Origin of the sequence: Psychrobacillus sp. NEAU-3TGS, assembly GCF_029955155.1 — a bacterium.
Classification (GTDB): domain Bacteria; phylum Bacillota; class Bacilli; order Bacillales_A; family Planococcaceae; genus Psychrobacillus.
Window position 1 is genome coordinate 1 of the sequence record NZ_JAPNOZ010000008.1, and the last position, 57,671, is coordinate 57,671.

The 57,671-nt window shown below is 38.2% G+C and carries 48 protein-coding genes and 2 pseudogenes (1 of these 50 running past the window's edge); 43 read left to right on the forward strand and 7 right to left on the reverse strand.

Annotation, left to right across the window (positions count from 1 at the left end; genetic code table 11):
- The first annotated feature begins 739 nt into the window (after positions 1-739).
- From OR571_RS07115 to tsaD, 12 genes are all read left to right on the forward strand, one after another.
- Positions 740-1,042: an urease subunit gamma gene (locus OR571_RS07115; protein WP_142539785.1), complete on the forward strand. Its 303-nt coding sequence runs from the start codon at positions 740-742 to the stop codon at positions 1,040-1,042.
- A 16-nt stretch (positions 1,043-1,058) separates the two neighbouring features.
- Complete coding sequence (locus OR571_RS07120; protein ID WP_282242146.1) at positions 1,059-1,373, forward strand: urease subunit beta; 315 nt, start codon at positions 1,059-1,061, stop codon at positions 1,371-1,373.
- A gap of 4 nt (positions 1,374-1,377) precedes the next feature.
- Positions 1,378-3,090 (forward strand): urease subunit alpha, encoded by a 1,713-nt coding sequence (gene ureC, locus OR571_RS07125; RefSeq protein ID WP_282242147.1) that lies wholly within the window; start codon positions 1,378-1,380, stop codon positions 3,088-3,090.
- A gap of 9 nt (positions 3,091-3,099) precedes the next feature.
- Positions 3,100-3,555, forward strand: coding sequence for an urease accessory protein UreE (gene ureE, locus OR571_RS07130; RefSeq protein ID WP_282242148.1), 456 nt, complete (start codon positions 3,100-3,102; stop codon positions 3,553-3,555).
- Positions 3,548-4,234 (forward strand): urease accessory protein UreF, encoded by a 687-nt coding sequence (locus OR571_RS07135; RefSeq protein WP_282242149.1) that lies wholly within the window; start codon positions 3,548-3,550, stop codon positions 4,232-4,234. The genes ureE and OR571_RS07135 overlap by 8 nt, the downstream gene beginning before the upstream one ends.
- Before the next feature lie 21 nt (positions 4,235-4,255).
- Complete coding sequence (gene ureG / locus OR571_RS07140; RefSeq protein ID WP_282242150.1) at positions 4,256-4,867, forward strand: urease accessory protein UreG; 612 nt, start codon at positions 4,256-4,258, stop codon at positions 4,865-4,867.
- Between the two features lies 1 nt (position 4,868).
- Positions 4,869-5,693 (forward strand): urease accessory protein UreD, encoded by an 825-nt coding sequence (locus tag OR571_RS07145; protein ID WP_282242151.1) that lies wholly within the window; start codon positions 4,869-4,871, stop codon positions 5,691-5,693.
- Positions 5,694-5,820: 127 nt separating this feature from the next.
- Positions 5,821-6,231, forward strand: a complete 411-nt coding sequence (locus tag OR571_RS07150) for a YugN family protein (protein WP_282242152.1) — start codon at positions 5,821-5,823, stop codon at positions 6,229-6,231.
- Between the two features lie 128 nt (positions 6,232-6,359).
- Positions 6,360-6,812, forward strand: a complete 453-nt coding sequence (gene tsaE, locus OR571_RS07155) for a tRNA (adenosine(37)-N6)-threonylcarbamoyltransferase complex ATPase subunit type 1 TsaE (RefSeq protein ID WP_282242153.1) — start codon at positions 6,360-6,362, stop codon at positions 6,810-6,812.
- The gene (gene tsaB / locus OR571_RS07160; RefSeq protein ID WP_282242154.1) at positions 6,809-7,498 is read left to right on the forward strand and encodes a tRNA (adenosine(37)-N6)-threonylcarbamoyltransferase complex dimerization subunit type 1 TsaB; all 690 of its coding nucleotides are present in this window, start codon (positions 6,809-6,811) and stop codon (positions 7,496-7,498) included. The genes tsaE and tsaB overlap by 4 nt, the downstream gene beginning before the upstream one ends.
- Positions 7,485-7,946 (forward strand): ribosomal protein S18-alanine N-acetyltransferase, encoded by a 462-nt coding sequence (rimI, locus tag OR571_RS07165; protein ID WP_282242155.1) that lies wholly within the window; start codon positions 7,485-7,487, stop codon positions 7,944-7,946. The genes tsaB and rimI overlap by 14 nt, the downstream gene beginning before the upstream one ends.
- Positions 7,943-8,962 (forward strand): tRNA (adenosine(37)-N6)-threonylcarbamoyltransferase complex transferase subunit TsaD, encoded by a 1,020-nt coding sequence (gene tsaD / locus OR571_RS07170; protein ID WP_282242156.1) that lies wholly within the window; start codon positions 7,943-7,945, stop codon positions 8,960-8,962. The genes rimI and tsaD overlap by 4 nt, the downstream gene beginning before the upstream one ends.
- 474 nt (positions 8,963-9,436) lie before the next feature.
- On the opposite strand, the gene OR571_RS07175 is transcribed toward tsaD, so the two are convergent.
- Positions 9,437-11,371, reverse strand: coding sequence for an ABC-F family ATP-binding cassette domain-containing protein (locus tag OR571_RS07175; protein WP_282242157.1), 1,935 nt, complete (start codon positions 11,369-11,371; stop codon positions 9,437-9,439).
- 131 nt (positions 11,372-11,502) lie between these two features.
- Here OR571_RS07175 and OR571_RS07180 point away from each other — a divergent pair.
- Positions 11,503-12,145: pseudogene (locus tag OR571_RS07180) on the forward strand (redox-sensing transcriptional repressor Rex).
- A gap of 32 nt (positions 12,146-12,177) precedes the next feature.
- Here OR571_RS07180 and OR571_RS07185 read toward each other — a convergent pair.
- The gene (locus OR571_RS07185; protein WP_282242158.1) at positions 12,178-12,891 is read right to left on the reverse strand and encodes a CPBP family intramembrane glutamic endopeptidase; all 714 of its coding nucleotides are present in this window, start codon (positions 12,889-12,891) and stop codon (positions 12,178-12,180) included.
- 269 nt (positions 12,892-13,160) lie between these two features.
- Between OR571_RS07185 and groES the strand changes: the two genes are divergently transcribed.
- Both groES and groL read left to right on the forward strand, forming a co-directional pair.
- On the forward strand, positions 13,161-13,445 hold the full coding sequence (gene groES / locus OR571_RS07190; protein ID WP_093274211.1) for a co-chaperone GroES: 285 nt from the start codon (positions 13,161-13,163) through the stop codon (positions 13,443-13,445).
- 101 nt (positions 13,446-13,546) lie between these two features.
- Positions 13,547-15,178, forward strand: coding sequence for a chaperonin GroEL (groL, locus tag OR571_RS07195; RefSeq protein ID WP_282242159.1), 1,632 nt, complete (start codon positions 13,547-13,549; stop codon positions 15,176-15,178).
- Positions 15,179-15,251: 73 nt separating this feature from the next.
- Here groL and OR571_RS07200 read toward each other — a convergent pair whose 3' ends face one another.
- The 3 genes from OR571_RS07200 to OR571_RS07210 form a co-directional block, all read right to left on the reverse strand.
- Positions 15,252-15,470 (reverse strand): tyrosine-type recombinase/integrase, encoded by a 219-nt coding sequence (locus tag OR571_RS07200; protein WP_282242160.1) that lies wholly within the window; start codon positions 15,468-15,470, stop codon positions 15,252-15,254.
- A gap of 61 nt (positions 15,471-15,531) precedes the next feature.
- Positions 15,532-15,828, reverse strand: coding sequence for a tyrosine-type recombinase/integrase (locus OR571_RS07205; protein ID WP_282242161.1), 297 nt, complete (start codon positions 15,826-15,828; stop codon positions 15,532-15,534).
- A 313-nt stretch (positions 15,829-16,141) separates the two neighbouring features.
- Positions 16,142-17,011 (reverse strand): helix-turn-helix transcriptional regulator, encoded by an 870-nt coding sequence (locus tag OR571_RS07210; protein ID WP_282242162.1) that lies wholly within the window; start codon positions 17,009-17,011, stop codon positions 16,142-16,144.
- A gap of 83 nt (positions 17,012-17,094) precedes the next feature.
- On the opposite strand from OR571_RS07210, the gene OR571_RS07215 reads away from it, so the two are divergent.
- The 9 genes from OR571_RS07215 to OR571_RS07255 all read left to right on the forward strand — a co-directional run bounded on the left by OR571_RS07215 (position 17,095) and on the right by OR571_RS07255 (position 31,123).
- On the forward strand, positions 17,095-17,781 hold the full coding sequence (locus OR571_RS07215; protein ID WP_282242163.1) for a hypothetical protein: 687 nt from the start codon (positions 17,095-17,097) through the stop codon (positions 17,779-17,781).
- Positions 17,782-18,539: 758 nt separating this feature from the next.
- Positions 18,540-19,811 (forward strand): RidA family protein, encoded by a 1,272-nt coding sequence (locus OR571_RS07220; RefSeq protein WP_282242164.1) that lies wholly within the window; start codon positions 18,540-18,542, stop codon positions 19,809-19,811.
- 75 nt (positions 19,812-19,886) lie between these two features.
- Positions 19,887-20,063: a hypothetical protein gene (locus OR571_RS07225; protein WP_282242165.1), complete on the forward strand. Its 177-nt coding sequence runs from the start codon at positions 19,887-19,889 to the stop codon at positions 20,061-20,063.
- A gap of 558 nt (positions 20,064-20,621) precedes the next feature.
- Positions 20,622-22,694: a methyl-accepting chemotaxis protein gene (locus OR571_RS07230; protein WP_282242166.1), complete on the forward strand. Its 2,073-nt coding sequence runs from the start codon at positions 20,622-20,624 to the stop codon at positions 22,692-22,694.
- Between the two features lie 617 nt (positions 22,695-23,311).
- Positions 23,312-23,878: a hypothetical protein gene (locus OR571_RS07235; protein ID WP_282242167.1), complete on the forward strand. Its 567-nt coding sequence runs from the start codon at positions 23,312-23,314 to the stop codon at positions 23,876-23,878.
- Between the two features lie 302 nt (positions 23,879-24,180).
- Positions 24,181-24,561, forward strand: a complete 381-nt coding sequence (locus OR571_RS07240) for a hypothetical protein (RefSeq protein ID WP_282242168.1) — start codon at positions 24,181-24,183, stop codon at positions 24,559-24,561.
- A gap of 791 nt (positions 24,562-25,352) precedes the next feature.
- Complete coding sequence (locus tag OR571_RS07245) at positions 25,353-27,824, forward strand: beta-glucosidase family protein (protein WP_282242169.1); 2,472 nt, start codon at positions 25,353-25,355, stop codon at positions 27,822-27,824.
- Between the two features lie 121 nt (positions 27,825-27,945).
- Entirely contained in the window at positions 27,946-29,481 is a 1,536-nt protein-coding gene (locus tag OR571_RS07250) for a right-handed parallel beta-helix repeat-containing protein (protein WP_282242170.1), read from the forward strand.
- A 364-nt stretch (positions 29,482-29,845) separates the two neighbouring features.
- On the forward strand, positions 29,846-31,123 hold the full coding sequence (locus tag OR571_RS07255) for a pyridoxal-phosphate-dependent aminotransferase family protein (protein ID WP_282242171.1): 1,278 nt from the start codon (positions 29,846-29,848) through the stop codon (positions 31,121-31,123).
- A 160-nt stretch (positions 31,124-31,283) separates the two neighbouring features.
- Here the strand turns inward: OR571_RS07255 and OR571_RS07260 are convergent, their stop codons facing one another.
- Positions 31,284-32,150, reverse strand: a complete 867-nt coding sequence (locus OR571_RS07260) for an alpha/beta hydrolase (protein ID WP_282242172.1) — start codon at positions 32,148-32,150, stop codon at positions 31,284-31,286.
- A 253-nt stretch (positions 32,151-32,403) separates the two neighbouring features.
- Here OR571_RS07260 and allB (OR571_RS07265) point away from each other — a divergent pair, with 253 nt between their 5' ends.
- From allB (OR571_RS07265) to OR571_RS07305, 9 genes are all read left to right on the forward strand, one after another.
- On the forward strand, positions 32,404-33,762 hold the full coding sequence (gene allB, locus OR571_RS07265; RefSeq protein ID WP_282242173.1) for an allantoinase AllB: 1,359 nt from the start codon (positions 32,404-32,406) through the stop codon (positions 33,760-33,762).
- A 40-nt stretch (positions 33,763-33,802) separates the two neighbouring features.
- Positions 33,803-35,137: an allantoinase gene (locus tag OR571_RS07270; protein WP_282242174.1), complete on the forward strand. Its 1,335-nt coding sequence runs from the start codon at positions 33,803-33,805 to the stop codon at positions 35,135-35,137.
- Between the two features lie 90 nt (positions 35,138-35,227).
- A complete protein-coding gene (locus OR571_RS07275; RefSeq protein WP_282242175.1) occupies positions 35,228-35,701 on the forward strand; it encodes a PucR family transcriptional regulator ligand-binding domain-containing protein in 474 nt (157 codons plus the stop codon).
- A 136-nt stretch (positions 35,702-35,837) separates the two neighbouring features.
- A complete protein-coding gene (locus OR571_RS07280) occupies positions 35,838-36,890 on the forward strand; it encodes a PucR family transcriptional regulator (protein ID WP_282242176.1) in 1,053 nt (350 codons plus the stop codon).
- Positions 36,891-36,927: 37 nt separating this feature from the next.
- Positions 36,928-37,308 (forward strand): Rid family detoxifying hydrolase, encoded by a 381-nt coding sequence (locus tag OR571_RS07285; protein ID WP_282242177.1) that lies wholly within the window; start codon positions 36,928-36,930, stop codon positions 37,306-37,308.
- 690 nt (positions 37,309-37,998) lie between these two features.
- Positions 37,999-39,396: an NCS1 family transporter gene (locus tag OR571_RS07290; RefSeq protein ID WP_282242178.1), complete on the forward strand. Its 1,398-nt coding sequence runs from the start codon at positions 37,999-38,001 to the stop codon at positions 39,394-39,396.
- A gap of 278 nt (positions 39,397-39,674) precedes the next feature.
- Positions 39,675-41,144 (forward strand): allantoin permease, encoded by a 1,470-nt coding sequence (gene allW, locus OR571_RS07295; protein ID WP_282242179.1) that lies wholly within the window; start codon positions 39,675-39,677, stop codon positions 41,142-41,144.
- Positions 41,145-41,216: 72 nt separating this feature from the next.
- On the forward strand, positions 41,217-42,572 hold the full coding sequence (allB, locus tag OR571_RS07300) for an allantoinase AllB (protein WP_282242180.1): 1,356 nt from the start codon (positions 41,217-41,219) through the stop codon (positions 42,570-42,572).
- Positions 42,573-42,645: 73 nt separating this feature from the next.
- A complete protein-coding gene (locus tag OR571_RS07305; RefSeq protein WP_282242181.1) occupies positions 42,646-43,986 on the forward strand; it encodes an allantoinase in 1,341 nt (446 codons plus the stop codon).
- A 67-nt stretch (positions 43,987-44,053) separates the two neighbouring features.
- On the opposite strand, the gene OR571_RS07310 is transcribed toward OR571_RS07305, so the two are convergent.
- Positions 44,054-45,709 (reverse strand): PucR family transcriptional regulator, encoded by a 1,656-nt coding sequence (locus OR571_RS07310; RefSeq protein WP_282242182.1) that lies wholly within the window; start codon positions 45,707-45,709, stop codon positions 44,054-44,056.
- Between the two features lie 230 nt (positions 45,710-45,939).
- Between OR571_RS07310 and OR571_RS07315 the strand changes: the two genes are divergently transcribed.
- The 10 genes and pseudogenes from OR571_RS07315 to OR571_RS07360 form a co-directional block, all read left to right on the forward strand.
- Positions 45,940-47,325, forward strand: coding sequence for a uracil/xanthine transporter (locus OR571_RS07315; protein ID WP_282242183.1), 1,386 nt, complete (start codon positions 45,940-45,942; stop codon positions 47,323-47,325).
- A 265-nt stretch (positions 47,326-47,590) separates the two neighbouring features.
- The gene (gene allC / locus OR571_RS07320; RefSeq protein WP_282242184.1) at positions 47,591-48,841 is read left to right on the forward strand and encodes an allantoate deiminase; all 1,251 of its coding nucleotides are present in this window, start codon (positions 47,591-47,593) and stop codon (positions 48,839-48,841) included.
- A 54-nt stretch (positions 48,842-48,895) separates the two neighbouring features.
- Complete coding sequence (gene allE / locus OR571_RS07325) at positions 48,896-49,660, forward strand: (S)-ureidoglycine aminohydrolase (protein WP_142539820.1); 765 nt, start codon at positions 48,896-48,898, stop codon at positions 49,658-49,660.
- Between the two features lie 24 nt (positions 49,661-49,684).
- Positions 49,685-50,734, forward strand: a complete 1,050-nt coding sequence (allD, locus tag OR571_RS07330; protein ID WP_142539821.1) for an ureidoglycolate dehydrogenase — start codon at positions 49,685-49,687, stop codon at positions 50,732-50,734.
- Positions 50,735-50,785: 51 nt separating this feature from the next.
- Positions 50,786-51,835: an ureidoglycolate dehydrogenase gene (gene allD, locus OR571_RS07335; protein WP_282242185.1), complete on the forward strand. Its 1,050-nt coding sequence runs from the start codon at positions 50,786-50,788 to the stop codon at positions 51,833-51,835.
- 114 nt (positions 51,836-51,949) lie between these two features.
- Positions 51,950-53,695, forward strand: a complete 1,746-nt coding sequence (gene fdrA, locus OR571_RS07340) for an acyl-CoA synthetase FdrA (RefSeq protein WP_282242186.1) — start codon at positions 51,950-51,952, stop codon at positions 53,693-53,695.
- A 69-nt stretch (positions 53,696-53,764) separates the two neighbouring features.
- Positions 53,765-55,039: a YlbE family protein gene (locus OR571_RS07345; protein ID WP_282242187.1), complete on the forward strand. Its 1,275-nt coding sequence runs from the start codon at positions 53,765-53,767 to the stop codon at positions 55,037-55,039.
- Positions 55,040-55,945, forward strand: a complete 906-nt coding sequence (locus OR571_RS07350; RefSeq protein ID WP_282242188.1) for an oxamate carbamoyltransferase subunit AllH family protein — start codon at positions 55,040-55,042, stop codon at positions 55,943-55,945.
- A gap of 19 nt (positions 55,946-55,964) precedes the next feature.
- Positions 55,965-56,899, forward strand: a pseudogene (gene arcC / locus OR571_RS07355) (carbamate kinase).
- Positions 56,900-57,145: 246 nt separating this feature from the next.
- A protein-coding gene (locus OR571_RS07360) for a Zn-dependent hydrolase (protein ID WP_282242189.1) crosses the window boundary here: on the forward strand, positions 57,146-57,671 show its 5' portion. The gene runs 719 nt beyond the window's last position; the window shows 526 of its 1,245 coding nt (coding positions 1-526); it begins with the start codon at positions 57,146-57,148; the stop codon falls past the right edge of the window.

Genomic DNA, 57,671 nt, shown 5'->3' on the forward strand with positions numbered 1-57,671 from the left:
ACGAGGAGGCTCACCGCCCGCCCCGCGGTAAGCGTCCGCCCAGAGCGGAAATCTTAGCGGACGTATTATCGGATTTTTACGACGCAGTTTCCCTAATATGTGCGTTATTCCATTAATTGAACTTATGAACTAAATTGGACCGCAGTCAGTGTTTTAGTGCTTTTGTACCTATTGTTGTATTATTAAATAGACATATGTATCAACTGTTACTATAATAAACATTGTGATTGAAATTTGTTTTCAGATATACATACACGAGTAGATAATCTGTAAAGATGAAAAGTAACATTACCTTCCCCCGCTTGCTTATTTTAGGCAGGCTTCTTCTAAATCCACTAAATTTATCGAAAAGCACACTTAATTTATGAAGGCAGTATTTGCAGTATACCATTGAAGAGATTTAGCACGATGCATAAAACTTTAGTTTACAACAAAGTGCAAAAGTGTAAAAATCTCTGGATAGCTATTTTAATAAATAATCTATAAGGATGACACTTACTTACGTGCCTTCTAACTTATAGGGTCTTTTTATTGTATAAATTATTGTTTATTAACCTAAACTTACCTCTGAAAGATGCTTCCTATTTATAGGAATTTTTACTTGTGCTTTTCATGCGCAAAAGAGAACTTTCAGGTTATTAAAAATGTATAAATGTTATCAGAAAATAATGTTTTCAATCTACTAGATGAACTAAAAAATGAGATAATACTATTTCATTTTACGATTGGAGGAAATGCCGTGCACTTGTTACCGCGCGAACAAGAAAAACTATTAATCGTCGTTGCAGCAGATTTAGCGAGACGTCGAAAAGAAAGAGGTTTAAAGCTCAATCATCCTGAGGCAGTATCTCTCATTACGTACGAAATATTAGAGGGTGCTCGTGATGGTAAAACGGTAGCTGAACTAATGGCATATGGTGCCACTATTTTATCGGCAGAAGATGTGATGGACGGTGTTCCAGAAATGATCGACGATGTTCAAGTAGAAGCCACATTCCCAGATGGCGTAAAGCTTGTAACCGTACATTCACCGATTCGTTAAAAAGGAGGGTTCCGGCATGATACCTGGAGAATACGTTTTAAAAGAAGAAGATATTATTTGTAATGAAGGAAAAGAGACGAAAATTATCTCTGTCGTAAATAATGGGGACCGCCCTATTCAAGTGGGTTCACATTTTCACTTTTTTGAAATTAATTCTTGGATTGAATTTGACCGAGAAGATGCATTTGGTTTTCGATTGAATATCCCAGCAGGTTCAGCTGTTCGCTTTGAACCCGGCGATCCGAAAGAAATAGAACTTGTAGCTTTCGGTGGAGAAAGACGCGTTTATGGATTGAACAATAAAACTGAAGGATCATTAGATCGGGGGTAATACGATGAGTTTCAAAATGTCAAGACAACAGTACGCTTCCATGTACGGTCCAACAACCGGGGATGCTGTACGCCTAGCGGATACTGATCTTTTTATCGAAATTGAAAAAGATTATACGACTTATGGTGAGGAAGTTGTATTCGGTGGAGGAAAAGTAATTCGTGATGGAATGGGGAGTCATCCGCTTGCAACACGTGACGAGAATATTCCAGATGTAGTTATTACGAATGTTATTGTTTTAGATTATACAGGAATTTACAAAGCGGATGTAGCGATTCGTGACGGTAAAATTGTCGCGATAGGAAAAGCGGGAAATCCATTATTAATGGATAATGTAGATATCGTCATTGGTGCATCTACTGAAATAATTGCCGGTGAACATAAAATTTTGACAGCTGGTGGTATTGATACACATGTGCATTTCATCAACCCAGCACAAATTGAGACAGCACTCACAGCTGGACTTACGACATTAATCGGAGGCGGAACTGGTCCTGCCGAAGGTTCAAAAGCAACGACGGTAACTCCAGGCGAGTGGCATATGCATCGTATGCTAGAAGCGGCAGAAGATATGCCAATCAATGTCGGTTTTTTAGGAAAAGGTCATGCGGCAGCAGAAGAACCGCTTGCTGAGCAAATTCGTGCAGGTGCAATTGGCTTGAAAGTACATGAAGACTGGGGTGCAACATACTCTTCCATCGACATGTCGTTAAAAGTTGCGGACGAATACGATGTGCAAGTGGCGATTCATACAGATACACTAAACGAAGGTGGGTTTGTCGAAAATACAGTCTCCGCTTTCAAAGATCGTGTAATTCATACGTTCCATACAGAAGGAGCGGGTGGAGGACATGCCCCTGATATTATTAAAGTGGCGAGTCAGATGAATGTATTACCGGCATCTACTAACCCAACACTTCCTTTTACTGTAAATACAATAGATGAGCATTTAGATATGTTAATGGTTTGTCATCATTTAAGTCCTGATATTCCGGAAGATGTAGCCTTTGCGGATTCTCGGATTCGTGCAGAAACAATAGCAGCAGAAGATATTCTTCAAGATTTGGGCGTTTTTAGTATCACTAGTTCTGACTCTCAAGCGATGGGACGTATCGGAGAAGTACTAATTCGTACATGGCAAACAGCGGACAAAATGAAAAAACAACGCGGCAAGTTTGAGAATGATAAAGGAATCGGCGACAACAATCGTGTAAAAAGATACGTTGCAAAATATACGATTAACCCTGCAATCGCACACGGAATTTCCGAATATGTAGGATCGATTGAAGTAGGGAAATTTGCAGATTTAGTTCTGTGGGAGCCTAGATTTTTTGGCGTAAAACCAAGCATGGTACTTAAAGGAGGGATTGCGGTACAAAGCTTAATGGGAGATGCGAACGCTTCTATTCCAACTCCACAGCCGATTCTTTATCGACCTATGTACGGAACGATGGGGAAAGCGAAATATAAAGCATCGATCACATTTGTTTCGACTGCGGCATATGAAGCGGGTGTACATGAAAAACTTGGCTTACAAAAAACAGTTCTTCCTGTACATGGTATTCGCAATTTAACGAAAAAAGATATGAAATTAAATGGGGAAACGCCGGAAATCGACGTAGATCCAGAAACATATGAAGTACGTGTAAACGGAGAGCTTCTAACTTGTGATCCGGTGGACACTGTTCCAATGGGGCAACGATATTTCTTATTCTGAGGTGACGAAATGATAATTGAAGAAGTAGTGACACATATTGATCAAATAGATCCAAAGGTTTTAGAAAGTACACATAAAGAAAAAGTATATTTGGAAAGTAGCGACCTTGTTAAGCGTATTCAAAGAGTTAAAACGGACCATGGAAAAGAAATTGGAATTCGCTTAAAGGAAGCGAAGGATTTGCAAGCTGGAGACGTGCTGTATATGGATGAGAAAAACATGATCATCATTGAAGTTTTTCCTGATGACTTGCTTATTATCTCGCCACGCAGTATGCATGAAATGGGGACAATCGCCCACCAATTAGGAAATAGACATTTACCTGCTCAGTTTGAAGAAGACCAAATGCTCGTTCAGTATGATTATTTGGTAGAAGAGTTACTAGAACAACTCGAAATTCCTTATGCGCGTGAAAAGAGAAAAGTGAGACAAGCCTTCCGCCATATCGGGCATAGTCATGACTAATTATTTATTGTCTTTGTTTCAATTATGCGATTCCAATTTGCCGACCGGGGGATTTAGTCATTCGTTTGGCTTGGAAACGTACATTCAAGAAAATAAAGTACATGATAAAACGAGTTTTTCCAAATGGCTTAAAATGTACTTAAATGAGCAGTTGGTCTATTCAGATGGACTTGCCAGTAGGCTTATTTACGAAGCCCTAGCGGTTGAAAACTATGAAAAAATATGGCGATTGGATCGACTTATTACTGTTCAAAACCTGCCTCGAGAAACGAGGGAAGGCACAAATAAAATGGGTGAGAGAATGCTTACTTTAGGATTAGATTTATATCCAAGCCCTCTTTTACAAACATATAGACAACGTGTAACAGAAGGTGTGTCATTTGCACATCCTGCTATTGTATTCTCCATCATCGCTTTTCAGCTGGATGTTCCACAAAAGTTAGGGATTTCAGCGTTTCTTTATTCCTCCATATCAGGATTAGTTCAAAATGCAGTTAGAGGCATACCATTAGGTCAAACGGCCGGACAACAATTATTAAGAGAGTTTCAAACATATATTGAGGAAGCCGTTGATAAGATTGCGCTTCTTGATGAAGGTGATTTTGGTGCTGTTGCGCCAGGATTAGAAATATCGCAGATGAAACATGAGCGTGTGAATATACGCATATTCATGTCTTAATGAAAGGAAGATTATTTATAAATGGAACCAATTAAAATAGGAATAGGTGGACCAGTAGGTGCTGGGAAAACAATGTTAGTAGAAAAATTAACTCGTCATATGGCAGATGAAATTAGTATGGCTGCTATTACAAATGACATTTACACAAAAGAAGATGCTAAGTTTTTAATGAATAATGGAGTTTTACCAGAGGATCGTATTATTGGAGTAGAAACAGGAGGATGTCCACATACTGCAATCCGTGAGGATACGTCAATGAACTCTGCAGCAATTGAAGATTTGAAAAAGCGTCACCCTGATTTAGATTTGATCTTTGTTGAAAGTGGTGGAGATAACTTAGCAGCGACATTTAGTCCAGAGCTTGTTGACTTCTCTATTTATATTATTGATGTTGCGCAAGGGGAAAAAATCCCACGTAAAGGTGGACAAGGGATGATTAAATCCGATTTGTTCATCATCAATAAAACTGACCTTGCTCCATATGTAGGTGCCAACTTAGACGTGATGGCTTCGGATACAAGGGTGTTCCGTGGGAATAAACCATTCATCTTTACAAATCTTAAAGACAATACTGGATTAGAGGAAGTAATGGATTGGATTCGTAAAAATGCGTTACTTGCGGGATTGAAATAAGATGGAAAATTGGACGGGGATCCTACAACTTGTGATGGAGAAAAAGAAAGACAAAACTGTCACAAAAACGGTGTACTTCCAAGGTGCGTTAAAAGTGCTTCGCCCAAATTATTTGGATAATACAGGACAGGCTTGCTTTTTTATCGTGAATCCTGGTGGTGGTTATGTCGGCGGGGACCGTTATCGAATAGAAGTGCTACTTGAAGAACAGGCGGAGTTAATACTAACAACCCAATCTGCCACAAAAGTATATCGAACACCGACCGCACCAGTACTGCAGGAAACGGAGTTTATATTAAAAAAAGGTAGCGTCCTCGAATATATTCCGGATCCACTTATTGCTTATCGCGATGCAAGGTATGATCAAAACACTGTAATAAGAATGGAAAGAGGATCCACACTTCTTTATACGGATATATTAACTCCGGGCTGGTCTCCAGATGGAGAATGGTTTAAATATGATCAACTAAGATTAAAAAATGAAATTTACTTAGATGACCAGTTAATAGCCTTTGATCATTTAAAGCTACAACCTGATGATTCGCAAGTAGAAGATATAGGATTTATGGAAAGTTATACACATTTAGGTTCGATGATTGTAGTAGATGAGAGATGTACGACGGGATTTCTAAATCAGTTGTATGAGGAGCTGGAAAGTTACATTCCTACTTGTAAAATAGGTATGTCCATGTTGCATGAATCAGGATTTACGATTAGAGTTCTTGGTTCTTCGACGCAACAAATTGAAGAGATACTTGCTGTTTGTACTTCATTTATACGACATGAATGGTTTTCGAAAAAACCATTGTCATTAAGAAAATATTAAATTACTATAAAAGACCGATAAAGGGAGTTACAGCTCCTTATTATCGGTCTTTTTGCATTCCGTTTGTATTAATCCTGCTTTTTGGGAAAAGATAGAACGGATTATACAAATTAGGAGTGAATGGATTATGTTGCAGCTAAAAACGGATTTAGAAGGAAAGCAAGCTTATTTTGGACAAGTGCGTAATAGCATTCAAGGTTTGGGGTATAGTATCGGAGGGAATTGGGATTATCATAAAGGAAGCTTTGATAATGTCTTGTGGCGCGAGGCAGGAGAGACAATCTATTTAAGGCTACCATTCGAGGTGCTTGAAGGAGACTTAGATCATCAAGAAGCATATATAAGATTTCAAACTCCTTATGTTATTAAGCATGTGGTGAATGCTGGCTTAGATAGGGATGAAAATTCATTATTAACTTCTACAGGTTTCAATCAGTTCCAGGATCCTCTCGACAAAGACGGTAAAATTGAGGATAAGAATAGATGGGTGCATGCTGGGGAACAGGCTGTAGAACAAATTATACGTCTAGTGCACTAAAGAAAGTAAAATCATTTCGCCATTTCGCGAAGTGATTTTTTTATATTCAAAGGCAGTCTACTTACATTCCTTCTTCTATTTCTTTATAATAGAAGCAAATAGACAAGTATTTGAAAGGATAGCGACCGATGATATACGAGCAAATAATTAATTCGGAGCAAGAAACAGAGAAACTTGCGTACCAGCTTGCTGATAAGCTAGAGCCTAGTGACGTGCTCACTTTAGAGGGAGATTTAGGAGCCGGCAAGACAACTTTTACAAAAAGTGTAGCGAAGGGTCTAGGGATTACAAGAACTGTCAATAGCCCGACATTTACGATATTGAAGCAATATGAAGGTCGTGTTCCTTTGAATCATCTCGATGTTTATCGCTTAGCGGATAGTGATGAGGATTTAGGGTGGGACGAATTGTTTTACGGGGATGCAGTAAGCATTATCGAATGGGCTCATTTGATAAAGGAAGACTTGCCACCGGAGCGTTTGGCTATACAAATCCAAAGGTTGGAAGATGATAAGCGAAAATTTACATTTACTCCACTTGGAAAAAGATATGAACGATTATGTGAGGAGCTTTTTGAATGATTTGGTTAGGAATAGATACATCCCATACACCACTTGCGGTAGCTGTTGTGGAGGATGACAGAGTACTTGCTTCGTACCAGTCATCCCTTAAAATTACTCATTCTATTGGAGCGATGCCTGCAATTGAAGAATTATTAAAAAAAGCAGATATAAAGCCAAGTGAAATTGATGCGATTGCTGTTGCGATAGGACCGGGTTCCTATACAGGTGTGCGAATCGGAGTGACGATAGGAAAAACACTTGCTTGGACATTGAAAAAACCGATTTTTTCCGTGTCGAGTTTACAAGTGTTAGCTAGTAATGCATCGTACTTCCCTGGAATTGTTTGTGCAATAATGGATGCTAGACGCGGCAACGTATTCGCAGGAATTTATACGAACGGGGAAGCTGTAAAAGAAGCCCATATGCCACTTGTAGAATTATTAAAAACCGTGGATGAAATGGGACAGCCGGTTTTATTTGTTGGAATGGATGTAGGTATCCATTGGGAGCAGATTAAAGAAGTACTTGGAGATCGAGTTGAGCGCGCAAATGCAGCGTTCTCTTTACCAAATGCCGCTGTCTTAGTTGAGCTTGCCAAAAAACTACAACCAACAGAAGTACATACGACTGTGCCTGAGTACTTGCGCATCACAGAGGCGGAAGCAAATTGGATGAAAGAGCAGAAGAAAAATGATAACAAATGAAATAATAACGTATCGAAAAATGACATTGGACGATATCGATCAAATACTTTTAATAGAAGAAGAAGCATTTGCGACTCCGTGGACAAGAGAAGCATTTGAACATGAAATGACGACGAATTTATATTCGCATTACATTGTAGCGGAGACGGAAACAAAAGAAATCGTCGGATACTGTGGCATGTGGATTGTTATGGATGAAAGTCATATTACAAATGTAGCAGTTTCGGAGCGTATGCGCGGGCAAAAAATTGGCGAAGGCTTAATGCGCGAAGCAATTCGTGTAGTGCTCGAGCAAGAAATTGTACTAATGACACTAGAAGTACGAGTGACAAATGATATCGCCAAAAACCTATATTATAAGCTAGGTTTCCAAGATGGCGGAATACGAAAAAATTATTATACAGATACGCAAGAGGATGCTCTTGTCATGTGGGTGGAGTTTAAATGATAAAAGATCAATATATATTAGGAATCGAAACGAGTTGTGATGAAACAGCGGCTTCCATTGTGAAAAACGGTCAGGAAATCATTTCAAATGTAGTTGCCTCCCAAATCGAAAGTCATAAGCGTTTTGGAGGGGTTGTACCAGAAATTGCTTCAAGACACCACGTGGAGCAAATTACGATGGTCATCGAAGAAGCGCTAAAGCAAGCTAATATGTTACCGGAAGATTTAGATGCAGTAGCAGTTACTGAAGGTCCGGGGTTAGTAGGTGCACTTTTGATAGGTATAAACGCAGCGAAAGCATTTGCCTTTGCTAACAGCCTTCCACTTGTCGGTGTCCATCATATCGCTGGTCATATATATGCAAACGCACTTGTTCAACCGATGGAGTTTCCGCTATTAGCATTAGTGGTATCGGGTGGTCATACAGAATTAGTATTGATGAAAGAAGACGGTCAGTTCGACCTAATCGGAGAAACAAGAGACGACGCAGCTGGTGAAGCGTATGATAAAGTAGCACGAGTTTTAAACTTACCGTATCCAGGTGGACCACATATTGACCGACTTGCAAATGAAAGTGATGGTGCGGTGCCTTTCCCAAGAGCATGGTTAGAAGAAGGGTCTTATGACTTTAGCTTTAGTGGATTAAAATCCGCAGTGATTAATTACCAGCATAATGCAGAGCAGCGCGGGGAAGAGATCAATCCTAATCATCTAGCAGCAGGCTTTCAAGAAAGTGTGATTGAAGTATTGACGGCAAAAACGTTAAGAGCAGCACGAGAATTTAATGTGAAACAAGTAATTGCTGCAGGTGGCGTGGCTGCGAACAAAGGACTTCGCAAATCACTGGAAGAAACATTTGTAAATGAAAACATACCTTTCTACGTACCTCCAATCTCGTTGTGCACAGATAATGCAGCCATGATTGCTGCGGCAGGAAATTCTAAGTTTTCTGCTGGAAAGACAAGTGATATGTCGATGAATGGTCGTCCCGGTATGGAATTAAATAGTTGGAAATAAACGAAATCCTCTTTTCTTCGACAAGAAAAGGGGATTTTTTTAACAGGTATTATTCAACTTGTCAATAGAGAACATTCGTACTTATGCACAGTTTGGGGACAACTTGTGCATAAGTTTTGTATTTTCTATATATTGTGTCTCATTTACACACAATTATGTGGGAAAGTAACTTTAAAATCTGTGGATAATGTGTATAAGTCTGTTGATATGTTGGTGTTACTAGTTTTTTCTTGTGAATAAAATTGTGGAAAATGATATCGAGAAAAAAAGTACTTGACCAACATATATAGACAAAATCCGACAAGGGATTTTACAGTAAATGGCTGACTATGACAAACGAGGAGGCAAACGAGAGAAAAAATTAGTTGAATGCGACAAACTAGCACGTGTACACGACAAATGAACAACAGAACGCAAAAAGCCGTCAAATCGCCACTGCATATACAAAAAAAAGATTCCCTTTATAGGAATCCCTTAGTTTGAAGCTATTTCTTCTAATAGTTCTTGTAGCTCTAGCCATTCATTCGACAATTCATCCTGTTTCTCTTTCCAACCATCTAACTCTACTTGTAATTGTTGCACTGCTTCATGGTCTTGGAATATAGCTGGGTCACAAAGCTTTTCTTCTATAGAAGCAATCTCCAAATCCACCGTTGGAATTTGTGCTTCTAGCTCTTCTAGTTGTCGACGTAATTGACGCTCTTTCTTCTTAGCTTCTTTATCGATGGTGGAAGTATTTGCCTTCACAACAACTGTTTTCTCAACAACAGCGTTCTCCAGTGCAAGCTCTTCTAGTTCTTCTTTCTTTTCTAGGTAGTAATCATAATCTCCTAAGTAAAGGGTCGCTTGATCACTAGATAACTCAATCACTTTTGTAGCTATCCGATTAATAAAGTATCGATCATGCGATACAAAAATAATCGTTCCTGGGAAATCGAGTAATGCATTTTCAAGTACCTCTTTGCTGTCTAAATCCAAATGGTTCGTCGGCTCATCGAGTACAAGTGTATTTGCTTTTAATAGCATTAATTTAGCTAGTGCAAGTCTTGCTTTTTCTCCACCTGATAAGGTAGCAATCGTTTTTTGTACATCATCACCGCTAAATAGGAAGCGTCCCAATACGTTGCGTACATCTTTTTCATTCATCAGAGGCCATTCATCCCATAGTTCTTGCAAAGCGGTTTTATTGCCAGTAAGAGCTGCTTGTTCTTGATCGTAATAACCAAATTGAACGTTTGTCCCATATTGAATTTTCCCGGCGTTATGATCTAATTGTTTCATCAGTGTTTTTAGTAGCGTGGATTTTCCAACACCATTTGGTCCAACGAGGGCAATTCGATCTTGCTTATAAACAGAAAAAGAGATATTCGAGGAGACGGTTTTGTTTGGATAACCAACAGCAACTTCCTCTAATCGCAATACGTCATTTCCACTTGGACGATCGATTGTAAAACCAAAATTAGCCGATTTTTCATCGCCATCTGGTGCATCCATCCAATCAGTTTTTTCCAGAACTTTACGTCTTGATTGCGCCATTTTCGTCGTAGAAGCTCGTGCTAAGTTTTTGCTCACAAAGTCTTCTAATTTTGCTTTTTCTTCCTGTTGTTTCTCGTATTTCTTTTTGTCGAGCTCATAGTTTTTTGCCTTTTCATCTAAATAAGCACTATAATTTCCAACGTATCTAGTTACATTATGACGAGAAACCTCATAAACAAAGTTAACGACTTGATCTAAAAAATAGCGGTCATGAGAAACGATTAAGATGGCGCCATTGTAATTTTTTAAATAATTTTCTAAAAAGCTAAGCGTTTGTATATCTAAGTGGTTAGTTGGCTCATCAAGGATAAGCAGGTCTGGTTTGCTTAATAACATTTTGGCAAGAGCTAGTCTCGTTTTTTGACCACCGGATAACGCTTGTACAGGTTTATCATAATCTTCTGGGAAGAATTGCATTCCGTGTAAGATGGAACGGATATCCGATTCGAATCGATAACCCCCAGCTTCGTTGAAAGCGAGCTGTAATTCATCATAGGCTGCAGTTACACGAGCATACGCTTCCGGGTCCTCATATACGGAAGGATCAGCCATTTGTGCCTCTAGAGAACGAAGCTCTTTTTCCGAGTCGATTAAATGACTAAAAATAGATTTCATCTCATCCCAGATAGAAAGCTTTGATTCCAGTCCGGCATGTTGCTCTAAGTAGCCTAATCGAACAGTTTTGGGCATAATGATTTCGCCGGAATCATAAGACATCTCTCCAGCAATTATTTTAAGTAAAGTAGACTTTCCTGCACCATTTCGGCCCACAAGTGCGACACGATCTCGGTCTTGAACTTCCAACTTTACATTTGTTAATATATCTTCACCATTAAAGGATTTAGTTACTTGATTGACTTGTAAAACAATCACGATAATTCGCACCTCAATTCTATCCTAAGTGTAATGTATAGGGACGAGCGTTGCAACGCCCTAGCTTTACAATAGCGGAAATGTCTAGTAATATAAAAACGATTTGTAACAATGAAATAGGAGGGTTTTTCATGAGACCTGAACTTCCAAGAATTCCTCAAGCAACAACGAAAAGACTTCCGTTATATTATAGATTTCTACAAAGCTTTCACAATGCAGGGCATAAACGTGTTTCTTCCCAAGAGCTAAGTGAAGCAATGAAAATAGATTCTGCTACAATTCGAAGAGATTTCTCGCATTTTGGTGCACTCGGCAAAAAAGGGTATGGCTACGATGTTCCGACGCTTTTAGAATTTTTCGAAAACACTCGATCAAGATGAAGCAGCACATGTAGCGTTAATAGGTGTTGGTAGCTTAGGAACTGCATTCCTTAAGTATAATTTTCAGAAAAATCATAATACGAAGATTGTCGTTGCGTTTGACACGAAAGCACCAGTAGAAGGAATGATGAAAAGTGAAATTCCTGTTTTTCATCCAAGTGTGATGGAAACAAAGCTTGCTGAGTATGGGATTGAGTTAGTGATATGTACTGTTCCAAGTCGCTCTGCACAGGAAGTTGCAGACCGTTTGGCGAAAACTAAAATAAAAGGGATTTTGAACTTTACACCTGTGAGATTAACTGTCCCTGATACAATTCGCGTACATACGATTGATTTGTCTGTAGAGGTACAAACACTAATTTATTTAATACGAAATGAGCATATTGAAGATTAAGAGAAAAGCCTTCCAGCTAATGGAAGGCTTTTTTATGGCATTTGTGAATACGTTTCAAGAAACTTTCTGATTGCTTCGCCGTAAAACTGAACAAGTACGACAAATCCATTTAGTAACATATGAGAAATAATCGAAGCTAGTATACGCTTAGTTTTGTAATAAATAAAAGCGAATATAAAGCCAGACACGGCATATAGTAGGATGTGTGTAAACTCAAAGTGTATGATTGCAAAAGCAACTGCACTCACTAGCGCCGCTACAATAAAGTTTGTTTTAGGCAATAAAGAACCGAAAATGATCCGACGGAAAATAATCTCTTCTAATATAGGTGCAAAGATAACGATCGAAAAAATGGCAAGAGGGACGCTATGCGCAATCTCTATAAATTGCTCCGTATTTGCAGAACCTGGTTCCACTCCAAGCTTGATCTCCAAATTCGCTGCAAACATTTGACCTAAAAACACAAGAAAAAAACCGAGTATTCCAAAGCCGATTGTTCCAACTAAAGTAGCTTGCTGTCCTTTTAAAGGGCGGAGGAACGTATTATCTTTGCGAATAATGTACAGGGTAAAGAAGGTGGCAATTCCCATACTTATGAATAACCACCAACCGTAAGTGGCGAGCTCTGAATCTTTCACGTTCATAGCTTGGATTAATTTATAAAGGAGGGGTATAAAAACAACTCCTGAAAGTTGCATAACACAGTAGATGATTAAAACATATAATCCTGTTTTTTGTTGTTTCATATGAAATGATTCCTTTCTATATTAACAATCTTCTTTTATTGTAAAGGAAACAAGAGATAAAGTGAAACTTCATTCAAGTGGGTATCTTCATTAAACCAGAGAAATCTGAAGTGGAGCGTTTATTGACCGTTAAGGAGGGATTAAAGAAAAAGTTAACCTTCTTACTTGCAAAATGTTCTGTTATTAATTATTATTATAAGTGTGTTAGCACTCAAAGAGTAAGAGTGCTAATAATATAAAATTCGACAAATTTAGGGAGGTTGTTTCACTTGTTAAGACCATTAGGTGATCGTATCGTAATCGAATTAATCGAAGTAGAAGAAAAAACAGCATTCGGCATCGTTCTTCCAGACTCTGCTAAAGAGAAACCACAGGAAGGGAAAGTTGTTGCTGTAAGTTCTGGACGAGTACTTGATAACGGCACTCGCGTAGAATTGGACGTAAAAGAAGGAGACCGCATTATCTTCTCTAAATATGCAGGTACAGAAGTAAAATATGAAGGCACTGAATATTTAATATTACGCGAAAGCGATGTTTTAGCGGTAATCGGCTAAATATAAAAACGGGGTTAGAGATGTCTCTGGCTCAATACTGAGTAAAAATCTTATACTTTCTTATTAAAAAATCGTTATAAAATTTGGGAGGTACTTAAATCATGGCTAAAGAAATTAAGTTCAGTGAAGACGCTCGTAGTGCAATGCTACGTGGAGTAGATAAACTTGCAGACGCTGTAAAAGTAACGCTTGGACCAAAAGGACGTAATGTCGTTTTGGAAAAAAAATTCGGTTCACCACTTATTACAAATGACGGTGTAACAATTGCTAAAGATATTGAATTAGATGATGCATTTGAAAACATGGGTGCAAAATTAGTTGCAGAAGTTGCTTCTAAAACAAACGATATCGCAGGTGATGGTACGACAACTGCTACTGTTTTAGCTCAATCTATGATTCGTGAAGGATTGAAAAACGTAACAGCTGGAGCAAACCCAGTGGGAATCCGTAAAGGTATCGACCTTGCTGTTGCAGCAGCGGTTACAGAGTTAAAAGCAATTTCTAAACAAATCGAAGGTAAAGAGTCTATCGCACAAGTTGCAGCAATCTCTTCTGGAGATTCAGAAGTTGGCGAATTAATCGCAGAAGCTATGGAGCGCGTTGGAAACGATGGAGTTATCACTATCGAAGAATCTAAAGGATTCACTACTGAGCTTGACGTAGTAGAAGGTATGCAATTCGACCGTGGATACGCATCTCCTTATATGGTAACAGATTCAGATAAAATGGAAGCGATTCTGGACAATCCATATATCTTAATTACAGATAAAAAAATCTCTAGCATTCAAGAAATCCTTCCAGTTCTTGAACAAGTTGTACAACAAGGGAAACCACTTTTACTAATCGCTGAGGACGTAGAAGGAGAAGCATTAGCTACTCTAGTTGTAAACAAATTACGCGGAACATTCAATGCTGTAGCAGTTAAAGCTCCAGGATTTGGAGATCGTCGTAAAGCAATGTTAGAAGATATCGCTATCCTAACTGGCGCTGAAGTAATTACAGAAGACCTAGGATTAGATTTAAAATCTACTGACATTACACAACTTGGACGTGCTTCTAAAGTAGTTGTAACAAAAGACAATACGACAGTTGTAGAAGGTAACGGAGAATCTGATCGCATCGCTAGCCGTGTAGGTCAAATCCGTGCCCAATTAGAAGAAACAACTTCTGAATTCGACAAAGAAAAACTACAAGAACGTCTAGCTAAACTTGCTGGTGGTGTTGCAGTAGTGAAAGTCGGAGCAGCAACAGAAACAGAACTAAAAGAACGTAAACTTCGTATTGAAGATGCACTAAACGCAACTCGCGCAGCTGTAGAAGAAGGTATCGTATCTGGTGGTGGTACTGCACTAGTAAACGTATACAACAAAGTAGCTGAAGTTGCAGCAGCACAAGAAGGCGACGTAGCAACTGGTCTAAAAATTGTACTTCGTGCACTTGAAGAACCAGTTCGTCAAATTGCTAACAACGCTGGTTTAGAAGGTTCAATCGTAGTAGATCGTCTAAAACGCGAAGAAATCGGTACAGGTTTCAACGCAGCAAACGGCGAATGGGTGAACATGATCGACGCTGGTATCGTAGACCCAACAAAAGTAACTCGTTCAGCACTTCAAAACGCTGCATCTGTAGCTGCTCTATTCTTAACTACTGAGGCAGTAGTAGCAGATATCCCAGAACCAGCTGCTGGTGGCATGGGTATGCCTGATATGGGTGGCATGGGCGGCATGATGTAACTTGCCATCTGAACCCTTGATATGACTAGGTTTGTATGTAAGGTGAAAGTGATTTGCTAACATAGAGGAAAATTTAGAGGCTTCTCATGAGTTGTGAAAACTTTTGGGAAGCTTCTTTCTTCATTTCTTTTGTAAAGTGGAGGTAGATATTCTTGGTGATTTGATCATCCGAATGACCAAGTATATCCATAATTTGTTCAAGTGATGTATGGGTATGTCGTAAAGAGTGTGGGGTTAATTCAGGATATAAATTTGCCAATGTTAGCAGTCTTGCCATTCTCAGTTGTACCATTTTAATAACAATCGGATTTTAGATAGGCAAACTCAGTAGGATCTTTTTTGATAAGCTCCAACTATAATGCTTTCCGAAAAATCATTCTTCCAGTTCGATGAATTCCCTCCCTTGTACTATCAGAATATCCTCTTTCTTTTAGATGGTTTAGAGCATCTTGATATCCCTTTCTCGTGATGTCTTTCAATTTCAGTTGTGCACAGTAGGGTAACAAATTATTGATTTCGTGAAGATGGACTTGGATTGTTCCGGGTTTCACATCTTTTGCTTCGCTATAGATAACGATTAGTTGAAGAGTGTTGTTTAACTCGTGTTCAACATCGGGCGCTAATGTTGAGTAACCCTCTCTTATATCCATAGCAACGATCTTTGAGAAAACAGCCAAATTAAAAAAGCTTCTATCTTTTATTACTTAGTAATTAAAGCTAGAAGCTTTTTTGTTTAGTTCTTATGACGATAAAGTATTTTTAAAATGCATCTCTCGTCCACTTTTTATTGATGGGACGGCGTACTTAGGCGAACTTGACCCAAAAATTATGTTGACGAATAAGCCTTTATCCTTTAATTAAAATTACAGCAAGATGTGGAAAGTCTACATGCTCTTTTGATGTTATCTTAAATTAACAGTAATAAAAAATAATAAACTGGAGGCTAAAATAATTAAGTATTAACTAATATTCTGAATCAATTGGATGTTTTTTTATTGGTACGTAAAGATGATAGGAGGAATCAAGCTGATGAACGTTCTCAAAAGCTTGAATCAATTCGATGTTGGATTCCTCTTCTTCTAGTTTGGAAATCTTTAAAAACCTTGCAAAGTCAGTAGTAAGAACATCCCCTATGTCAAGGATGTCACCAAAATATTTAAACTTAGCACAAAATATTGAAGGTACATCATCGGTAAAGTAATAGGGTTTATTAATCTGGATATCGTAAGGAATCCCGAATAAAACATTAAATCGTGTTGAATTCGGCTGACAATTTGAGTAGATGACATAGCAAGGACCATTAATAGTTTGATTAATATTATCTAAAAGCATTTTAGAATGCGTTCGTATTTTTAATTTATAATTTTCAGTTGCTAAATCAACTACAAATGCAATCCCACAAATTCGTAGAGCATTAAATTCTTCTAGGGTAAAATCGGTGACTATATCACCATTTATGTTTTTAATCGGTTTCCTTACAACTAAAGGAATCGGTGTTAGATTGATCTTCGCCATATTTTCTTTCAGTTTGCTAGGAGCTATCCCATACTGTCTTTTGAAGGCACGAGTGAAAGAGGATGGGGTTCCAAAGTTAAGCCGATATGCAACGTCTGTTAAGGATAACTTCTTGTTTTGAATTAGACTAACGGACGTATTTAATCTTCTAGAAAGTAAGTAGTTGTTAAATGAGTAACCAGTCATTGCGGAAAAAAGTCTATGAAAATAGAATTTCGAAATATTGAAGTGATTTGATACAGATTCTAATGATAAAGATTCTTCTATATTATCCTCAATATATACTAGTGCATTTTCAACTAATTCATAATGTTCCACGAGACCACTTCTTTCTATATTTTCTTTAGTTTAGTATATGAAATTTAAAAAGTAATAATTCGCTTTATCAAGGAGGATAACGAATGGGCAAAAAGTTTGAAATCAGGGAAGATGACTTGAAAATAGCCAGAAGGAATTTCAAAAAAGTTGCAGGCTTATTTGCAATTTTGGCAGGGGTTTTATACACAGTCATTCAATTCATCCACCCACCTGAAACTTTAACTTCTGTTACTTCAATTTCCTGGCAGATAGTTGCATGTTTAAGCATTGCTATGTCCCTTTCCTTTATTATAGGGATTATTGGAATTTACATGAAACAACTTGAAGAGGTAGGTTGGATTGGTTTAATAGGATCTATAATATTTAATCTGTTTTGGTTAATTTCATTGACTTTTAGTTTCATTGAAGCATTTGTTTATCCGCTGATTATAAACGAGGCACCAAGGTTTGTAGAAGGTATGTTAGGACTATTTGGCGAGAACAAAAGTGAGGTTAATCTAGGTGTTTTTCCTATATTGGCCCCTATTGCTGGAGTACTGTATATGCTTGGCGGCTTATTTCTAGGGATTGCGACATTTCGTGCTAAAGTCTTTCCACGCTTTGCGGGTATATTAATTTCGCTTGCTGCTGTAGTTACTTTGGCTACTGCAATTATTCCTCACCCTTATGATCGAATATTAGCATTACCGATGGGAGTAGTTTTCATTTGGCTAGGGTATATACTTTGGTCTGACACAAACAACGTATTGAAGAAATTTATCAGTAGCTAATAAGAATTCACCTTGTAACATAATTATAAAAGATAACTATATTATATTTAGTTCTGAAACATCTAAAACAAAAATCTTTAATAAACCAGTAAAATACGCAGAGTGTTATGGTAGTGATTTAATAGTCACTAATTCAAAAATTCATTCTGATTTTTTCGTCAATACAAATAGAGATATCAAAATTGATAATCGGGTGGAACATAGTATTCGAGTAGAACTGACTAACGAATTATTAAATAAAATTATGTCTTATTAATAAATGTAAGCCCACCAACACCCTAGTGTTGCCACATACACTCCGCCATGTTACTGGGATAATATATATAATTGTTTACTTTTCTACTATTGAGTAATTATATTCTTACTAAAGTGCGCCAGCAAAATGTTAACATTTTCCTAACGCAATCAAATAAAAAAGATAAAATCTCGTTAAAAATATTACAATCCACATTTTTATAAGCCTTGATTTCCCGCTTTGGAACACACCGTTCAATATATTACACACTTTCACCTTACGGGCGAATGATGTAATGATATATTTCCATATAAAAAAGAAGATTCTCACAAGTTCAATGGACTTGTGAGAATCTTTTTTTCTCTCTTTGTTTTTTTTCTTTTTTTTTTGTTCATTTCTCACAAAACGTTAGACGAAATGAACAAACCCTGATATAATTTTGTAGTGCATTCTGAGCGGTTTAAACCGTGTTTTTCGGTGCATACTGGATTAGTAAATATTTATCAAGAAGGGAAATCGTATCATGAGTAACTACAACGCAGTAACAGCAAGAAATACAGAAAATGCTCCAAACGGTAACGGTCTATATTCACAAACTGTAGCATTCTCTCATTACAACAATCTTTCAGCACAATTACCTATCGAACCTAAAACTGGTAAATTGGTAGCAGGTGGTATAAAAGAGCAAGCTGAACAATGCTTTAAAAATATCAAGGCAATTGTAGACAGCATCGATCATGTTATGAGCGATATTGTTAGAATCACGGTATTCGTGAAAGATATCAAAGATGTAGACGCTGTAGACGAAGTTTATAAAACATTCTTCCCAACGTATGTTCCTTCACGAACAACAGTTGCAGTTGCAGCTTTACCTATGGATGCTTTAGTGCAAATTGAAGCACTTGTTTCACATGGTGAAGGTACAATTCCAAACGCCCCACAAGCAGGCGACCTCATCAAACTTACAAATAACACGGCAAATGCACCAACAAGCCCACTATCTACGCAAACCGTGTCTTTCTCACATTACAATAACCTTTCAGCTCAATTACCTATCGATCCAAAAACTGGTAGATTAGTAACTGGCGGTGTAAAAGAGCAAGCTGGACAATGCTTGAAAAATATCAAGGCAATTTTAGAAAGTATCGACGTTCCTTTTGACGATATTGTCAAAATTAATATTTTCCTTAAAAACCTTTCGGATACGGAAGCTGTAAATGAAGTTTATTCAACATTCTTCCCAGATTCAGCTATTGCTAGAGCTGTAGCCTATGTCCCTGCACGTACAGTAGTTGCGGCTGCTGCTTTACCTATGGATGCTTTAGTGCAAATTGAAGCAGTAGTGTCACACGGAGACGGTACACCTCCACAAGCTATTGAAGACAGACATGGAATTGTTATATGGGCAAACAACACTGAAAATGCACCAAAGAATTCTCTATCTACGCAAACTGTAGCGTTCTCACATTACAATCACCTTTCAGCTCAATTACCTTTAGATCCAACAACTGGTGAATTAGTAGCTGGCGGTGTAAAAGAGCAAGCTGAACAGTGCTTGACAAATATTAAGGCAATTGTAGAAAGTATCGACCACGTTATGGACGATGTAGTTAAAGTAAATATCTTCCTTAAAAATATCGAGGATATGGATGCTGTAGATGAAGCTTACAAAACATTCTTCCCAGGCGGTGTTCCTGCACGAAGAACAGTTGGCGTATCAGCTTTACCTGAAGATGCTTTAATCCAAATCGATGCAATTGTATCGAATGCTGAAGGAACACCTCCAAAAGCATAATCGGCAATTATTAAAGGGGCTGTCTCAAATGAAATTGAGACAACCCCTTTTTTTTATCAGCATAGTTGAAAAAGCATGGAGATTTTAGCCGATTCTGGCAGAAATCTTGATGCTTTTTTGTTTCCGGACATAACAATAAACTGGACTGATGAGCGATTCTATGTAAGTGAAATGGCAAGTCAAGTCTCCTCTTCAAGATTTAAGAAATTTTTATCAAGTGTCGCAAAAGACTATGAAAAAAGATGTCAATAATTATAAGAATTTAACCAATATTCTTTTTAAGTTAAGTGTAAATTGATATTTTAGAGATATTCTTTCTAATAATTATTAAAATATGATTGTAAAGTACTATGTTTTAATGTTACTTAAGACTCGTGAAATCAATTATAATTTATAAGGAAGATTTACTATAAGGATAAATTTATTTTTGAAGGAGTCTTACCTAAAATAAAAATCACTGAAAATGGAATCGATTCAAACGACTTGGATTATCTGGAGATATGGATCAAGTTGTATTCAATGAATTATTCCTGTTTCATGGTAACGAGGAGTTCGCTTATTCAAAGTATATGGGAGATGCTACCTTTTTAATTCCAACAAAAACATGGGGGTTGATGATCCTTCCGTAAGGATAACGAAGCACAAGTTGATTTATCTAAGTAACTCTTGATTAGAGGGAAGGGGAAAATAGTGACGATGCGTTGAAAATTATAGATGAATTTCAAAAGTAAAGTTATTATGTGTAATGTATTGGGACAGCGAAGTATGAGTTTAAGGTTGTAGACTGTATAGATAGGAAGGAATTTAATAATGGTAAAGAAAGATAATAGAAAGAAGTTAAACTTGTTTTCTTGGGTAAAAAATAGTATTTCAACAAAAGTAGCTTTTGTACTTTTTATAGCTATCATCATTGTATTTTCAATTACAGGTTTTTTGATTAACTCCTATACTAAATCCCTATTAGTTCATAGTGTGGAAGAAAACGTCTCGACGAAAAGCGAGGCAATTGCAGATCAAGTAAATAATATGTTTGCTAATAAAGGGACAATTGTTAGGCAAATTGCAACAAACCAGGAGATTTTAAAATACTTGAATACAGCGGGCTCAAGAGATGAAGCCACGACCAATGCTTATTACGATGGAGTATTAAAATCACTTGATGAGATTGTTAAAACAGATGATGCTGTTGCAATGGCGTGGATTGCCAGTAATAAGTCTAATTTTCTAGTAGGAAGTAATAATGTAGTATCAGATCCAAGCTTCGATATCAAAAGTAGACCTTGGTATGAAAAAGCCATAGAGGAAGAGGATATATATTTTACGGAGCCATATATGGATGAAGTATTTGGAAAAATGATACTAAGTGCTATGAAACCAATTAAGGACGGTAATAACACGGTTGGTATCATTGCGATAGATCTATTTTTAGATGAATTGCCTCAATTAATGCAGTCTTATAAGATGGGGGAAAATGGATATTCATTTTTACTTTCTAACGATGGGACTATCTTATACCATCCAAACAGTGAGTTAATACTGGAACAAAAACTTCAATCACTTTCTGGTGAAATAGGAAATGTTGGTCAGAAAATGGTGAATGGTGAAAAGGGGCTAAAATTAACGCAAGTAAATGATGGCTTAGAATATATCGGATATTCCCCAGTTCCAACAACTGATTGGTCAGTTGGAACATCTATACCACAAGAGGAAGCATTAAGTAGTCTTAAAACTTTTACATTGATGATGGGTTTATATTTTGGTATTGCTTGTTTCATTCTTATTGTCTTAGTATTCTTCCTATTAAAAGGTATGTTAAGAGGAATTCCACTTGTAACGAATGTAATGGAGCAACTAGCTGCAGGTAATTTAAGTCAGCAAGAGATACAATCAAAATCTAAAGATGAAATAGGTCAATTAGTAACATCTACAAACCAATTGAATCAAAATTTGCGAGCTATAGTAAGCCAAATTAATACTGTTTCTGAAACAGTAAGTAGTCAAAGCGAAGAATTGACCCAATCAGCAAACGAAGTGAAAATGGGTGCAGAACAAGTGGCAATTACTATGCAAGAATTAGCGTCTGGTTCTGAAACGCAAGCCAATAGTGCGAGTGATTTATCATTTGGTATGAATAGTTTTGCAGAAAAAGTTCAAGAAGCAAATGAAAATAGTTATCGTATTGAAACGAATTCAAAGGTAGTTTTAAACATGACGAAAGATGGATCTGAGTTAATGAAGAACTCGATTGCTCAGATGGACAAAATAGATAAATTAGTCCGAGACTCAGTTCAGAAGGTTCAAGGGCTAGACAAGCAATCACAAGAAATTTCGAATTTAGTAACCGTGATTAAGGACGTTTCTAATCAAACGAATCTTCTAGCTCTAAATGCTGCAATTGAAGCTGCAAGGGCTGGAGAACATGGAAAAGGATTTGCAGTAGTAGCGGATGAAGTGAGAAAACTTGCTGAACAAGTATCTGATTCTGTAACGAATATAACAGATATAGTAGGCAATATTCAAAAAGAATCTGGTCTTGTATCGGAATCGTTACAGGGTGGATATGAAGAAGTAGAAAAAGGAAAAGCACAAGTTGAATCTACTGGCGAGACTTTCAGTGGAATTAGTGAAGCTGTAACAGAGATGGTTAATAGTATAACAACTATTGCTGAAAACTTAACTGAAATTGCAGCAAATGCACAGGAGATGAATGGGGCAATTGAAGAAATTGCTTCTGTTTCGGAAGAATCCGCAGCTGGTGTTGAACAAACATCTGCATCTTCCCAACAAATAAGCAGCATTATGGAAGAAGTGGCCGGAGGATCGGGTCAACTAGCAAAATTAGCTGAAGAGCTAAATGATTTAGTAAAACATTTTAAATTATAAACAATAAGTTTTATTCGGATGCTACAAATATTACTGAATAATAACGATATTTAATTAATGAAACAGACACAAAAAATAATGTGTCTGTTTTTTTATTTGCTGTCCGTAGAATAGCAATGGAGTAGTTTTGAGAGAAATAAGGAAAATAAAATGTCCTTATTAACAAAAAATATAGAGAATCCACTAGCGTGTTTAATATAAATAGTCATTAATAATTGTTATATTGTTTTGATAATTTTTACTCTCTAGTTTTATTTGTAAAGTTGAAATGGACAATTTTTATTAAATTATATAGTGTGGGAAAACCCTGAGATATTAGAGAGGACAAATAAGAGAGCATAATTAAATTCTGTAGAATACAGTTATTTAAGTGATATACATTATTTCATATATTGCAAAATTCTATAAATAAGTAATGGAAGCGACATTTTTTTTAATCCGAGGAACACAAAATGGTAACAATGCTTTGGTATATTCAATGCAGGCAGATGATGGTGCTGCCGGAAAATTTGAGTAATACCGTTGCTCAGAATAAGAAGAGGTGAAACGATAGATAACGGAATTTATGAAAAATCCATCCTATCAGTAGAAAAATACGAATTAGGAGAGATCAAGTAATGAATAAAAAACAAATGGAATCGAAGAAAGCTAATAAAAATTTATCGAAGAAAGTAGCGCCACTGGTGATGTCAACATCTATGATGGCAGCAACTTTTTTAGCAGCTGGTGCTCCTATTTCTGCAGCAGAGCTTGATACAAAAGAAGTTAATCCAGAAGTTATTGAACATGTGAAAAATCATGGTCAAGAAGTATCTGCATTAGCGAGAAGTCTATCTGGGTCTCCTGAAAAAGGTGAATTAGTTAGCAAGCTAGCTCGAGTTCATTCCGAAACAACTGATGATAATCCAGATAATAAAGACAATATAGATGATACAACAGCAGAAGAATCAGAAGCACCGGCAGCTGAAGAAGTCCAAGAAGCAGATGAAACAGAAGCAGTAGAAGACGAATCAGCGGAGGAAGCCGAAGCACCGACAGCTGAAGAAGGTCAAGAAGCAGATGCAAACAGAAGCAGTAGAAGACGAATCAGCAGAAGAAGGCCGAAGTACCGACAGCTGAAGAAGGTATCACAGAAGCACCGACAGCTGAAGAAGGTCAAGAAGCAGACGAAACAGAAGCAGTAGAAGACGAATCAGTAGAAGATGAATCAGCAGAAGAAAAAGAAGCACCGACAGCTGAAGAAGGTCAAGAAGTAGATAAAACAGAAGCAGTAGAAGACGGAGCAACAGATGAAACAGAAGCAATTGAAGACGAAGCCACAGAAGAACCGGCAGCTCCCAATGCTGAAGAAGACCAAGTAGATGATTCTAGTGCATGGGTAGATAAAGCTTATCAATTTATCGGTGATGGCTATCACAGTGTTATTGGATATTATCAAACTCTTATTGAACAAAAATTAGCTCAAACAAGTGAAGAATCTGAAAACGTGGAAGCTATTGATGTAGTGTCCGATGCAGATGAAACAGATACATCAACTAAAGAGGCAGATGCATCTCAAGACATCTCAGTTGATATCGAAAACACAGACCTAACAAATGATGCTGACGTTAATCTAGAAAAACCAGTAAATGTAGAAAATGAAGAGCAAGCTTCTGATGTAGAAACACAAGAGCAAGAAACTGTAGAATCAGTGGAAAATCCAGTGCAAGCAGTAAATGAAGAAGAAAATTTAGCTGCTGAAACAGAACAAGTGAGTCAAAATGAAGTAGAAAAAGAATCCGAACAAATCTCTTTGAAGGATAAAATGGTAGTGTACTATCAAGACCTAGTAGCTTCATTTGCTAACTTTATGAACTTCTTAAAATAAGAGTGACTCTAGCATAATTGATCGCAGTCCAATGAATTCGAATTGAATAAAAAAGGAGGGGGATGAATAAAGGAGAATATTCATTTCCCTCTTTTTGATATTGAAAGGGTGCATGTATAGTAAAAGTGAATTGCTGAATTAATAAAACAACATATAGGATAATCTAGAGGCATCTAATCAGTTGTATAAACTTTTGAGATGCTTCTTTTTCATTACTTGTTTAATTGGAGATGAATATTCTTAGTGATTTGATCGTTGGAGTGCCCGGTTCGTCTACGATTAGTTTGAATGCTAACAGAACTTTCTAGAAAAGAGGTGTGAAAAGATGCCCATTAAATTATTGCCAATCCCTCATTTAACCATAAAGCTTCTACTACTTCTACTGGTTCATATATATAGCCTCTTACCAGAAGTCTATGTAATTAAGGGACGATATTCATTTGTCACCTTCCATGAGATTTCCAATTATCTTTCGGATCAACGCATATTTTATAAATAGTAATTCTTTTATCTAATTTTATTATATTTATAATAATGATTATTTCGATTCATTGTAATCACTTAATTAACGAATCAATGCTTGTTTTAGTGCTTGAATAGCATTTTAAGGACTTTAGAAGTGTTACCAATATAGTGTTTTTTGTTATCAATCTGTAATTTGTCGTTCATGCTAGTGTAATAGTTTTTCTCTATACTGATACACGGAATAGATAGCAAGGGAGAGAGAAAGTTGAAATAATAATTATTCAAAAGATAATAATTGGAGAGTAGATTGTAAGGGAGAATTTAGGATGATAAGACGAATTAGTGCAATTATTTTAACGGCAACGATTTCTATGTCTTCGTTAGTAAATCCTGCTAATGCAATGAATGGAGAATCGGAAGGGAATAACCCTTGGATGAACACCAAGCTGTCTGCTGAGGAGCGCACTGAGCTGCTTCTCGATGAGATGACAATGGAAGAGAAAATCCAACAAATCGCCATTTCACGCTTTAATGAGAACGACACCGGAGAGACGATTGTGATCAACAAGGGTGGTACTAGTAAGTATCAGAACGGCGAATTCGCACCCGAGGGTACCTTGCCTGGTTGTGAGTGGCAGGACACCGGCCGTCAGATTCATGGGATTGACGAATTAGGCATTCCCACTGTCCGTATGACTAATGGTGGTACGGGAGTAAAAGGCGGATCGTGTGGTAATGACCCAGAGGCGACGGGACTACCATCTACCCCGGCTTTGGCTGCGACTTTCGACCGAGCGCTGAACTATGAGGCAGGTCGAATTCTCGGCGAAGAGACGCGTGCCTTCGCTCATCACGTGTTGCTCGGACCGGGCATGAACTTAATACGTCACCCGTACGGTGGTCGTAACTATGAATACTTCAGTGAGGACCCGTACTTGACGGGTATACTGGCTACCGAGCAAGTCAAAGGCATCCAGGGGCAAGGGATTCAAGCACAGCTTAAGCATTTGGCCGGCAACGAGCAAGAAACGGAGAGATGGACGATGGGTGTCCAAGTTCCTTCACAGGCTATGAACGAGCTTTACATGCTGCCTTTTGAAATGACTGTAAAGGATGCTGATCCAGCCTCAGTGATGTGTTCTTTCCCGGACGTTAACGGTACTTATGCTTGTGACAGCTCTGAATTGCTTCAAGATGCACTACGGAACAATTGGGGCTTTGACGGATATGTTATGAGTGACCGTCGTGCAATTCATGACACGGTTGCTGCCATTAAGGCCGGTACGAATGTCGAGCTAGACTGGGCACCACAGTATTATACGGAGGAGATAATCCAGGATGCCCTTGATTCAGGTGAGGTGACAGAGGAGGACATCGACAATCTTCTTCGTCCGCGTTACATCAAAATGATTGAATTCGGCCATATGGATGAACCTTACGATGAGTTTCTACCGGAGATAGTCGATCCGATTGCTAATGGTGCTAGTGCACGAAAGATGGCTGAGGAAGGCGCCGTGCTTTTAAAGAATGATAACGACTTCCTACCACTAAACGGTGAACCGGAGTCTATTGCACTAATCGGTGTTGAATGGTTTGCCGGTGAGGCAAAGATGTCCCCACGCTCCATACGAGACAATAATGAGAACGTAAATGCTCCTTACACGGTCACTCCGCAAGAAGGACTAGAGAACGTTATCGAGGAATTGGGCTATGATACTAAAGTGACATACAACGATGGTCGCGATCCAAAAGCTGCAGCTGAGCTGGCTGCTGAGTCTGACGTTGTACTGCTCATGGTCGGAGACAACCCACATGAGACTGTGGACCGTGATACCCTTGGATTCCCAGCTATCGACCTTGACACACATAAGGATCGAGAGGATTGGGTGGAACAGGAGCCGCTGATTGATGCAGTCTTGGAGGCCAATGCAGAGAATACAGCTGTGGTCTTGAAGACATCCGGTACGGTACTAATGCCGTGGTTGGATAAAGTGCCTGCTGTGCTTGAGGCTTGGTTCCCAGGCATGGAGGATGGCAATGCTGTAGCAAACTTGGTTTACGGTAAAGTTAACCCTTCTGGTAAGTTGCCTATGACATTCGGTACAACTGAGCGTGAAGCTGCGTTCGCAACAGAGGAGCAATTCCCTGGAACACGTCAAGATACTGGCAAAGTAGGCGGTCCAGGACCATATGGTGATGGTTCCGACCAATTAATTGCCAAGTATACGGAGGGTCTAGAGATGGGCTACCGCTGGTATGAAGCAAACGATGTGAAGCCAGTTTTCCCATTCGGGTACGGCTTATCGTATACGACTTTCGAGTATGATGACTTGAAGGTTAAGAAGGTTCGTGGTAAAGGAAATTCGAAAGGAAAAGGCAACAACGGCTCGTTGTCGGGTATTGACGTATCCTTCACAATCAAGAACACTGGTGAAGTTGCCGGCAAAGAAGCCGCACAAGTCTACCTGACATTGCCGAATGAGGCAGGACAGCCAACCAAACGTCTTGTTAACTTCGAGAAGGTTGACCTTGAGCCAGGTGAGAGTCAACGCGTGACTATGCGTATTAATCAAGATGATTCCAACCATCCGTTCTCTTACTTTATTCCGGAAGAACCGGACAATCTAGCGAACTGGGCTGATGGCGAGTGGTCTACTGTTGATGGAAAATACCGTGTACATGTCGGTGGCTCCTCGGCAGATACTCCATTGGAAAAAGACATCCCGTTGAACTTCAAACTTAATAAAGACAATGGCAACAAAAAAGGGAACAATGGCAAGGGCGACGCAAAGAAATAGTCCCCTCGCTATGGAGTGATGTCAGAACATCACAAAAGCGGTGAGCGTTTGCGCTCACCGCTTTTCTCGTCACCTTCTTGAAAATGAGAGAGACGAAAAGAGTTCAGAAAGGACGTGAGAAATGATGAAAGAATTAGTTCGAAGCAGCCAGCGAGGACTGGTGCATATATGGTGGATGGTTGGCTTGGTGTTTTTCTTGACTGCTTGCACCGTCGAGGAATCCACTGGGCCAATCGAGAACGATGAAGCTGTAGAACCTGCGCCTTCAAAGAATGAAGAAGTTGTGAAACTTAGACCGACTGAGCAAGGGGACTGGCAGCTCCCTGGCTTAGTGGATAGGTCTGGTGAGCCGATTGCGGTGTCGACACCTGGTCCGGTCACGGGAAAGCGACTTAATGTTACGGATTTTGGAGCAGATCCCAATCCGGATTCACACGACGACGCAGCAGCCATTCGGGAGGCCTTGGACAATGCTGAACCCGGTGACGAAGTCCTGCTACCAGCCGGCACGTATGACCTGCGCTCCACAGAACCGGACGACAAGTCTGCGAACATCGTGTTGCGTAGCGGCGTAGATCTACGCGGTGAGGGTCAAGAGAACACCATCCTGCTGACCTCCCTCGACGGAGAGGAGGATAGCCGAGTGATCCGGGGCTCGGGCGTTCACGATGTTCGCATCGCTGATTTCACTATCACTTCCCGTCATGAGGGACCTCTTGGAGACGATCCCGACGACGGCGATGCAGGTGGCGGTCCGATGTACGGGATTCACCTCGGAGCCAAGGAAGGGCAAGCTAGCTCTCAAATACTGGTGGAGAACCTTAGCATTCGCAGGTTCGAGCGCCATGGTATCTCGGTCAAGGCAAGTCGTGAGGTGACGCTCTCTGGAAACTACATCAGTGAGGCAACTGCCGTCGGTCCCGGTGGACAAGGCTACGGCATAGCTATCGAGGGATCAAGGGACCAACACGATCCAGATGCCACCAACGACTCCCGGCACAATGTGATCATCGGCAATACCTTCGATGGCAGGCATCTTCGGCACGCTATTCTGCTTCAGTTTTCCACACACAACAATCTCGTGGCAGACAACACCATTGTCGGCAGTCGCCTTGATGCTATTGACTTGCATGGGGAAGGTGAATACCTGAACGAAGTCCGAGGTAACACGATCGTTGGCGGTCAGCGGGCGGGCATCGCGCTAGGCAACTCAGGAGGAGACAAGAACAAACACGATGCCTCAGGGCCTGGAAACTGGGTGCACTCCAACAACCTGATTGGAAATCGTCAAGGAGTCCTCGTTATACTAGGAACTCCCGATACTCTAATCGAGGACAACTGGGTCAGCGCTGGGGAAAATTCAAAGGTTGGCATAGAAGTCCAAAATGGGCCGGGAACGAAGTTGCTCAGTAACTACATTACTGGAGGTGCTGAAGGGTTCTGGGCTATTCGACTCGCTGAGGATCGGGGTGCTGATGGACGGGGAAAAGGAATTCCCTCAGACATCAAGATCGAGTCAAATGTTATGCGACAGGCTGCTAACGGTATCAGAATCGACGCGGGGGAGAGACTTCATTTGGTGGAAAATCTCCTAGATGACATTGATGGAGCTAAGCTGAGAGTGGCCGATGGTATCGACAGTGTGAATGTTGAGTAACTGATAATTCTTATTCAAATTTCTATAATTAACCCAGTCTTCACATTAAAAGAGGGCTGGGTTTCACCTAATGTTGCTTTCTTCTCTTAAAAATTTTATAGGTATATTTTGGTTCCTTATTCAATTTTGCTGAAGAAAACGAAATGGAAGGACTAATTTGTGGGCATATTAATAATATCTTGTGTATAAATATCTATTAAAATTGAAAGCGTTTTATATTTAACTTTTTGAATAAACCCTTGATTGTAACGTTTCACCCTGTTAAAATCAAATTATTATTTTTTTCAAACATATTGTTTGAATGAACTTTCTTTATAATTATTCATTTGATATAAAAATACATTCACAATAGGAGTTAAGATATATGGTAAAGTACACAGATCTAAATGTACCACTTAGGACGATAATGACACCTGGACCAGTAGAAGTTGATCCAAGAGTATTAAGGGCGATGGCTACCCCGATTTTAGGACAATTTGATCCTGCATTTACGAATATCATGAATGAAACAATGGAAATGCTTCGGGCTGTATTTCAAACAGAAAATCAATGGGCCTTCCCGGTTGATGGAACTTCCAGAGCAGGTTTGGAAGCTGTTCTGTGCAGTATTATTGAACCTGGCGATAAGGTTTTGATTCCAATATACGGACGATTTGGTTATCTGTTAACTGAAATCTGCCAGCGTTATGGAGCAGAGGTTACAACAATGGAAGTTCCTTGGGGAGAGGTTTTTGACCCTGAAGAAGTCATCAATAAAATTCACGAAGTTTCTCCAAAAATTGTTGCTATTGTTCATGCTGAAACTTCAACTAGCTGCATGCAGCCATTAAAAGAAATTGGTGAAGCTTGCAGAAATGCAGATGTTCTGTTAGTTGTTGATGCTGTAGCATCTTTAGGTGGAGTTGACCTTAAAGTGGATGAGCTTAAGCTTGATGCAGTTATTGGCGGTACGCAAAAATGTTTATCTGTTCCATCTGGATTAGCCCCGATTACTTATAACAAACGGGTTGAAGAAGTGATAAATAAAAGAAAAAGTATTGAGTTAGGCTTAAAAACCTCTCAGAGCGAGTTTTCGGATAATCGAATTATGAGTAATTATTTTGATTTAGCACAGCTTCAGGATTATTGGAGTCCTGTCCGTCTTAACCATCATACGGAAGCGACAAGTATGCAATATGCTTTACGGGAAGGGCTTCGTATTATTCTTGAAGAAGGACTTGAAAACCGATTTGCCCGTCATAAGTTAAATGAACAAGCATTAGTTGCAGGTATTAAAGCGATGGGGTTAGATATATTTGGCGATGAAAAGCACAAACTACCTGTTGTTACTGCAATCGAAATACCCGTAGGAATTGATGGTGATGAAGTACGTTCTATGATGTTAGAAGATTTTGAAGTGGAGATTGCCAGTTCTTTTGGTCCTCTTCATGGTAAGATTTGGAGAATCGGTGCTATGGGATATAGTTCCCGTAAGAAAAATATTCTTCATGTTCTTTCAGCGTTAGAAGGGACGCTTATACGTAAAGGCTTTAATGTGGATAGAGGCGAAAGTTTACAAGCGGCATTAAATGTATATGATGAATACAAAAAGAATGGCTTTAAAACTGTCGAATCAGATAAAATAATCATTCCGAGCATGTGATTAGTCATATAGTATAAACAGTGTATTTTACAAACAATTAGTAAAGGTATAACCACTTCTCTATATTAGAGAAGTGGTTATTTTTGGTGTTTTAGAAATTTGTAGATAACGAAAGAGGGTGTTCCGCTCAAATTGAGTAGACATCCTCTCTGATTTTGGATCAATTAACTTGTTGAAGTTGCTTTCTTAGAAACTGAATGACATCGTCAAATGCATTTTGTATAGTCCCATTTTGCCAATCTTCATCAAATACATGTTTGCCGTTTGGAATAGTGATCAATTGGTTTTCTACTCCCGCTTTCGTTAATGCTTCAGACATGGCTACCGATTGTTCGTAAGGAACGTCTTCATCTATTGTCCCGTGCAATAAAAGGGTTGGTGGATAATTCGAATCTAAAGTGTATAATGGGCAAAATGACTTAAGTTCTTCTATATCCATGTCGCTTATTTTTCTAATCCAATCCCCATTTTGTCTTGCGTACATGTAGATGGCATAACGTTTTTGAATCGGTCCAACGGTAATCACTTCATTGGATACGAGCATGTCAGCAAGTTCTTTCGGTACAGCTGTCATTTTTTTGTAATGCGGGCTTGGTTTTAAAGCCCAATCTCCAGTTATATCACCGTAACCGTAGAAAGAGACAATCACTTGTGGTTTTATATCAAACGTTCCAGATAGAAGAGCAAGATAGCCACCTGCTGAACCGCCAATCACTACTATTTTTTCTGGATTATAGTCAAACTGGTTTATCCCTTCATTCTTTAGCCAAGAAAGTGCATCTGCAATATCTGTTGCTATATCAGGAATTTTTGTTTCAGGTGCAAGCCGATAATCAATCGAAAATACATTAAATCCTGCTTCCAAATAAAATTCAACCTGTTCTTCTTTCATATCTTCTCTTGATCCCCAAAATAGACCACCACCATGAATATAAACAATGACAGGAGCAAACTGTATAGAAGTGGGATAAAAATCTGCTTTTATTTCAAATTGTTCTTCTTTTTTGTAAACGACAGTTGTTTTCATTGTTGTAACACACACTTTCTCTAGAGTAGTTTTTGTTAGTCAATTTAATGATTCAATATGAAATTATATCATAAAAGTAAATTATCTTTATTGAAAAGCGCTTGCTGTATGCTTCCCATCTATAAAAAGAGTGTATTAGGGAATAACTAATTGTTAGGAAATGATGGTCACATATTGCAAAACTTTAATGAGGTGTTTAGTCTAGAACATTTCATCTTCAATTTAATTTGGAAGAATATAAGGAGGAACTGTAATGATGTATGATCTAATTATTAGAAATGGGAATGTTGTATTTCGAGAAGGAGTCCGCCAAGTGGATATTGGTGTGAAGAATGAAAAAATATCTTGTATAGCTGAAGAAATTACAGATGATGCAAAAAAAGTTATTGATGCAAGTGGGCAATATGTGATGCCTGGTATGGTTGATACGCACGTTCATATTAGTGAACCTGGTCGAACTGAGTGGGAAGGGTTTGAAACAGGATCAAAAGCGATGGCGGCTGGAGGTACGACGAGCTATGTGGAAATGCCGCTAAATGCATTACCGGCAACCATTAATAAAGAAGCACTTGACCTAAAACTTGATGCCGCGGTCGATCAGAACTATGTGGACTATGGTTTCTATGGTGGGCTTGTACCTGAAAATCTAGATAAACTAGAAGAATTAGCAGATGCAGGTGTTCTGGCGTTTAAATGCTTCCTTTCCGATATTACAAGTGATATTCCTGGAGATTTTACGAATGTTGATGATTATACGATGTACAAGGGAATGCAAAAAATAGCAGAATTAGGTGGGATTCTATGTATCCATGCTGAAAACCCATCTGTTACATCTAAGCTTACGGAAGAAATGATTAGAGAAGGCCGGACCTCTGCAGCTGAATACGTTGATTCGCGTCCAATTTTCACGGAAGTGGATGCAGTTCAGCGTGCCGTTTTGTTTGCAAAAGAAACAGGATGTAAATTACACTTAGTACACATTAGTACATCAGAAGCCGTTCAAGTAATTTTAAAAGCACGCTCGGAAGGGTTAGATGTAACGCTGGAATCATGCCCTCACTATTTTGCTATGACTGCTGAACAAGTAGCGGAAATTGGTCCAGAAGCAAAATGTCAACCGCCGATCCGAAAAGCAAAAGACCAAGCGAAGTTATGGGACGAGTTATTGAAAGGTAACATTGACTGGATAACCTCTGACCATTCACCATGTACGGAAGATTTAAAGCAAGGAAACATTTTTGAGGCATGGGGCGGAATTAGTGGCGTTCAAAATAATGTGGATTTAATGTTTGATTTAGCCGTAAAACAACGTGGTTTAGCAATAGAAAAGTTTGTCGATTTAATCGCATTTAACCCTGCCAAACGTTTTAACTTACCTTATAAAGGGGAAATAGCTATTTATAAAGACGCAGACATTATTTTATTAGATCCCAATCAGTCCTATGTTGTTAAAAGGGAAGAACTATATTACAAAAATAAACATAGCGCCTATGTAGGCAGAAAAATTGACTGTCGTGTAACAAAAACGATTGTACGTGGAAATGTAGTTTTCGATTTACAAAAAGGAATTGTAGGGGAACCAATCGGAAAACTATTGTCTGCTGAAAAATAAAATAGTCTTTTGAACTTTTTTAAGTAAAGGAGCGATAATCATGACAAATTATGATTTAATTATACGAAATGGGCACATTGTCACCTCGGAGTCAGTTGCTAGAGGAGATATTGGGATTAAGGATGGCAAGATTGCCGAAGTGTCAGTAAATGAAGGTATTAGTGCAAAGGGTACCAATGAAATAAACGCTGAAGGACTTCATGTTTTCCCGGGCCTCATAGATTCTCATGTGCATTTCAACGAACCTGGAAGAACGGAATGGGAGGGAGTCGAAACAGGCAGTAAAAGCTTGGCTGCGGGCGGTGTAACGACTTATTGTGATATGCCTTTAAACAGTACGCCTCCAACAATTAACAAAGAAAATTTAGAGTTAAAAAGAAAGCTTTCCGAAGAAAAGTCGGTTATAAATCCGAATTACTGGGGCGGCCTAGTACCCGAAAACATTGATAATTTAAAGGAACTTTACGATAATGGTGTCGTCGCCTTTAAAGCATTTATGTCGCCAAGTGGTATAGATGATTTTCATCATTCTGACGACGAAACACTTTATAGAGGGATGAAAGAAATTGCCTCCATAGGTTCATTACTTGGTGTTCATGCGGAGAGCACAGTAATTTGTGAACAGTTGGCAACGAAGAAGTTGCAGGAAGGGAAAACATCTGCGCGTGACTTTGTGGAATCAAGACCGATTATTTCAGAGATAGAGGCTGTTCGAAGAATTATTTCTTATGCCGAAGCAACGGGATGTAAACTGCATATCGTCCATGCAAGCAGCAGAAAAGTGGTTCAAGTAGTAGAAGAAGCAAAACGCAGAGGCGTAGATGTAACAGTCGAAACTTGTGGGCACTATTTATCATTAACTGTGAAAGACTTAGAAGAAAAAGGCGGCTTGGCAAAATGCGCTCCTCCTTTACGAGATGAAGAGGAACTAGAGGAATTATGGGTAGCGGTTGCTAATGGGGAGATTGATGTGATTTCCTCAGATCATTCTCCAGCGCCTGCTTCCATGAAGACGATTACGGATAATTATTTCGAGGGCTGGGGTGGCATCTCTGGAGCACAATCTACATTTAATATTATGCTGACAGAAGGCTATGCTAAGCGTAACCTACCCTTGGAAAAGATTGTGAAGTTAATGGGAACCAATCCTGCGAAAATATTTGGCTTAACCAATAAAGGAGATATCGCGGTCGGTTATGACGCCGATTTCGCGATTGTTAGTCTAGATGAAAGCTTTAGATTAGAAAATGAAGATTTGTTCTATCGTCATAAGCATTCACCATATGTAGGTATGACGTTTGAAGGGAAAGTTAAGACAACCATTGTAAGTGGTGAGGTTGTTTTTGAAAATGGCCACTTTCCAAAAGCATATTAAAGTTTATATAATAAAAGAAAATCAATAACGGATGACAAAGGGCTGAGGCATTTCTCTGCCCTTTTGTTCGACTGGAAAGGAGGGAGTTATGTGGAATTTCGTGTGAAAGATGTTTTGAATTTATCATCACTCAAAGAGTCCGTTGTTTTAAGTGGAGAGCAATATTTGCATAAAGTTGTAAAAGGTTCTACTATAATGGAAGCTCCAGATATTACTGACTGGTTAAAAGGTGGAGAACTAATATTGACCAGTCTATATCCAATCCGTTTTTTTAACGAACAGGAGCAAAAGCAGTTTATTGCGAAGTTAGCTGAAAAAGATGTTAGTGCATTAGTGATTAAAAATCATCGATTTGTAAAAGAAATTCCCCAGTCCATCATCGATGAAGCGGAAAAGTGTAGGCTGCCAATCATCCAAATTCCTAAAGAAGTCCCTTATGTAGATGTTCTATATCCAGTAATGGAAGAAATATTGAATACGCAAGTAAAAAAACTACAGTATTATAAAGAAATCCATGACCAATTACAGCTCTATCATTGGCTGATGAAAGTCCAGAAAAAATAATTGAGACATTAGAGAACTTAATTGGAAATCCTGTTGCCTTATTTGATCGAAATTTCTTTTGCATAGCTTCCACACTCCCTGGTTTAACTAATTTTAAAATTGTTGAAAAAATTATTACTTTGACGAAACAGAAAAGATGAAATTTCCGCATTACCGTCAAATCGTTAGGTACCCGGAACAAAAAGAGAAAATTGGACATCAAATAGTTGTTCCAATTGAAACGATTAACCATATAAAAACGTATCTATTAATAGGTGAAATGAATAAACCTTTGGAAGAGCTCGATTTTATTGCAATTGAAAATGCTGCAACTTCCCTTTCGCTTGAACTAGTTAAAAAATTTGCTGTAGCAGAAGTAGACAAACGATTTAAAAATGATTTACTGGAACAATTAATCGAAGGGAAATTACCTTCCAATATTCTTTACCAAGATGCCAATTTAATTGGTTGGGATATAGAGGGATCATTTGCGGTTGTTTTGTTCAAAATAAGCAAAATGAATGAACTGAATTCTTCGAAGCAAGTGAAACGAGGAATTTCCAATGCCAATGAAGAGACATTGCTTCACGAGGCTATTGATCAGTATTTACCGAACGTAATTATGGGTAGTAAAAGCGGATTAAAAGTAGTGCTATGGAAAGTCGATTTAGAAGACCCCGAGTGGTTAATCAAAATTAAAGTAAAAGTATCGAGTATATTAGATTTGGTAAAAAAGCAGGCTAACGAAATAATTATTCAAGTAGGGATAGGAACGCTATCAGAAAATATTAATAGAATTTCCGAAAGTTACATAAAGGCTCAGGATGCTTTAGAATTTGGAGAGGTTTTAAATGGTAGGGAGTTCGTAACTTCCTATTCTGAACTAGGGGTCTTTAGGATGTTAGGTAAGTTTACTAATTCTGAAGAGTTAAAGACTTTTATTCCTCCATCATTACAATTGTTGCTAAACTATCAGCAAGCAAATAAATCAGATTTGATAACTACATTAAAAGTTTTCTTACAATGCAATCAAAATGCCACGAAAGCATCTCAGCTTCTTTTTATCCACCATAAAACAGCGGTCTATCGTATTGAACGCATCAAAGAAATAACAGGGATGAATTTTGATGATGCGGAAGAAATGCTGTTAGTTCAAATTGGATTAAAGATTATTGAACTTCTTGAACGAGAAAAAATTCAAAAATATTAAATTTTATCAATGAAAAGAGTAGGAGTGTTAGAGTATTATGAGAAAGACATATCGTGCAAAAAATGTAACAGCATCAGGACCATATTCACATGCAGTAGAAGCGGATAATTTTCTTTTTTTATCTGGTCAGACGGCAATGAATACCGGGACGGTAGAAAATTTACAAGGAAACATTGCAGAACAAACCAAGCAATGCTTTACCAATTTATCTGAAGTATTAGAAGCCGCTAATCTAACATTTGATAATGTAGTGAAAGTAAATGTATATCTAACGGATATGAATAATTTTTCTGCTATGAATGAGGTTTATAAAACATACTTCCAAGAACCATATCCAGCAAGAACTTGTGTGGCAGTTTTAGCATTACCACTGGGTGCGGAAGTAGAAATTGAAATGATTGCTAAGAGAAACGCATAATGATTTAAGAGAAAGTGAGGCTATCTCTCTATCCCAAAGCACTGGTAAACATTCCAGTGCTTTTTCTTTACTTAAAAACTATAAAAAACTTAGATAGCCACATAAAATTTACAATTAATGCGAGAAGTTGTGTTTTGTATGTTATGCGTGGGGTATAAACATACTACGTAGTAAGTTGCTCGGTTTATATTTGCTAGGATCAAAATAAGCCATTAGTTCTAATGATTGTCGGAAAATTGTCATTAAACTTTCATAAAAATGTAATTGGATATCAACCCCTGTATTTCAATAATTATGATTTATTGTCTATTTAATCATAGAATTTTTTTGTTCATTGTGTACAAAAGACTATACAAAGGAGCTACTATATCCATAAATGTTATGCAGTATATATAGTGAGGGTTTGTACATTTTGTTTAATAGACATAAAGACCTTTGGGCTAAAGCTATGTATAATAAATCTTGTTCATCGTGAAACCGTTTTCGAGAGGATAGTAAAGTTAATCTAATGTGACTCGGAGTTATTTTACTAATTAAAGTGAACTGCTTTTATGGAAAGAAAATTACCATTCCAAATGCAAACACTGCGTATAGTGTAATAATTATATAGCAACAGGTTAAACTATTATTTATCGTCAAAAATAAACGTAGCTTTAAATACATCAGTCGATAAAAAAAGGAGTATGACAAATGTCTACAGCAAATGAAAGTTTCGATGCAAAAGAAACGCAAATTGAACATGCCACTGGATTAGATAAATCACTACATCCAAATTCCGAAAAGGATAGAACCGTTAAGCCGAGAGACTATATTTTCATGTGGATGGGCGATGGGGTTAACATAGGGAATATGACGTTAGGAGCCAGTGTAATTATAGCGGGAGTAGCAACGCTAAACATTTTCCAAACAATGTTGGCAGCTCTAATCTCCATTGGGATCATATCCACTATATTCGCATTAAATGACCGACTAGGCTATAAAACAGGTATACCATACGTTGTACAGCTTAGAATGTCTTTCGGTACAAAGGGAACAGTTATTTCGTCATTACTACGCGGTATACCTGCTATTGTTTGGTATGGTATTCAAAGCTGGATTGGCGGTACTGCACTTAATGAATTTTTAAAGATTATTACGAATGGATCTTTTAATAATATTGTTATTTGTTTTGTAGGTCTTCAATTATTCCAAATTGTTATATCACTATTTGGTTTCCATGCTATTAAATGGGTAGAGACGGTTGCGTCAATCATTTTCATGATAGGACTTATTTATGTTTTTGGAATCCTTGTAACATCATACGGCACTGAGATTACTCAAACTTGGGTACAAGCAGAAGGGTCATGGGGAATACATTTCTTTGCACTGATTATGGTCTTTTTAGGAAATTATGCAGGGATCTTTGTAAGTGCTGCAGACTATTCTAGAGAGTTGAAAACGGGTATAAGCGATAAAAAACGTGGAGCATTATACTTTGTTCCAATCACTATTTCATATGGTTTTGTTATTGTTATTGGTGCTATGTTAGCTTCTGCGACAGGTGTAACAAATCCTGCGATAGCACTTCCGATGGTAATCGATAATCCATATATTTCTGCAGGTGTATCACTATTTATCGTTATTACAGTAATTGCGACAAATATGGTAGCGAACGTTGTTCCACCAGCGTATGTAATTACATTACTAACAAAATTAAAATACAAAATTTCTGTAACAATTACAGGATTGCTTGCTCTATGTGCATTCCCTTGGTTACTAATTCAAGAGTCATCAGCGGCTGGTCTAAATATGTTCGTTCTTATCTACTCTGCATTTTTAGGTCCTGTTATCTCAATCCTGTTGGTTGAATATTATATTTTAAGAAAACAGAGAGTAGATACTGGTGAGTTGTACAATGAAAAAGGTTCTTATGCAGGCTACAATCCAGCAGGGTTGCTTGCGATGTTTATCGGAGCTGCCGCAGCGTTTGTTGAAGTGGAGCTTGCATGGATAATTGGTGTTGTGGTAGCAGGAATAGCATACTATCTTCTATCGAAATATGCCTTTAAAGGTTCAAGTTTCAAAAAAGGGACAATTTTCGAGAAATAACTTTTTTCTGAAAATACCTTGTGGGATATCTATTTCCACAAGGTATTTTTGTTGTTCATTTTGTATAATGATTTGTTTAAGATGAACATAATACTTTCCTTCCTTATTTACAATGAATAATAAAAGTTGGTGCTTTTGGTTAACTGACCTAAAGAAGTATAACTAATTTTTTGTATACTAATGTAGTTCACTGTTATAGTAATTAATCTTAGAGGATTAATACAGTTTTATTCATAGCTGATGAGCACTAGTGGCATTGTAATAAGGAGGAAGTCTTTTTGAAACATTTTAATAGAGAGAAAGCGATAGCTGCCGGCTATAGTAATGATGTTTTACCCACTAAAGAAGTGGATCGAAATTGGGGCATAGGAAATTTTTTCACTGTTTGGATGGGCTCTGTTCATAACATTCCAAACTATATTGCCATTGGTGGTCTTTTTGCTTTAGGGATGTCGGTCGGTCAAGTTTTTGTAGCTATTATGGTTGCTTCTGTCATCATTGCATTGATGCTAGTCCTTAACGGTCATGCAGGATCAAAGTATGGAATAGCGTTTGCAATGCTGTTGCGTTTATCATACGGGCCAAAAGGAGCAATGATTCCTGGAGTTTTAAGGGGAGTTATTTCTGCGATTATGTGGTTCGGCTTTCAAACGTTCGCTGGAAGCCAAGCGTTGTCTATCTTAATTGGAAAGCTTTGGCCACAGTATTTAACGTTAGGTGGAGATTGGAGCCTTTTAGGGTTATCATTGCCGGCGCTGTTATCGTTTTTAATCTTTTGGTTATTTAATGTAGCTTTGATTTTTGGAGGTATGGGTTTCTTAGGAAAATTTACGAATATCCTTTCACCGCTTGTTTATATGGTTTTTGGAGGAATGGCAATTTGGGCCATTAACTTAGCGGGCGGAATTGGGCCTATTTTGGCGTATACTGGCACAGGAATCGAAGGAAATAAATTTATGATTTTCTTCGCTGCTTTAACAGCGATAGTTGCAGCATGGGCAGCGCCGATTGTAAACGTTTCCGATTTCACGAAGCTAGCAAAATCTACAAAAACACAAGCGATTGGTCAAACAGTCGGTGTTGTTGTGACGTATCTTTTGTTTGCTATTGCAAGTATCGCAATTATTGTTGGATCTGAAATAGCGTTTGGTACACCAATATGGAACGTACTTGATGTTGTGGCTCGGTTTGACGGGGCATTTGCAGTTGCTATTTCTGTTCTTACTCTATGCTTAACAACATTGTCGGTTAACGTTACCGGGAATATTGTACCTGCTGGTTACCAATTAGCCTCTTTATTTCCTAAAAGTATCACTTTCAAATCAGGTGCAATCATTGCAGCCATCATTGGGATTCTTACAATGCCGTGGAAACTGATGGAAAGTGCAACGAGTGTGTTTACTTTCTTAAATATAGTTGGTGGGATATTAGCTCCGGTTACCGGTATCATGTTAGCTCAATATTTCATCTTATCCAAAAGAAATATTGATTTGGATGCATTATATGATGCCAAAAAGGGAAGGTACCATTATACAAAGGGTTTTAATGTAAACGCGATTGTAACAACAGTCATTGCAGGCGTCGTTTGTTTAATTGGCAATTTCGTTCCCTTTTTAAAACCGCTTTACGATATGTCGTGGTTTGTAGGGATCATTACAGCTTTTGTTCTTTACACAGTGCTTGAATTTAGGCATTTAAAAGGAAAATTGTTAGAAGTAGCTCCGGAGTTACATAAGGAGAATAGTTAATAAAAGAAGTGACTAATCGAATGATTAGGAAAGAATGGTAAGTATACTATGATAGCTGAGAGGGGAATTCAAATGATTTTTGATTTAGTTATTAAAGGTGGAAATGTTGTACTGCGTGATGGTGTTTACAAATTGGATATCGGGATTAAAGACGAAAAGATTTCTTGTATTGCCGAACAAATCACGGATGATGCGAAAGAAGTAATAAATGCGACTGGTCAATATGTTATGCCAGGTATGATTGATACGCATGTTCATATTAGCGAACCTGGACGTACAGAGTGGGAAGGTTTTGAAACAGGATCTAAATCGTTAGCTGCTGGTGGAACGACTAGTTATGTGGAAATGCCGCTTAATGCACTTCCAGCGACAATCAATAAAGAGGCATTAGATCTTAAGTTGGAAGCAGCAGTCAATCAAAACTATGTAGACTACGCATTTTACGGTGGACTTGTACCTGAGAACCTAGACAAACTTAAAGAATTATCTGATGCTGGTGTTCTAGCTTTTAAATGTTTCTTATCTGATATTACAAGTGATATTCCGGAAGATTTCGTAAATGTAGATGATTACACATTATACAAAGGGATGCAAAAGTTAGCTGAATTGGATCAAATCCTATGTATCCATGCAGAAAACGCGTCTGTTACATCTGGACTTGCTAAAGAATATGAAAGAGAAGGTAAAAACTCTGGAGTAGAATATGCAGAATCACGTCCTATTTTTACAGAAGTGGAAGCTGTTTCACGTGCGATTCTTTTTGCGAAAGAAACTGGTTGTAAATTGCATCTTGTTCATATAAGCACTTCAGAGGCAATACAGACTATTTTGAAAGCACGTGCAGAAGGTGTAGATGTAACGGTTGAATCATGCCCTCATTATTTTGCCTTTACTGCCGATCAAGTTGATGAAATTGGACCAAGAGCAAAATGTCAACCTCCGATCAGAAAAGCGGAAGACCAAGCAAGATTATGGGATGAGCTTCTTAATGGGAATATTGACTGGCTAACGTCTGACCATTCACCTTGTACAGAGGATTTAAAACAAGGGAATATTTGGGAAGCTTGGGGTGGAATTAGCGGCGCGCAAAACAATGTCGATCTTATGTTTGACTTAGCTGTTAAACAGCGTGGATTAGCCGTTAACAAATTTGTTGACTTAATTGCAACAACTCCAGCTGAACGTTTCAATATTCCTCATAAAGGTGAAATTGCAGTTTCCAAAGATGCCGATATCATTTTAGTGGATCCTAACCAGTCTTATACAGTTAAAAGAGAAGACCTTTACTACAAAAACAAACATAGTGCATATGAAGGTAGAAAAATTGATTGTCGCGTAACAAAAACAATTGTCCGCGGAAATGTCGTATTTGATTTAGAAAATGGAATCGTTGGAGAACCGATTGGAAAGTTAATCTCTGCTAAATAAATGGTTTATTCAATCCCTTTGTCATTTTCCAATACAATCATGGCAAAGGGATATATACTTGGAGGAATGAATGATGACTACATACGATTTGATTATCAAAAATGGGAAAATTGTTACAGCAGAATCCACTGTTCAAGGGGATATTGCGATTAAAGACGGGAAAATCCAAGAGGTTGGTCAATCTCTTGAAGGCGCTGCAGATCGAGTGATCGATGCAGAAGGACTTCATGTTTTGCCTGGGTTAATTGATACGCATGTTCACTTCAATGAGCCTGGAAGAACTGAATGGGAAGGACTTGAAACAGGAAGTCGAAGCTTAGCTGCTGGAGGAGTTACAACCTTTTTCGATATGCCTTTAAATAGTACACCGCCAACGATCAACAAAGAAAACTTAGACCTAAAAAAGGCTTGTGCGGATGAAAAATCGATTGTAAATCCTCGTTACTGGGGCGGGCTAGTTCCTGAAAATATTGCAGATTTAAAAGAACTACATGAGAATGGTGTTATCGGATTCAAAGCATTCATGTCACCGAGTGGTATTGCTGATTTCAATCATGTGGACGATGAAACGATTTTCAAAGGGATGAAAGAAATCGCTTCTCTTGGATCTCGTTTAGCAGTTCACGCTGAAAGTACAGTTATTTGTGATCAGCTTGCTGAAGAAAAGCAAAAACAAGGTAAAACGACTGCAAGAGATTTTGTTGAATCGAGACCGATTATTTCAGAAATTGAAGCTGTAAGAAGAATCATCTCTTACGCAGAAGCAACTGGCTGTAAAGTACATGTTGTCCATGCAAGTAGTAGAAAGGTCGTTGAAGTTATTCGAGCAGCGCAAGAGCGAGGCGTCGATATCACAGTTGAAACTTGCGCGCATTATTTAGCTTTAACTGTAAAAGATCTTGAAGAAAAAGGTGGATTGGCGAAGTGCTGTCCTCCACTACGCGATGAAGATGAGGTTGAAGATTTATGGGCTGCAGTTGCAAATGGAGAGATTAATGTAATTGCCTCTGACCATTCACCAGCTCCGGCTTCTATGAAAACAATAACAGATAACTATTTCGAAGGTTGGGGCGGTATCTCCGGTGCTCAATCAACATTAAATGTTATGTTAACTGAAGGATATTTCAAACGTAACCTGCCTTTAGAGAAAATTGTAGCTTTAACAGCGACAAACCCTGCAAAATTATTTGAGCTTGATGGCAAAGGGACAATTGCTAAAGGATACGATGCGGATATAACGCTTGTAAATTTAGAAGAAAGCTTTGAACTTAAGAATGAAGATTTATTCTATCGTCACCAACATTCACCTTATGTAGGTATGACGTTTAAAGGAAAAGTTAAATCCACAATTGTAGCTGGTCAAGTTGTATTTGAAAATGGAGAAATCACTGCTTCCAAAAAAGTGAATGCATAAATGGTAAAATCCCAAACCTCTTCAGGTTTGGGATTTTTGCTGTCCGGCTTAAGATGCTTAAACATTCTTAACTAAATGCTTCTTCCTCATCTAACAGAATAGAGCCGATGACGAGGGCTACGCGTATACGTAGAGAGTCTGATGGATCGCGAAGTGAACAGTTTAACAGTTCCTCAGCTTTTTCTATTCGATATTTTACTGTATTCCGATGGACAAATAATTTTCGAGATGTTTCCGAAAACTCACATTGGGCATCTAAGTAAACTTGAATCGTTTTTACCAGTTCCTGATCTTCTTTTGTTTTTGGATAGGCCAAAGATTTTAATGTATTTTCATAAAGAGCTTTTAAGTCTTTACGAGGAAGAGACTTTAATAATTCTTCTAAATCCCTTGTTTTGTAATATTTTATAAATCCTTTTAAATTTTGCTCATACCCGGTTAATATCGCTTCCACAGCTTCATAATAAGCTGTCGGTATCTCTTTGAGAGAAGGCACTGAGTGGCTTACTCCAAAGGAAAGAGTAAAATCGCCATTAAAGCTTGATTGGACATTTTCTACGAATTGGGTAATTGTATTAATTTCTTCGTCGCCGTATTTAGGGAATTGTAACATCATTGCGAAGTACTTCCCTTTTGTGAATAAAGTTGCTTCTAAATTTTGATGTATAATTTCATCTTCTAGCTGATCGTAAACACTATTATGAAGCTCTCCGACCTTTTTCTCATAAAGTTGCAACGTTTCATATACTTCTCCTTGGGCATCGATTGTACATACTACACAGACATTCTCCATCCCTTTTTGAAGTCCATAATAGTTAGAGCGGCTATATATTTCTTCGTCAGATTGGATTTTCATTTCGATTAAATCAGCAAAGAAATTATTTTTTAACAATCGCGAGTTTTCTTCGATTGCTTGCTCTTTTACGATAGTAAATGAAATGACATTGCCTGCTTGTTCGATTGCCATTTGCGAAGATGGATATGGCAAGGTAAGCGAATCGAAAATGACTAGCATACTAGGATATTGCCGTTTCGTATGAACAGGGAAAGTGGAAACGTTTTGGTGTTCCCTTGATGGAATGGAAAACGTTGTTCCTTCTCGTGCAACAAGTATGTCTTCTTTTACTTTTTGAAGAATCTCTTGTTTTATCTCTTTCATGGATTCCTTCACAAAGTCGTGGCTTTGAGCAATCATTTCTCCTCTATGATTCAATAAGAGTGCCGGACGTGCCAAAAGGTAGCCTAATTGTTCTAATAGAGCGCTTAAACTATATCCTTTTATAAGCATGTTGGAGAACTCTTTTTGCACATGTAACGCATAGTATAGCTGCTCTGCCTCATGATCATTCAAATAATTCAATATGTGACGAGAAACTTCCCCTAATGTATGTTTTGTTGGCAGATCAATAATCGGAAATGCAAGATTATCAGCCAGTAACTTTACTTCAGGCGGTAATTGGTGAAAGAATCGGCTAATCTTGATAACAAGACCAGAACAATTTAAGTCGTGCATTTGTTTGATTAGCTCGCAGAACTTCTCTGTGTCATCCTTAAAAGCATATCCCGTTGAAAGGAGAAGATGATTTTCGCCTAAAAAGTTAATCACGTCAGGTGTATCAGATATATTTACAGATTGTACATTTCTTGTTAGACCACGATGGCCTGCAAGTACAATACCTTCTTTCATGCCTTCTAATATAAATAAATCATTTATGGTTTTCATGCGAATACCCTCTCTACTAAAGTTTCCATAAGAAATATTACTCTTGTTCCTATACTATCCATTTTACGTTAAAAGTAAACAAAAATCAAAGCTGAAATTGGTCATAGTAAACAATGACAATTTCAATCAATAGCTGTAGACTAGAATAGATAAAGGCTAAAAATTAGGGAATACTATCTTGGTCATACATCCAGTACAGATGCATTTAGTAGGTATTATTCTACTGGGCATTGAGACTGTTGTTATTCATAAAAAGAAAGGTGATTGTTATTAACGAATTATTAAAATCAAGCAACTGGATTTCGGGCTTACAGTGGCTCTTTTTTATTTTTACGAACATTGTTGTCATACCGATCACTGTCGGAGCGGCTTTCGAACTTTCCCCTGGCACAATTGTCAATATGCTTCAGCTTTCCTTTATCGTGACAGGATTGGCATGTATCGTGCAAGCGTTTTTGGGGCATAAAAGAGCCATTATGGAAGGGCAATCGGGCCTATGGTGGGGGGTAATTTTAACGCTATGTAGTACAGCTGCGGCACAAGGGATGCCATTACCTATTTTAGGGGGCAGTTTAACCGTTGGAATTATCATTACCTCGATTTTGACTTTTTTGATTGGTGTAACAGGGCTAGGACCTCGTCTGGCCAATTTATTTAAACCTGCCGTAATGGGTGTGTTTATGTTTTTGTTCGGATGTCAATTAATTGGAATCTTTTTAAAGGGAATGCTAGGTATTCCATTTGGTAACCAGGCAGCGGATGCTCATATCGACGTATCTATTTCTTTATTGTCAATCATAGTAGCGATTATTGTAATCCTGATTAGTGTAAAGGCACCTTCAAGTGTACGTCGCTATGGTCTCCTTATCGGTATTATCGGTGGTTGGATTGTTTATGCGCTTATTTTTAAGCCGGAAAGTCCTGTAAGTGAAGCTACCTCGTTTGGCCTTGAGCTATTTCCATTAGGTAAGCCTGCATGGGATATCGGAATTATTATGACGACTGTTATCGCAGGATTATTAAACTCTGCAAATACGATCGGCGCACTAAAGGGAACGGAAAGCATGTATAAGGTGGAAACGACTAATTCTGAATACAGAGCTTCCTTTACGATTACAGGTATTTTTACACTTATCGCTGGATTTTTTGGGCTAGTTCCAAATTCACCTTACGTATCTTCGATCGGCTTCCTAAGCCAGACGGGAATTATAAAAAGAATTCCTTTTGTTCTTGGTGGATTAATGTTTCTTGTAATGGGTCTAATTCCGCCAATTGGTCACTTTTTCTCACAGCTTCCATTAAGTATTGGTAGTGCAGCGTTATTTGTCTCTTATTTACTTCTTTTAAATTCTTCTTTGAATTTCTTCAAACAGGTTGAATTCAATACGGTAAATGTCTATCGTTCTGCTGTTCCTTTGTTTGTAGGAGTTGTGATTATGACCCTCCCTGCATCTTATTTTGTTACTATTCCAAGTGTAGTCCGTCCAGTTCTTAGCAGCGGATTATTAGTGGGGATCATTCTAGCTCTACTATTAGAGAACTTGTTTAAATGGGACAATTACGGGAATGAAGATAATGGTAAGCAAAAGGATACAACGAGCACGGTTAATGATTAAACTAATCGACAAATTAGATGACGATAAACGGCATTTGGTAAGAAAAGTTCGGATAGCAAAAATGGATAGATAAAATATAGAAATTTGTCCATTTATGCTAAAGACTATTTTTGTAGCAATGATTACAATGGAGAGTGTAGCGAAAGACAATAAGCAAGACAATTCAGTGCATACTATCCGCATGTATTACAAACAATAGAAGCGTTACCAAAATAATTATAGAAATTACATAGCGCAGAGAAGGATGGTGAAATAGGTGGACGATATGAAAGACATTATACAAAAGCTTGACAATTTAGCAGAAGAAACAGCTGGCAAGCTTGAATGGTTAGCCGAATTCGGAAAAGATCCAGAAGGCGGAGTTTCTCGTTTACTTTATACAAAAGAGTGGGTTGAAGGTCAACATGCATTAAAAGAATGGATGGAGAATGAAGGCCTGGAAGCTCGATTTGATGATATTGGGAATTTATACGGGACGTTAACAGGAAAAAACACAAATGAAACTGTTTTAACTGGCTCACACGTGGATACAGTAAAAAATGGCGGCCGTTTTGACGGTGCATATGGAATTGTTGCGGGAATTATTGCACTGAAATATTTGAAAAAACATTTTGGGCAACCACTAAGAAATATCGAAATCGTTTCGATGGCCGAGGAAGAAGGAAGTCGTTTTCCTTATGCCTTCTGGGGCTCTAAAAATATAGTTGGATTAGCCAAAAGAGAAGATGTAAAAGACATTACGGATTTTGATGGTATTCCTTTTGTGGAAGCGATGTCAAAAGCTGGATTTAAATTTAAAGCGGATGATACTGCAAAGCGTGAAGATCTCAAAGCATTTGTAGAAATTCATGTAGAACAAGGTAGCGTTCTGGAAACGGAACAAATTCCAGTAGCGGTTGTCTACAGCATTGTGGGACAAAGACGTTTCACTGTTGAAATTACAGGAGAAGCAAATCACGCAGGTACGACGCCGATGGGCTACCGAAAAGATACCGTTTATGCGGCTAGCCAAATGATATTTGAACTTATTTCGATGGCTAGAGAAGAAGGAGATCCGCTTGTTGCAACAGTCGGCAAGATTGAAGCGGAGCCGAACATCGTAAACGTAGTTCCTGGAAAAGCGATTTTCACGATAGATGTTCGTCATACAAATAAAGAAATATTGGTAAACTTCACAGAAAAGATGACTGAAAGAATGAAAGAAATTTCAAAAGAACATGGTGTTGAAACAGTTATTGATATGTGGATGGATGCAGATCCAGTTCCAATGGATGCAACTATTGTTCAACTGATTGAAAACCAATTTAAACAAAATGGTTTAAATTATAAATTAATGCACAGTGGTGCGGGACATGATTCTCAAATCTTTGCTCCAGTTGTACCGACAGCTATGCTGTTTGTTCCAAGTTTAAAAGGGATCAGCCATAATCCGGCTGAGTTTACAGAACCAGCAGATTTAGCAGAAGGTGTAAAAGCACTTATTGGTGCGCTTTATGAATTGGGTTATAAAGAGTAACACTGTGAATCATTGTGAAGATAAAAATATAAGCAAACAGAGGAGAATGTAATAATGGGTTATCCAAAGGATTTACTTTCAAGCAGATCAATTATTAAACCAGGTCAATATGCGCTTATCGCTCCAGAGGGATTAGTAAATAATGTTATCCCTGGGTTTGAAAATTGCAGAATTTCCATCTTAGGTTCACCAAAACTTGGTGCTAGCTTTGTTGACTACGTAGTGACAATGCACGAAGGCGGAAAGAATAGCAAAGGTTACTGCGGTGAAGAAGATGTACAATGCTTTGTTTATGTTCTTAGCGGAAAAGTGAAAGCAAAAGCGGATGACCAAGAGTTCATTCTGGAAGAAAGCGGCTATTTATATTGCCCACCAGGCGTAACAATGTATTTGGAAAACATGGAATCAGGGGATTCTCGTCTATTCCTTTACAAACAAAAACACAACCCATTAGAAGGACAGAAGCCTTGGGTTGTTTCAGGTCATGCAAATGAGATTGAGTATATGGATTATGATGATATGCACAACGTACATCTTAAAGATCTTTTACCATTAGATCTTGCTTTTGATATGAATTTCCACATTCTTTCATTCGACCCGGCAGCTAGCCACCCATTTGTTGAAACACATTACCAAGGACATGGTGCTTACCTATTATCTGGTGAGGGTATGTATAACCTAGATAATGAATGGATTCCAGTCAAAAAAGATGATTACATCTTTATGGCTCCGTATGTGCATCAAGCTGCGTATGCAGTTGGTAGAGAGCCATTAACATACGTTTATTCTAAAGATTGCAATCGGGATGCATCATTATAATACATTAAGAAAAGAGGTGTCACGATGAGATTGAAAAGCGAAGACTTAAAAAGTCTAATCAAAACAAAGCTTCACAAGGCCGGTCTAAATGAGGAGCATGCTGATGTCGCAGCAGACGTATTAACGTTTGCCGATGCAAGAGGCATTCACTCCCACGGTGCTGTTCGCGTGGAGTATTATGCAGAACGAATTGCAAAGGGCGGAATCAACACGAACCCAGACTTTAAATTCGAGAAAACAGGCCCTGCATCTGGCGTATTTCATGGTGATGGCGGTAATGGCCATATAGCTGCGAAATTAGCCATGGATGAGGCAATTAAAATGGCTAAAGAAAGTGGCGTTGCCATTATTGGTGTGAGAGATATCTCTCACAGCGGTGCAATTTCCTACTTCACGGAACAAGCGGCAAGTGAAGGTCTAATCGGTATTTCTATGTGTCAATCTGATCCTATGGTTGTTCCTTTTGGCGGAGCTGAGCCTTATTACGGAACAAATCCAATCGCTTTTGCTGCACCGAGCAGTGATGGCAGAATGATTACATTAGATATGGCAACTACTGTCCAAGCTTGGGGGAAAATTCTTCATGCTCGTTCCAAAAAAGAATCTATTCCTGATACATGGGCAGTTGACAGCAATGGGGAACCAACAACAGATCCGTTAAATGTAAATGCATTATTACCGATTGCGGGTCCAAAAGGCTATGGTCTTGCGATGATGGTCGATGTATTATCTGGGATTCTTCTTGGACTTCCGTTCGGTAACAAAGTTTCTTCCATGTACGAAGATTTATCTGAATATCGAAAATTAGGTCAGCTTCATATTGTTATCAACCCGGCATTCTTTACTGGGATAGCTAATTTTAAAAATAGCATTACCGAAACAATGAGCGATTTAAATCAAATCAAACCTGCACCAGGCTTCTCAAAAGTCCTTTATCCTGGTCAAAACAATGATATTGTCATTGAGGATTACAAGGAAAATGGAATTGAGATTGTGGAAGACATTTATGAGTATTTAAAATCAGATGTTATCCATAATAATCAATATGATCATAAAAACCCATTTGCAGAATAAGTTATGATTCGAATATAGATAATCGGTTGAAAAATAGGAGGGACGAGTGGAATGAGATTAAGTAGCGAGCAATTGAATGAGTTGATTACTACGAAGCTGCAAAAGGCAGGATTAACTGAGGATCATGCGCGTGGTGTTGCTGACGTTCTAGTTCATGCAGATGCTAGAGGAGTCCATTCTCATGGAGCAATGAGAGTGGAGTATTATGCTGAAAGGATTGCTAAAGGCGGTATTAATGCAAATCCTGATTTCAAATTTGAAAAAACTGGTCCTGCAACAGCTGTGTTTGACGGTGATAATGGAGCAGGGCATGTTGCAGCCAAGTTAGCAATGGACGAAGCGATTCAAATGGCAAAAGAAAACGGTGTAGCAGTTGTTGGTGTAAGAAGAATCAGTCACAGTGGTGCGCTTTCTTACTTTGTTCAACAAGCTGCTAATGAGAACTTAATTGGTATCTCTGTTTGCCAATCGGATCCGATGGTCGTTCCTTTTGGTGGATCAGAGCCTTATTATGGAACAAATCCGATTGCTTTTGCAGCACCAGGCAAAAACGGGCAGAACATTACATTTGATATGGCTACTACTGTTCAAGCTTGGGGGAAAATTCTTCACGCTCGTTCTAAAAACGAATCCATTCCTGACACATGGGCGGTTGATGTCGAAGGAAACCCTACGACCGATCCATTTAAGGTAAATGCTTTAGTACCAATTGCTGGGCCAAAGGGTTACGGTCTTATGATGATGGTAGATGTTTTATCTGGAATTCTTCTTGGACTTCCATTTGGAAACAAAGTATCTTCCATGTACCATGATCTTACCGAACATCGAAATCTTGGCCAACTGCACATTGTGATTAATCCGGAATATTTTACTGCGTTAAATCTATTCCAAGAGAGTATCGCGACAACTATGCAAGATCTGAATAACATTAAACCAGCTCCTGGTTTTGATCATGTGTCTTACCCTGGACAAAGAAGTGCTGAAAGGGAAAAGAAATACGAAGAAAACGGAATCGAAATTGTTGATCATATTTATGAGTATTTAGTTTCAGACGTAGTTCACAACAATGCTTATGATAACAAAAGCCCTTTTGCTAAGTAGAAGATAAAGGGTGGTCAACTTGTGGCCACCCAATTTTCTGTGCCTATTTTACCCAGGGCATTTCGGATTTCTTGATAAATTAATAAAAATAATAACAAAGAGGTGCATTCAAACATGCTTTATACAATTGTTAAACAGAATTCATACCAGGATTCAGTTAATTTAATGCTTCTTACAAATAAAATATCTACTATGGATGGCATTAACAAAGTTCAAATTATGATGGGAACTCCAGCCAATAAAGATATTTTAAAGGCAGCTGATCTATACACAGAGGAACTTGAAGGTGCTGCATCTAATGATATGTGTATCGTTGTTGATACTGACTCAGAAGAGAAAATCCAAGAGGTTCTAGATGAAACAGATAACTATTTAAACAACCAAGCAATTGCAAGTGGTAAAGAAGCTTTCGAAACTGTTCGTTCTTGGGATAAAGCTACAAAAGAATTACCAGGTGCGAATCTAGCGATTATTTCTACACCAGGTCAATATGCAGCGGAAGAAGCTGAAAAAGCACTTGATAGAGATATGCACGTTCTTATTTTCAGTGACAACGTAACAGTTGAAGATGAGCGTCGTATTAAAGAAAAAGCACATGACAAAGGTCTTCTTGTAATGGGTCCTGACTGTGGTACAGCAGTAGTTTCTGGCGTACCTCTTGCATTCGCTAACGTTATGAAAACTGGTAAAATTGGTGTTATCGGGGCTTCTGGAACAGGGATTCAAGAAGTTACAACAGAAATTGACCGTTTAGGCGCTGGAATTAGCCATGCAATCGGTACTGGTGGCCGTGACCTAAATGATAAAATCGGTGCAATTACAATGTTAGATGGTATTAAAGCATTAGCACAACATAGTCAAACAGAAGTGATTACATTGATCTCTAAACCACCTGCAAAAGAAGTTCGTGACGAGGTTGTTCAATTGCTACAAAGTCTTTCTAAACCAGTGGTTGCGATTTTCCTTGGTGAAGAGCCACATAACCATGAAGGCAATGTATATTATGCTAACACACTTGAAGAAACAGCTGCGATTGCAGTAGATCTTGTGAAAGGCAACCCTATTAAGCCAAATTACAACAGATTACAAGCAGAAGTACCTGCAGTAACTTTAAAACCAGAGCAAAAAACAATTAAAGGTCTATACTCAGGCGGTACATTAGGTTATGAAGCGGCTACTTTAATCAGTAGTGGTCTTAACTATGATAATAGTGGAGCTCATGAGGAAGGATACCTTCTAAATGCAAATGGATTCCAAGTGATCGACCTTGGGGATGATATTTATACACAAGGTAAACCACACCCAATGATCGACCCGGATACAAGAATTCAATACTTCCAAAAAGCAGCACAAGATGAGTCAACTGCAATTATCCTATTTGATCTAGTTCTTGGATATGGTTCTCATGAAGATATGGCAGGCGCACTTATCCCTGGTATCGAAAAAATTCAAAAAGATGCACAAGCAAAAGGTAAAGAAATTTACTTCGTAGCATCTGTATGTGGTACTGACCAAGATCCACAAGGTATTGACGAGCAAAAAGCAAAATTAGAAAAAGCTGGAGTTATTCTACGTGATAGTAACAACCAAGCGGTTCTTACTGCATTAGCTATGCTTGATATTCAAATCGAAGAAGTACAAAAAGAATTAGTACCTGCAACAGAAACTGCAACAGTTGAAATTACTGTTTCTGAAGCTATCCAAAAATTATTAACAGAAAAACCAAACGTTGTTAACGTTGGATTAAAGAAATTCACAGAAGCTATTACTGCTAACGGCGGAAGAGTTGTTCAGTATGACTGGCGTCCAGTTGCTGGCGGCAACCCAAGAATGCGTCAAATTTTAAGTGTACTTCGTTAATCGAAAGAAGCTTTTTAAACTTCAGGCTAACGAAATTAAACGATCAATGAATTATCAGGAGGAATCATAATGTACGGACAATATAAAACAATCGACGAAGCAAACCGAGCAGTAATCGATAAAGTTGTATCGAGTGCACCTTTCTTAGTAGATGTAGTGCCTGCCAAATCTGTCATTCAAGAGTTAAACGGGAAAGTTCTGCTTCATGCAGGACCACCTATTAAATGGGAAAATATGACTAGCCCTATGCAAGGATCTTGCATAGGAGCTACATTGTTTGAAGGTTGGGCTTCTAACGCAGATGAAGCAGCTAAGATGCTTGAAAATGGAGAAATTGAATTCATTCCATGTCACCATGTGAACGCGGTTGGTCCAATGGGAGGAATTACATCTGGAAGCATGCCAGTTCTTGTGGCAGAAAATCGTGATGGTGGAAACCAAGCATATTGCACAATGAATGAAGGTATTGGTGCAGTTCTACGTTTTGGTGCTTACTCTGACGAAGTACTTAAACGTCTTGCATGGTTCAGAGATGTACTTGGTCCAACACTTTCAAAAGCAATAAAAGTTAAAGGTGACGGATTAAACGTTAACGTTATGATGGCGAAAGCAATTACAATGGGAGACGAGTTCCACCAACGTAATATTGCTGGTTCACTTATTTTCTTAAAAGAAATTACTCCTTATATTTTAAAAACAGATGTAGCGGACTCAGATAAGCAAGATGTTATTCAATTCTTGGCTGATACTGATCAATACTTCTTAAACATTGCGATGGCTTCAACGAAAGCAGTAATGGATACAGCACGTGAAATTCAACACGGTACAGTAGTAACAGCAATGTGCCGTAACGGTTATGAATTCGGAATTCGTATTGCTGGTATGGGTGACCAATGGTTCACAGCACCTGTTAATACGCCTCAAGGTTTATTCTTTACGGGCTATGATCAAGACTTAGCTTGTCCTGACATGGGTGACAGTGCGATCACTGAAACATTCGGTGTAGGCGGTTTTGCAATGATCGCTGCTCCTGGTGTTACACGCTTCGTAGGTGCTGGTGGTATGGACGACGCAGTTAATACTAGTAATGATATGATGGAAATTTGTATTGATCATAACCCTAACTTCTCTATTCCAACTTGGGACTTTAAAGGATCTGCCCTAGGAATTGACGCAAGAAAAGTTGTTGAAACTGGAATTGAACCAATTATCAACACAGGTATTGCTCATAAAGAAGCTGGAGTTGGCCAAATTGGTGCAGGTACAGTTCGTGCTCCATTAGCTTGCTTCGAAAAAGCAATTGATGCATACGCTGTAAAACTTGGTCTAATTGACCCACAATAAATGAATAAATGCACTCTTTTTGGAGAGGACTATAGTTATCTAGTTCCTCTCCTTCTTTATAAAAGTGAAAATGGATACGTTCATAGTCGTTTTGCCAATGGCTTTAATATTAAAATAGAAGATTCTCTTATATTTATTGGAAATAATAAAAACGGACTTCTGCCATTTGGAATTCATCTTCAAGAAGAAGATACGTTAAGAGCTGTTTCCTCTGTTAACAATGGAGATCCAGTTACATGGAATAAAAAAAACAACTCGATAGAATTACCAAGGGTAACAATCAGTATCGAAAAAGGCAATAGCTTTAAAAATGAATTAACTACTTTAGATAGTACAGCTATTTTTAAAGCAAGTTTTGAGCAATTTTGTTCACAACTAGTGAAAATAGAAAACCACACTGGACTGGATGTTTCGTTCAAAGAATTTTTAAATAAGCTTTTTGCAGCAGGTGAACAGAGTTGGCTTGGTGCTGAAGCCTATTTGATACTTTTGATGGAAGCTGCAGAGTCGCGCGATGAAGATTTATTGGAGAAAGTCCTTAGATACTTTCTTGGAAGAGGACAAGGCTTAACTCCTTCAGGCGATGACATGATTGTCGGGATGCTTGCTTTTGATGCCGTTTCCCCAACTCTTTCCACAAGCTTTTATAAAAAAGTTTCAGAACTAATTGAAGGTGAATCGATTACTACTGATGTGGCGAGAGAATATTTACGGTATGCACTTAAACAGGAGTTTAGCTCAACCGTTTCAAATCTAGTCAATGCACTTGCTGACGGTAATGCCCCTAATTTTGAGAAAGTCCTATATGACTTGGTCGAAGTTGGACACAGTTCAGGTTTGGATACGGTATTAGGTATTCTTATCGGAATGTTAGCTTTTAGGAAAACAAAAATAGAAACAAATTAAAAGGTTGGAGAGTGTATATATGAGTAAAGTCGTTTTAGCGATTGGCGGTAACGCAATCATTAAAGAAGGTCAAAAAGGGACAATTGAAGAACAACGAGAAAACTTGGTTGAGAGTTCTGCACCTGTTCTTGATTTAATGGAGCAAGGTCATACAGTTGTAATTACTCACGGAAATGGCCCACAAGTTGGTAATACATTAATAAGAGGAGAAATGGCGAAATCAGTAATTCCCGAGTATCCTTAGATGTATATGGTGCTGAAACGCAAGGTAACTTAGGATATTTAATCCAACAAACTTTTAAAAATAAAATGGCGGAACGTAATATCAATAAAACAATTGCAACAGTTGTAACTCAATCAGTTGTTTCAAAAGATGATTCTGCATTTGAAAATCCTACAAAACCAATTGGCCCATTCTATTCTAAAGAAGATATGGAGAAAATTGTAGCTGAGCGAAACTTAACATTCGTTGAAGATGCTGGACGTGGATATAGACGTGTTGTTGCATCTCCAAAGCCAGTTAGAATTGTTGAAAAAGAAGCAATTGAAACTTTGCTTAACAATGGTATTTCTGTTATTTCCACTGGTGGCGGCGGAATTCCGGTAATTGAAAATAACGGAAAAATCGAAGGTATTGAAGCTGTAATCGATAAAGACTTCGCAAGTGCATTACTTGCAGCTGATATTAACGCTGATTATTTATTCATCTTAACTGGTGTTGAACAAGTTGCTATCAACTTCGGTAAACCAAACCAAGAAAATTTATTAGAAATGACAATTGATGATGCACTTCGTTATTTAGATGAAGGTCAATTCCCTAAAGGAAGCATGGGACCTAAAATCGAAGCTGCGATTCTGTTCCTACAAAAAGGCGGAAAGAACGTTATCATTACTTCGATTGATAAACTTCAAGATGCAATTGAAGGAAAAACTGGTACACGTATTGTAATGTAATATATAAAGTTGTTCTGTCTACCCCTACTTTCAATAAGAATGCAGGGGTAGACAGTGCTTTTTTATTTACTTAATTTCTTTCTTCAACACCCCCGCAAATATTAAAATCTACATAATAGATATTAACTGTCAGAAAAAGACTAGCTAACTATGTTCACTTTTTTTATACTTAGATTATTAACGACTAAAATATTCCGAAGATTTATAATAAGTAGAAACTACGAGGATTAGACAGGAGATATCTATATGGATACTAAGCAAAGATATCAAATACTTTTTAATAAGATCAATCAATATAATTCAGGAACTAAGGGAATAACTAGAGTTGCATATACAAATGAAGAGCAGGCATGTACACAAGCATTTATGCGAATGTGTAAAGATGAAGGACTAGATATTCGGATCGATTCTTGTGGCAATGCAATTGGGAGAAGAGAGGGTAGAATAAAGGGACTTCCGCCTGTGTTAATGGGATCTCATTTGGATACAGTTTATCAAGGCGGTAAGTATGACGGGGTTGTCGGTGTTACCGCTGCATTGGAAGTTATTAAACGACTGAATGAAAAAGGAATTGAAACAGATCATCCAATTGAGATTATTTCATTTGCTTGTGAGGAGTCTTCCAGGTTCGGTGTTTCCACACTAGGAAGTAAAGCGATGGCCGGTACATTTGATAAGGAGAAAGTTAGATATTTAAAAGACCGTAATGGAGTTACGTTGGAAGAGGCACTTGCTTTATGTGCACTTGAAATTGATAGTATTGAACATGCGA

What these genes read in the sequence shown, in the direction of transcription:
- OR571_RS07120 (WP_282242146.1), top strand. Translation starts at nt 1,059, where the DNA reads ATGATACCTGGAGAATACGTTTTAAAAGAAGAAGATATTATTTGTAAT.
- ureC (WP_282242147.1), top strand. Translation starts at nt 1,378, where the DNA reads ATGAGTTTCAAAATGTCAAGACAACAGTACGCTTCCATGTACGGTCCA.
- ureE (WP_282242148.1), top strand. Translation starts at nt 3,100, where the DNA reads ATGATAATTGAAGAAGTAGTGACACATATTGATCAAATAGATCCAAAG.
- OR571_RS07135 (WP_282242149.1), top strand. Translation starts at nt 3,548, where the DNA reads ATGACTAATTATTTATTGTCTTTGTTTCAATTATGCGATTCCAATTTG.
- ureG (WP_282242150.1), top strand. Translation starts at nt 4,256, where the DNA reads ATGGAACCAATTAAAATAGGAATAGGTGGACCAGTAGGTGCTGGGAAA.
- OR571_RS07145 (WP_282242151.1), top strand. Translation starts at nt 4,869, where the DNA reads ATGGAAAATTGGACGGGGATCCTACAACTTGTGATGGAGAAAAAGAAA.
- OR571_RS07150 (WP_282242152.1), top strand. Translation starts at nt 5,821, where the DNA reads ATGTTGCAGCTAAAAACGGATTTAGAAGGAAAGCAAGCTTATTTTGGA.
- tsaE (WP_282242153.1), top strand. Translation starts at nt 6,360, where the DNA reads ATGATATACGAGCAAATAATTAATTCGGAGCAAGAAACAGAGAAACTT.
- tsaB (WP_282242154.1), top strand. Translation starts at nt 6,809, where the DNA reads ATGATTTGGTTAGGAATAGATACATCCCATACACCACTTGCGGTAGCT.
- rimI (WP_282242155.1), top strand. Translation starts at nt 7,485, where the DNA reads ATGATAACAAATGAAATAATAACGTATCGAAAAATGACATTGGACGAT.
- tsaD (WP_282242156.1), top strand. Translation starts at nt 7,943, where the DNA reads ATGATAAAAGATCAATATATATTAGGAATCGAAACGAGTTGTGATGAA.
- OR571_RS07185 (WP_282242158.1), bottom strand. Translation starts at nt 12,891, where the DNA reads ATGAAACAACAAAAAACAGGATTATATGTTTTAATCATCTACTGTGTT.
- groL (WP_282242159.1), top strand. Translation starts at nt 13,547, where the DNA reads ATGGCTAAAGAAATTAAGTTCAGTGAAGACGCTCGTAGTGCAATGCTA.
- OR571_RS07200 (WP_282242160.1), bottom strand. Translation starts at nt 15,470, where the DNA reads ATGGTACAACTGAGAATGGCAAGACTGCTAACATTGGCAAATTTATAT.
- OR571_RS07205 (WP_282242161.1), bottom strand. Translation starts at nt 15,828, where the DNA reads ATGGATATAAGAGAGGGTTACTCAACATTAGCGCCCGATGTTGAACAC.
- OR571_RS07215 (WP_282242163.1), top strand. Translation starts at nt 17,095, where the DNA reads ATGGGCAAAAAGTTTGAAATCAGGGAAGATGACTTGAAAATAGCCAGA.
- OR571_RS07220 (WP_282242164.1), top strand. Translation starts at nt 18,540, where the DNA reads ATGAGTAACTACAACGCAGTAACAGCAAGAAATACAGAAAATGCTCCA.
- OR571_RS07225 (WP_282242165.1), top strand. Translation starts at nt 19,887, where the DNA reads ATGGAGATTTTAGCCGATTCTGGCAGAAATCTTGATGCTTTTTTGTTT.
- OR571_RS07230 (WP_282242166.1), top strand. Translation starts at nt 20,622, where the DNA reads ATGGTAAAGAAAGATAATAGAAAGAAGTTAAACTTGTTTTCTTGGGTA.
- OR571_RS07235 (WP_282242167.1), top strand. Translation starts at nt 23,312, where the DNA reads ATGAATAAAAAACAAATGGAATCGAAGAAAGCTAATAAAAATTTATCG.
- OR571_RS07245 (WP_282242169.1), top strand. Translation starts at nt 25,353, where the DNA reads ATGATAAGACGAATTAGTGCAATTATTTTAACGGCAACGATTTCTATG.
- OR571_RS07250 (WP_282242170.1), top strand. Translation starts at nt 27,946, where the DNA reads ATGATGAAAGAATTAGTTCGAAGCAGCCAGCGAGGACTGGTGCATATA.
- OR571_RS07255 (WP_282242171.1), top strand. Translation starts at nt 29,846, where the DNA reads ATGGTAAAGTACACAGATCTAAATGTACCACTTAGGACGATAATGACA.
- OR571_RS07260 (WP_282242172.1), bottom strand. Translation starts at nt 32,150, where the DNA reads ATGAAAACAACTGTCGTTTACAAAAAAGAAGAACAATTTGAAATAAAA.
- allB (WP_282242173.1), top strand. Translation starts at nt 32,404, where the DNA reads ATGATGTATGATCTAATTATTAGAAATGGGAATGTTGTATTTCGAGAA.
- OR571_RS07270 (WP_282242174.1), top strand. Translation starts at nt 33,803, where the DNA reads ATGACAAATTATGATTTAATTATACGAAATGGGCACATTGTCACCTCG.
- OR571_RS07280 (WP_282242176.1), top strand. Translation starts at nt 35,838, where the DNA reads ATGAAATTTCCGCATTACCGTCAAATCGTTAGGTACCCGGAACAAAAA.
- OR571_RS07285 (WP_282242177.1), top strand. Translation starts at nt 36,928, where the DNA reads ATGAGAAAGACATATCGTGCAAAAAATGTAACAGCATCAGGACCATAT.
- OR571_RS07290 (WP_282242178.1), top strand. Translation starts at nt 37,999, where the DNA reads ATGTCTACAGCAAATGAAAGTTTCGATGCAAAAGAAACGCAAATTGAA.
- allB (WP_282242180.1), top strand. Translation starts at nt 41,217, where the DNA reads ATGATTTTTGATTTAGTTATTAAAGGTGGAAATGTTGTACTGCGTGAT.
- OR571_RS07305 (WP_282242181.1), top strand. Translation starts at nt 42,646, where the DNA reads ATGACTACATACGATTTGATTATCAAAAATGGGAAAATTGTTACAGCA.
- OR571_RS07310 (WP_282242182.1), bottom strand. Translation starts at nt 45,709, where the DNA reads ATGAAAACCATAAATGATTTATTTATATTAGAAGGCATGAAAGAAGGT.
- allC (WP_282242184.1), top strand. Translation starts at nt 47,591, where the DNA reads ATGAAAGACATTATACAAAAGCTTGACAATTTAGCAGAAGAAACAGCT.
- allE (WP_142539820.1), top strand. Translation starts at nt 48,896, where the DNA reads ATGGGTTATCCAAAGGATTTACTTTCAAGCAGATCAATTATTAAACCA.
- allD (WP_142539821.1), top strand. Translation starts at nt 49,685, where the DNA reads ATGAGATTGAAAAGCGAAGACTTAAAAAGTCTAATCAAAACAAAGCTT.
- allD (WP_282242185.1), top strand. Translation starts at nt 50,786, where the DNA reads ATGAGATTAAGTAGCGAGCAATTGAATGAGTTGATTACTACGAAGCTG.
- fdrA (WP_282242186.1), top strand. Translation starts at nt 51,950, where the DNA reads ATGCTTTATACAATTGTTAAACAGAATTCATACCAGGATTCAGTTAAT.
- OR571_RS07345 (WP_282242187.1), top strand. Translation starts at nt 53,765, where the DNA reads ATGTACGGACAATATAAAACAATCGACGAAGCAAACCGAGCAGTAATC.
- OR571_RS07350 (WP_282242188.1), top strand. Translation starts at nt 55,040, where the DNA reads ATGAATAAATGCACTCTTTTTGGAGAGGACTATAGTTATCTAGTTCCT.